Consider the following 45,344-nt stretch of genomic DNA (forward strand, 5'->3'; position numbering starts at 1 on the left):
TTATTCAGCTAAGTTAGGGCTCAACCATTTTTTAGCTTCCTCTAAACTCATGTTTTTTCTATCTGCAAAATCTTTAACTTGATCTTCTGTTATTTTTCCTAAACCGAAATATTTAGCATTTTCATTTCCAAAATAATATCCCGAGACTGATGCCGCTGGCCACATTGCCAAACTATCTGTTAATTCCACTCCAATAGTTTCTTTCACACTTAACAACTCCCAAATTGTCCGTTTTTCTGTATGATCTGGACAAGCAGGATATCCTGGCGCAGGACGAATTCCTTTGTAATCTTCTTTTATTAATTCTTGGTTAGATAAATCTTCAGAAACTGCATATCCCCAATACTCTTTTCTAACTTTTTTATGCAAATATTCTGCAAAAGCTTCCGCTAATCTATCTGCCAATGCTTTAATCATAATTGAATTATAATCATCGTGATCTTTTTCAAATTCAGCTGCTAATTCAGCTGTTCCAAAACCTGTTGACACACAAAATGCTCCAATATAATCTTTAATCCCAGTTTCTTTTGGCGCTATAAAATCAGCCAAAGCAATATTTGGTGTTCCCGCTGTCTTTTTTAACTGCTGGCGCAAAGTTACAAACTTCACATTAACCTCATTTCTTTCTACATCAGCATACACCTCAACATCATCATTTACAGCATTTGCAGCAAAAATTCCAAAAACAGCTTTTGCCGTTAATAAATTTTCATTTAATATTTGAGCCAGTAATAATTTTGCATCATTAAATAAATTAGTTGCTTCTTTTCCAACTACTTTATCATCTAAAATTGCTGGATATTTCCCCGCTAATTCCCAAGTTCTAAAAAATGGTGTCCAATCAATATAATCCACTAATTTGGTTAAATCAAAATCCTCAAAAACCTGAATTCCTTCAAAATTAGGGGTTTTAATTTTTGATTCATTCCAATCAATTTTAAATTTATTTTTTCGAGCATCAGAAAGTGACACATATTCCTTCCTACTTGATCTATTTGCAAAGCCTTCACGAACTTTTACATAGTCGGCTTTAATATCACTTACATATTTTTGATTTTTTCGTTTATTTAATAAATCACCAACCACTGTAACAGCTCTTGAAGCATCATGAACGTGAACTACGGCATTTTTATATTGTGGATCGATCTTCACAGCTGTATGTGCTTTTGATGTTGTAGCACCACCAATTAATAAAGGAACTTCAAATTTTTGACGCTCCATTTCTTTTGCTAAATAGACCATTTCATCTAAACTAGGTGTAATTAATCCACTTAAACCTATAGCATCAACATTTTCATCTTTCGCCGTTTGAATAATTTTTTCAGGAGCTACCATCACTCCTAAATCAATAATCTCATAATTATTACAACCCAAAACTACGCCCACAATATTTTTTCCAATATCGTGTACATCCCCTTTTACTGTTGCTAATAAAATTTTACCATTTGACTGACTTACACCTCCTTTATCTAATTCAATAAATGGCAATAAATAGGCTACAGCACGTTTCATAACACGCGCAGATTTTACTACTTGCGGCAAAAACATTTTTCCTGAACCAAACAAATCACCAACTATATTCATTCCATTCATTAAGTTAATTTCAATAACTTCAATTGGCTTTTCTGCTTTTAATCTTGCTTCTTCTACATCTTCAACAATAAATTCATCCAATCCTTTTACCAAGGCATGTGTAATTCTGTCTTGTAATGGTTTTTCACGCCAAGATAAATCTGTTTTACGTTCTTTTAAAGTACTCACTACACTTTCAGCAAAGTCTAATAATCGCTCAGTAGCATCAGCTCTTCTGTCTAAAATAACATCTTCAACATACGCTAATAAATCTTTCGGAATTTCATCGTAAACTTCTAACATTGATGGATTTACAATTCCAATATTCATTCCTGCTTTTATGGCATGATATAAAAATACAGAATGCATTGCTTCACGAACAGCATCATTTCCTCTAAAAGAAAACGAGACATTACTAACACCTCCACTTACACTTACATTTGGTAAATTTGAACGAACCCAACGAGTAGCTTCAATAAAATCGATGGCATTTCTTTTGTGTTCATCCATTCCCGTTGCTACTGGAAATATATTTAAATCGAAAATGATATCTTCCGAAGGAAAACCAACTTTATTTACTAAAATATCATACGAACGTTTCGAAATTTCAATTCTTCTCTCGTAATTATCTGCTTGCCCAGCTTCATCAAAAGCCATTACAACAACAGCTGCGCCGTACATTTTTATCTTCTTAGCGTGCTCAATAAACTGTGTTTCACCTTCTTTCAAAGAAATAGAATTCACCACACATTTACCCTGTGCCACTTGTAAGCCTGCTTCAATAATTTCCCATTTAGAACTATCAATCATAATTGGAACACGGGCAATATCTGGTTCGGCAGCAATTAAGTTCATAAAACGAACCATCGCTTCTTTTCCATCCAACAAACCATCATCCATATTTATGTCAATAATTTGTGCTCCTCCGTCTACTTGATCTCGAGCTATTGCTAAAGCTTCATCAAACTTTTCATCTTTTATTAAACGTAAAAACTTACGAGAACCTGCCACATTGGTACGTTCACCAACATTAATAAAATTACTTTCTGGTGTAATTATTAATGGTTCTAAACCTGAAAGTTTTAAGTATTTTTTTTCTGTATTCATTTTATTGTAATAAGATTCTAAACACTTCGACAAGCTCAGTGTGACAATTTGAAATTCTTAAAAGTTAAATTCCTTATTCAACTAATCTTGGTTTATATCCTTCAGCAACTTCAGCAATTGCTTTTATATGTGCTGGTGTTGTACCACAGCAACCTCCAATAATATTGATTAAACTTTTATCTAAATATTCTTTAATTTGGTTTGCCATTATTTCTGGGGTTTCATCATATTCTCCAAAAGCATTTGGCAATCCTGCATTTGGATGTGCTGAAATTCTTAAATCCGATTTTTGAGCCAACACTTCTAAATGCGGTGTTAACTGGCTTGCTCCCAAAGCACAGTTAAATCCAACTGTTAATAATGGAATATGTGATACGGAGATTAAAAATGCTTCAGCAGTTTGTCCAGATAAAGTTCTTCCGCTTGCATCGGTTATTGTGCCACTTAACATAATTGGAATATCAATATTTCTTTCTGCTTTTATTTCTTCAATAGCAAATAATGCTGCTTTGGCATTTAAAGTATCAAAAACGGTCTCAACCAATAAAACATCTACTCCACCATCAATCAAAGCTTCAGCTTGTTGCTTGTATGCAACTCTTAAATTATCAAAAGTAACTGCTCTAAATCCTGGATCATTTACATCAGGCGACATGCTTGCTGTTCTATTTGTTGGCCCCATAGAACCTGCAACAAAACGAGGTTTGGCAGGATTTTTAGCTGTAAATTCATTAGCAACTTCTTTCGCAATCTTAGCTGATTCATAATTTAATTCATACACAAAATCTTCCATTTCATAATCAGCCATTGCAACTGTAGTACTTGAAAATGTGTTGGTTTCAATAATATCAGCGCCTGCTTCTAAATATTTTCCGTGAATGGTTTTAATAGCTTCAGGCTGAGTTATAGAAAGCATATCATTATTTCCTTTTACAGAAATATGAAAATCTTTAAATTTTTCACCTCTATAATCTTCTTCAGTAAATTTATACTGTTGAATCATAGTCCCCATAGCGCCATCAAGCACAAGGATTTTATTTTTTAATATGTTACGAATGTCTTCCATTTTTTTATTTTTGTAAAAACTGTTGGAAGTTATTAAGTAGAATTGCTTTAAAAGCAGGCGTTATCTGTCCATTAAATATGGTAGAACGTAGCACCTTCTTTAGCTTTAAAGGGTTGCTAAGGCTTCAACAGGTCTATTCCCTCTGCCTTTCTTAATAACTAATTAACTATGTTTATGAACTTTGTGCAAAGAAACGGCATATTCTTTTGAATTACAAACAACCTTTCATTTTTATAATACGCTAAAGCAGTTTTTCGGTTAATTTATTTAATTGTGTGACTTTATTTGAAAAATCTCCTTTAATTGTTTTTCTGAATTTATTTAAATTTTCTGCCAATTCATCAATGTTATCTGGAATTACATCTTCAAAAAACTGACGTAATCTTTTTGCTAATGTAGGAGATTTACCATTTGTTGAAATCGCAATTTTTACATTTCCTTTGGTTATAATTCCGCCCATATAAAAATCGCAATATGGAGGATTATCAGCTACATTCACCAAAATATGTTGCGCTTTACAATCTTTATAAACTTGAATATTTACATCAATACTATCTGTAGTTGCAATTACCATATGTTTCCCTTTCAGGTAAGAAACCTGATATGAATCTTCTATGATTTTAACAGTGTGTTTTTTAGCCAATTCCATTAGTTCAGGATGAAAATCTTTAGCAACAACTGTTACCTTCGCATTTGGGCTTGACTTTAATAAAAAAGTTAATTTTTCTAGTCCAACATTTCCTCCTCCAACTATTAACACTTCTAACTGCGCTACTTTTAAAAATATTGGATATAATTCATTTTGATTCATAATTAGTGTTTTAATGTCATACCTGAGAAAGCAGATATCTATTCTCAATACTAAGTTTTAGATTCCCGTCTTCACGGGAATGACAGTTTGTTAATTCTAGTTACTCACCAAATTCAAACTCTCATAAAATGAACGCAACTTGGCACTTTTTTTTACTACTTCACCAATAACAATAATAGCTGGTGACGATAATTTTTTTTGAGCAACAACCTCTTCAATAGTACTGATAGTTCCTAAACCTAATTTTTCATTTTTAGTAGTTCCGTTTTGAATGATAGCCGTTGGCACTTCATTTTTATTAAACTCTTTGAAGATTGAAACAATTTCAGAAAGTTTACTCATTCCCATCAAAATAACAACAGTTGCCGTTGATTGCGCCGCCAAATACACATCTGTAGATAGTTTCCTTTCTGAAGTTGTTCCTGTAATTACCCAAAAACTTTCAGAAACTCCTCTTTTTGTTAAAGAAATACCTTGGCTTGCTGGCACTGCCATTGAAGATGATATTCCTGAAATAACTTCGGTTTCAATTCCAAAAGATTCAATATAGTCTATTTCTTCTGAACCTCTTCCAAATATAAATGGATCACCACCTTTTAAGCGAACTGCATTTCTATATTCAAAAGCACTTTTTACAATCAACTGATTAATTTCATCCTGAGAATAGCTATGTAAACCCTTTCTTTTTCCAACAAAAATTAATTTTGCAGTAGGTGCATATGCTAATAATTCTCTATTAATTAAGGCATCATACAAAACCACATCAGCATTTTTAAGTGCTTTTACTCCTTTTACAGTTATCAAATCCGGATCACCAGGACCTGCGCCAATTAGCGTTACTTTTGGTTTTATATTATTTTTCATCACCAATACTATTAGTTCTATAAGTAGCTACTTTTTTATAAAATAGTTGAGCGTCCATCAAATATTTCTGAGCAAATTCAAGAGTAGGTTCATTATTTTTAATTTGATAAACAAATTCAGAAAAAGGAACATCTAATTCAATTTTAGAAGTAAAAACTTCTTCAAACTGAGAGATAATACCCACATGTGTATTCGTCTGTTTTTCTTCTGAAATTAACAATGCTTTAGCAGTATTTACAATACTTGAATAGGCATAATAAACACTATCTGAAAACTGATTTAATTTTAAAGATTCTGAAGCATTCTCCAATTTTTCTTCGCTTTCAAACAACAGTGTTGCAATTAAATCAATAACCACACCCGCACATTCACCAACTCCAACTGCTTTTTCATAAGCTTCATTACTTCCCCAATCAATAAAATCACTTTGCTCTAAATTAGTTGTATTGGATAATGGTTTCAATAAATCATAAAAGTATTTTTCTCCCTTACGATCGTAATAATTAATGAAAGATTCACCTTCATTTACATTAGATTCATAATCATTTAAAATTGTACGCAATGCCTGAGGCCCTCTTTTACTAGGTATTTTCAAGACTTTATCTGCAATTCTTCCTGCACCATTTCCTAAAACACTACCACCTAGCAACACTTGTAATGCTGGTGCAATATAATTTCCTGATTTAATTGACATTCCCTGAAAACCAATATGCGCCATTGTGTGTTGCCCACAAGAATTCATACAACCACTAATTTTTATAGTAATATCTTTATTATTAGCATATTGTGGAAACTCATTTTTCAACACTTTTTCAAGTTCTGCAGAAATCCCTGTACTGCTAGCGATCCCTAAATTACAAGTGTCTGTTCCTGGACAAGAAGTAATATCTATTGTACTTTCATAACCTGCATCATCAAACCCCAACTTTTGTAATTCAACATAGAAAAATGGCAACAATTCATTTTTCACATGACGAATTAATATATTTTGACGTAATGATAAACGAATTTCATTTCCAGCATATTTCTTAACCAGATCAGCTAAAATTCTTGCTTTATCCGTGTAAAAATCTCCCAAATGAACTTTAATGCCAATTGCACTTAAACCTTCTTGTTTTTGTTCAATTACATTGGTAGATTTCCATAAATTATATGCTTTAATATCTTCAATTGTTACTGAAGGAATTTTAACATGAGACAAATCTATATCAGTATCAAAATTTATTGTATCAATTGGAAGTGAAGTCACAGAAAGTGCTTTTTCTTCTTCTTCAACAAGCTTTATAAAAGCATTAAGACCAATATCTTTAATTAAGAATTTTAAACGTGCTTTTGCTCTTTTTGAACGCTCTCCAAATCTATCAAATACACGTAAAACTGCTTCTGTGATTGGAATAATTTTATCAGCAGCAACAAATTCAGATAACACATCTGCTAATCTTGCTTGTGAACCTAAACCTCCACCAATCATTATTTTAAAACCAACTTCTCCATTTTTTATTTTGGCTATAAAACCTAAATCATGCATAAAACTGAGTGCTGTATCTTTATCTGTTCCTGAAAATGAAATTTTGAATTTCCTTCCCAATTCCTGACAAATAGGATTTCTTAAAAAGAATTCAAAAACCGCATGTGCATAAGGCGAAACATCAAAAGGTTCATCTTTATCAATTCCTGCTGTTTCACTTGCTGTTACATTTCTAACTGCGTTTCCACAGGCTTCACGCAACGTAATATCATCTTTTTCTAATTCAGCCCAAAGTTCAGGAGTTCTGTCTAAACTTACATGGTGAATCTGAATATCTTGACGTGTAGTTATATGCAATCTTCCTCTAGAATATTCATCAGAAACATTTGCAATTCTGTGTAATTGTTCGCTAGTTAATTTCCCATAAGGCAATTTAATACGAATCATTTGAACCCCAAATTGACGTTGTCCATAAACTCCACGTGCTAAACGTAAACTTCTGAATCTTGCCTCGTCAATTTTTCCTTCGTAAAATAAACTTATCTTTTTTTCTAGGTCAATAATATCCCTTTCGACGATCGGATTTTCGATCTCGCTTCTAAAGCTTTGCATGTTATTTTATTTTTTAGTTAGTAGTAATAGTATCCCTAGCCCATAAGAAATTATGAGCTTTTATTAATTATATTCTTTAATTTTTAGTATTTTAACTATTCAATAAACCCTGCGCCTGCTGTATTATTAGTTTGCGGATCTATTAAAATAAATGCTCCATTGGTTCTGTGATCTTTAAAAGAATCGAAAAAAATTGGTTTATTTAATTGAAATGAAACTGAAGCTATATCATTCATTCGCAAGCTTGAAACATCTTTTATCACACCTGAAAAATCTGTTTCAATTTTATGATGTATAGTGCTTACTTTTGCTAAAACTTTATGAACACCGTGTTGCAAAACATATTTAGAACCTGTAACTAAATCCTTCGCATCCATCCAAGAAATAGTTGCTGTCAATTGCTTTTGAATTTTTGGCAATTCATCAAATTTAACAATCATATCTCCTCTACTCACATTTACGTTATCTTCTAATGTTAACGTTATAGAAGATCTACGTGCAGCAGTTTCAAACTTTTTATCGTAAAAATAAATTTCCTTTACTTTACTTCTTGTTTCAGAAGGTAACACAACAACTTCATCTCCAACTTTAATTTCACCTCCATAAACTTTTCCTGCATATCCTCTATAATCGTGAAATTCATCTGTTTTCGGACGAATAACATATTGCACTGGAAAACGTACTCTTCCTCTATTATAAACATCTTTAGTGTCTATTTTTTCCAAATGCTCTAACAATGTTTGGCCTTTAAACCAATTCATTGATGTTGATTTTTCAACCACATTATCACCTTTTAAAGCACTTACTGGAATAAATGTAATGCTCTGATCTTCATAATCACTTTTATCAACCAATTTTTGAAAATCAGCTTTAATTTCGTTGTATCTTTCTTCTGAAAAATCAACTAAATCCATTTTATTTACCGCAACAATTACATCTTTAATTCTTAATAAATTATTGATGAAAAAGTGACGAAATGTTTGTTCTATTACCCCATGTCTGGCATCAATTAAAATAATTGCTACTTGAGATGTTGAAGCTCCTGTAACCATATTACGAGTATACTCAACGTGACCTGGAGTATCCGCTATTATATAACTTTTTGTAGCTGTTGAAAAATAAATATGTGCTACATCAATTGTAATTCCTTGTTCACGTTCTGCAACTAAACCATCTGTTGCTAAAGAAAAATCTAAATAATCGTATCCTTTTTGTTTGCTACTGCGTTCAATGGCTTCTAATTTATCACTAGTTAACGATTTTGTATCATACAATAATCGTCCAATTAAAGTACTTTTCCCGTCATCTACACTTCCTGCTGTTGCTATTTTTAAAACTTCCATTTCGGTTGTTTGTTTTTTTATTATTAATTTTATGAAAAACACTTCGACAAGCTCAGTGTGACATTATTAATTGTTAATTTTTAATTATCAATTTCCTAAAAGTACCCTTGTTGTTTACGCTTTTCCATGGCTGCTTCAGATCGTTTGTCGTCAATTCTAGCACCACGTTCTGAAATACTTGAATCTCTAATTTCTGCCACTACTTCACTTATGGTAGCTGCGTAAGAATCTACAGCCGCAGTACAACTCATATCGCCTACGGTTCTAAAACGAACCATTCGTTCTTCAACTACTTCTTCTTCATCTTTATATACATGTTCTGAAGCCGTCCAAATAAGTCCATCACGAACAAAAATATCTCGTTTATGAGCAAAATAAATAGAAGGAATTTCTAAATCTTCATTTTCAATATACGTCCAAACATCTAATTCTGTCCAGTTTGAAATTGGAAAAACACGTACATTTTGACCTAAATCAATATTTCCATTTAGCATATCAAATAGTTCTGGGCGTTGGTTTTTTTCATCCCACTGACCAAAATCATCACGTACTGAAAAGATACGCTCTTTAGCTCTTGCTTTTTCTTCATCTCTACGAGCTCCACCTATACAAGCATCAAATTTAAATTCTTCAATGGCATCTAAAAGTGTAGTTGTTTGCAACATATTTCTACTTGAATATCTTCCAGATTCTTCTTTTACCTTTCCTTGGTCTATGCTATCTTGTACATTTCTAACAATCAATTCAACACCTAATTCTTCAACCAATCGATCACGAAATTCTATTGTTTCAGGAAAATTATGCCCTGTATCAATATGCATTAATGGAAAAGGGATTTTTGCTGGATAAAATGCTTTTTGAGCCAATCTAACCAATGTTATAGAATCCTTTCCTCCAGAAAATAATAGTACTGGTTTTTCAAATTGTGCTGCAACTTCTCTAAAAATATAAATTGCTTCATTCTCCAATGCGTTAATATGTAATTTCTCTGTCATTTTTTATAATTTTAAGAATGCAAACCACATTCTCGGTTTTCCAATACTTTTGTTGGATCAAAATATTTAAATTCGTTTGGCAATTTATTTTCTGCTAAATAAGCATCTAATTGTTCATCTGTCCAGTGATAAAACGGACTTACTTTTAATAATCCATCTTTACTCATAGATACTATATCTATGCTGCTTCTAAAAGCTGTTTGCCCTTTTCTTAAATTTGTAAACCAAACATCAGGCAAGTGTTCTTTCATGGCTCTATTAAAAGGCTCCAATTTTACTTGTTCAGTAAACAATTTGTGCAAAGGATCTTCTATTTGAGGGATTCCAATGGTAGCATCTCTATGAGCTGCAGTTTGTTTAGGCACATATAAATGAACATTTAAACCCAACCTATCAATCAACTCATTTGCATGCTTGTAGGTTTGAGGTGTGTTATAACCAGTATCGCACCAAATAACTTTCAAATCTTTTTTTACTTCTATACAAGCATTTAAAATTGCAACCTCATAAGGTCTGAAATTTGTTGTAATTAAGGGTGATTTTGCAATACTTAAAGCCCAAGCAACAATTTCAACTGGGGATTTATCTTGTAAATCTTTATTAATTTGATCTATATTTAAATTTTTCATCATTTTAAAGTTTAATGTTTTCCCCATTTTATTAAATTCCAAACTCTCTCGTGAAAGAAGTATAACAACATTTTAGTCACAACTTCAATCAAGCCAATTGATAATGCCAAAGCAATTTTACCAGTTACAAGCCAAGATATTAAAATGGTATCTATTGTACCAACCATTCTCCAGCTTATAGCTTTAACTATACTACGTGTTGCTTTTTCTGAATTTTTAACAACTTCAAAACTTTTTTCAGGCTTCTCATTTTTTGAAGTTAATATTTGTTCTAATATCATTTTTATTTATTCTTTTTTCAAGTGTCAAAAATACATGTTTTTTATTACTCTACCAATTTAATAGACTTCTAAAATTAAAGAAAGTAAGCCTTAAAATTTAATTTTTAAAGAAATTTTTGAAATTTATTTAGTTAACGCCTGATTGATGTCCTGAACTATATCTGAAATATGTTCTAAACCAACAGAAACACGAACCAAGCCAGGGGTTATTCCTGCTGCTAATTGCTCATCACTTGATAATTTACTGTGTGTTGTAGAAGCTGGATGTGTTACAATGGTTCTTGTATCTCCTAAATTGGCTGATAATGAACACATTTTAATAGAATTTAAAAACTTTTTTCCTGCTTCTAACCCACCTTTTACTTCTATTGCAATGATATTTCCGCCTAATTTCATTTGCTTTTTGGCAATTTCAAACTGTGGATGCGACTTTAAAAATGGGTATTTCACTTTTGTAACTTCCGAATGATTTTCTAAAAATTCAGCTAACTTTAAAGCATTTTCACAATGTTTTTCAACTCTAACAGTTAAAGTTTCTAAACTTTTTGACAAAACCCAAGCGTTAAAAGGTGATAATGCCGGACCCGTATTTCGAGAAAACAAATAAATTTCACGTACTAAATCAGAATTACCAACTACTACTCCGCCTAAAACACGACCTTGCCCATCCATTAATTTTGTAGCAGAATGTATCACCAAATCTGCACCAAATTTAATGGGTTGCTGAATATAAGGTGTTGCAAAACAATTGTCTATTACGAGTAATAAATTGTGCTTTTTAGCAATCTCTCCTAACAATTCTAAATCAATAATATCAACACCTGGGTTTGTAGGAGATTCAGCATATAAAATTTTAGTTGAAGGTTGAATTAAACTTTCAATTTCTTCAAGCTTGTTAATATCAAAATACGAAGTTTCAATATTCCATTTTGGAAAATATTTAGTAAACAAAGTATGTGTTGAGCCAAAAACGGAGCGAGCCGAAACTATATGATCTCCACTACTTAACAAAGCTGCAAATGTTGAAAAAACTGCAGCCATACCAGTTGCAAAGGCATAACCATCTTCTGCTCCTTCCATTTGCACCACTTTTTCAACAAATTCTGTCGTATTTGGATTGCTAAAACGAGAATAAATATTACGCTGATTTTCTTCCGAAAACGCTGCTCTCATTTCTTCAGCATCTTCAAATACAAAACTTGAAGTAAGGTACAACGGTGTTGAATGTTCTTGAAATTGTGAACGTTCTAACTGTGCTCTAATAGCTTCGGTTTCAAAATGATTTTTGCTCATAATCTTGTTTTTATCTTTATTTTTTATAATGAATCCCTAAATCAATACTTCGACAGGCTCAGTATGACAACTTCAACATAAAGCTCATACTTAATTTTTATCTGCTAACCTTAAAATATCTCCGAAAACTCCACGAGCTGTTACCGCTGCACCGGCACCAGCACCTTGAATTACCAATGGTTTTTCTCCGTAAGATTCTGTGTATATTTCAAATATAGCATCAGCACCTTGTATTTGTCCTAAGGCACTATTTCTTGGAACAGAAACTAAATTCACTTTCAAATTCCCTTTATCTTCTTGTAAATTTCCAGAAAGATCACCAACATACCTCAATACATGATTTTCTTGCTGATTGTCTTTTATATCCTGAAAATAGGCATCCATTGCATCTAATTTATTTAAAAAACCAGTGGCTGAACCTTCTCTTAAATTTTCAGGAATTAAATTTTCAATGTTAAGATCTTCAAATTCATTTTGTAAATCTAATTCACGTGCTAAAATTAATAATTTACGTCCAACATCATTACCACATAAATCTTCACGAGGATCTGGCTCTGTATATCCACACTCTATTGCTTCTTTCAAAATTTCACTAAACGGCCTGTCTTGAATTGAAAAATTATTAAATAGATAACTTAGTGAACCCGAAAAGACACCACGTATTCTTGTTATATTTTCACCAGAATCATGTAATAATTTTATGGTTTCAATCAATGGTAATCCGGCACCAACATTGGTTTCGTATAAATATGATTTATTGTTTTCTTTTATTTTTTCACGTAATTCTCTATAAGCATTGTAACTAACTGTATTTGCAATTTTATTAGATGAAATTAAATCGAAACCATTCTCTACCAACTCAAAATAGTTTTCAATAAATTTACTACTTGCTGTATTATCAATAGCAATTAAATTTTCTAAATGATGTTTTTTAGCAAATTCAACAACATCATTAATAGAATAATTTTTTAATGAATTAGTTTCAAAGTCTTCTTCCCAATTGGTTGCAATTCCATTTTGATTCAGCAATACTTTTGCTGAGTTTGCAACTGCAAAAATATTTAATTTTATGTTTTTACGTTTTAAAATAGTTTCCTGACTTTTAAAAATTTGTTCAATTAAAGTACCTCCAACCAAGCCTTTTCCAAAAATGGCAATGTTAATATTTTTTGAGACTCCAAATATTTCACCATGAATTACATTCGCAGCTTTCCGTAAATCGGATTTTTTAACCACCAAACAAACATTTTCACCAGTTACAGTATTATTAATTAAAATTGGTGTAATCCTATTTTTTATTAACGCGCTATAAGGCTGATTAAATGAATATAAACTTTGACCAATAATGGATATTACCGAAACATCTTCCGTAATAAATATTTGACTTACATCTTTACTTTGAAACTCGTTTTTAAACTCGTTTTCTAACACAATTTTTGCCTTATATCCATTTTTTGCGTCAACAATAAAACCAATACCACGTTCTGATGAACCCTGAGAAATAATACTAACACTAATATCTTCTTTTCCTAAAGCGCTAAAAATTCGTCCATCAACACCTACTTTACCCAATAAACCTCTACCAATAAAATTTACCAAACACACATTTTCTTGAATTGACAAAGATTTAATTCCTCCTCTTTCAGTTTCTGAACCTATTAATGTTCCTGAATTATCAGAGTCAAAAGTGTTTAAAATACGTAATGGAATATTTTTTTCAATGAGTGGAATAATAGTCTTCGCATGTAAAATATCTGTTCCAAAATTTGCCATTTCATTTGCTTCCTGATAAGAAAGCTTTTCTATTTTTTTTGAAGTTGAAACAAAATCAGGGTTTGCAGTGTAAATTCCGTTTAAATGTGTGTAATTCTGAAACTCTTCTGCGTTTAAAAAATTAGCAAATAGGGCCGCAGAATAATTACTCCCATTTCTTCCTAAAGTTGTAGTTTCACCTTGTAAATTAGAACCAATAAAACCTGTTATAATTTGAGTAGTATCCCCATTATTTTTTTTGAAATGTGCTATTACATTATCTTCAGAAATACCTTCAAATGGCTGAGCTGAGCCAAATTGCTCATTTGTTTTTATTAATAAACGTGAATCTACAAAATTAGCTTTAACACCTTGCTTATTCAACAAGTGAGTGATTAATTTAGCCGATAAAATTTCTCCTTGTGAAAGCACCTGATCTTTTACTTTTGTACTATAATCTCCCAATAAATTAACACCCCTAAAAATTTCATCTAACAATTTAAATTCTTCGTTAAAATTAATTGTATTATCAATTTTAGTTTGATAATTTTTAAGGGTTTCAAACTCTTCTGAAAAAGGCAAATTATTCTTTGCTTTCTCTAAAATAGATTCTAAGTGATCTGTCGTTTTTCCTCTGGCAGAAACAACAACAGCTATTTTTTCCCCATTCTTAATTTTGGTTTTAATAATAGCTAAAGCACTCTCTAACCCAATACCATTTGCCAAAGATTTTCCTCCAAACTTTACTACCTTCATGTTGTTATTCTTAAAATTTTTATTAAATATTGGCGCTATTATTTTTTCCAATTGCTCGTATTCTATTAAAAAAGCATCGTGTCCGTGAACAGAATTAATTTCGTTATAAGTAACATTTGGGTTTAATAATGCTAATTGCTTTTGTGTTTCTTTGTTCTCTTCAGCAGAAAAAAACAAATCTGAGTTTACTCCTATAATATGGATATTTGCTTTAATTGCATCTAATATATTTTCAGACCTTCCTTTAGTAACATCAATAGTTTTTAACAATTGATTCATTAATTTATAAGCTGATAATTGAAAACGTTCTTGCAATTTATTTCCATGATGCAACAACCAACTCTCCACATTAAAAATTTCTAAATCTTCATTTTTTGAACGTTGAAAGCGCTCTTTAAACGATTCAGGAGTTCTGTAACATAACATAGCGTGCATACGAGCATCGTGCACAGGATTGCTTGAATTTGATAAAAATTGTTCTTGAATTTGACAGTTCGCAATTAGCCAATCAGTCGATTTCCAATCAGTTGCAACAGCAATTAAATGCTTTGTAATCACTGGATTTAACACAGCCATTTCCCAAGCAATTCCACCTCCCAAAGAACCTCCAACAATTGCAAATAATTCTTTAATATTTAGCTTTTCAAGGCCTACTAAGAATAGTTGAGCTATATCTCTTGCTACAAAATCCTTGTAATTTTCAATCACAAAACCATCATACCCATTTCCAGGAATATTGAAGGCTAAAATTGTATATTTTTCAATATCTATAACTTTATTTTCACCAACCACATCTTTCCACCACCCATTTTCTCCAGCCACATCTGAATTTCCTGTTAACGCATGATTTACTAAAACTATAGGTGCAGTATGTAATTTTTTACCAAATACTTGATATGAAAGTGTGATAGCCTTATTAGCTATTCCTTTTTCAGAAATGAAGTTATTTACCGTTATGTATTGTAATAGATTCATCAATTAATATTTATAAATTATCAATAGCCAAAATTGTTTGGCAGGTTTACTTAAATAAAAATTGTCATGAAAAAATGCAGAAATTACCAAAAGGCAATTACGATTCGTTATCTATCCATACGGGTAGAATTTAGCACCTTCTTTATAAATAAAGGGTTGCTAAGGCTTCACAGGGTCTATTCCCTCTGCCTTTCTTGATAACAATAGTCAATAAGTTTATGAACTAAGCTGCAAATTAACACAATAATTTTTTTCTAAACAATTGTTTTCTATTTAAATAACTTTTTTTTAAATTTTGTTAATTATAGATTCCTACCTTCGCAGGAATGACAAATCTATATTGCCAATTTAGAAATTGCTTTAAAAGCCTCTTGTAAATCGTTTTTCAAATCTTCAATATCTTCAATTCCTACTGACAGTCTAATTAAATCTTGTGTTACTCCAGCTGCGGATTGTTGCTCAACTGTTAATTGTTGATGTGTTGTACTCGCTGGGTGAATAATTAATGATTTTGTATCTCCAATATTAGCCAACAATGAAAATATTTTAGTAGCATCTGTCACTATTTTAGCAGCTTCAAAACCTCCTTTTACACCAAAAGTAACTAGTCCGCTTTGACCCTTTGGTAAATATTTTTTAGCCAAGGTATTGTATTTACTACTTTCTAAACCAGGGTAATTTACCCAAGCAACTTCCTCTCTACTTTCTAACCATTGTGCTAATTCTAAGGCATTTGCACTGTGTTGTTTGATACGAACTGGTAATGTTTCTAACCCTTGGATAATTTGAAATGCGTTAAATGGACTTAAAGCTCCACCAAAATCACGCAATCCTTCTAAAATTAATTTAAAGGTAAAAGCTGCTGCTCCCAGAGCTTCACTGTAAACCAATCCGTGATATCCTGCTGATGGTTCTGTAAATTCAGGGAATTTCCCATTGGTCCAATCAAATGTACCCGCATCAATAATGGCGCCACCTAAAGAATTTCCTTGTCCGCCAATATATTTTGTTAATGAATGAATTACTAAATTTGCTCCGTGTTTTATAGGATTCAATAAAGCCGGACTTGCAACAGTATTGTCAACAATAAAAGGCACTCCAGCTGCTTTAGAATGTTCAGCAATTACTTCTAAATCCAAGACATCTAATTTTGGATTCCCTAAAGATTCAACAAAAAAGGCTCTTGTATTATTTTGAACAGCTTTCTTGAAATTTTCTGGATTTGATGCATCTACAAAAGTAGTTGTAATTCCCAATCTTGGTAATGTAACATTTAACAAGGTAAACGTTCCTCCATACAAACTACTAGAAGCTACAATATGATCACCTGATTTTAACAACGTTAATAATCCTGTAGAAATTGCCGAAGTTCCTGAAGCAAAAACAACAGCTCCAATACCTCCTTCAATAGCAGCTAAGCGTTGTTGTAAAATATCGTTAGTTGGATTGTTTAATCTTGTATAGATAAATCCTAATTCTTTTAATGAAAATAAGTTTGCCGCATGTTCTGTATCATTAAAAACATATGATGATGTTTGATAAATTGGAACTGCTCTTGTTCCTCCTGTTTTAGTAGTATCGTGTCCTGCGTGTAATGCTTGTGTTGAAATTTTTTGAGTACTCATAATTATATTTTTTTATTTTTATTATAGTTTTTGAAATAAAAAAAGTCCCTTTGGTATTTTGATATTACCAAAGGGACTTAAATCTTATCGATTTTATTTTTCCATTTATTTTAGGCAATACCGTTTCATTGTGCTACACATCATTTGCATATACATTATCATTGGGTTACACATACTTTTATGGAAATTTAAATTCATTTTAGTTATTCTTTTAAAATAAAAAACCTCTGATAATTCAGAGGTTTCTATTTGTTATATATTATTAGATTTTAAACAATAGCAGCCTCAGCGTAATTTTTACACATCATACCACACATATTGTTCAATTTAATTGTCATTTTCTATCTTTTTGTTGCTGCAAATGTAATTACATTTTTTAAATATGCAACTAAAAAATTATTTTTTTAATTCAGCAGTACCAAAACTTACTGAAAAATCTACACACCAAATGTTCGCTATTTTAAATTTTTCCAAATCGGTATTCGTTGGAATTTCATAAGTAAAATCACCTGAAACGCCCCTCAAATCTCCAAGATTAATGTATTCACTAGAAATAACATCTGTAGATAAATAAACTAACAACTTTGGTCCATTATCTGTTTTGAAATTTGTAAAAGTTAATATTGTTTTATCAGAATTTACAGCTCTTTTTCCTGAAGTTGGATGCGCTCTGGCAACAAAATCACCACCCATTTGTTCAATTACAATTTGCATATCATCACTTTTAGAACAACTCATAATCAGTACTAAACTAAATGAAAATATTACTATATTCTTCATAATAAAAATGGTTTTTAATTTTCTTCATCGAAATTCTTAACAAAACCTTACAAACATTTTTATGAATTATTTAAGACTAAATTGCTATTTAGGTTTTAAATTTTTATAACTTTGCACTCGAAAATAACTCGAGGAAAAATTTGAACTGATTGCAACCTCATTAAAAAATGCTAAAGCAGTAATTATTTACTTCTTTTAGCGACCAAAGCAATCACCATAATTTTCCTTTAATTTAAATTTATAAATTAAAATTATGTCATATTTATTTACATCAGAATCTGTTTCAGAAGGGCATCCAGATAAAGTTGCTGATCAAATTTCAGATGCTTTAGTTGATAATTTTTTAGCCTTTGATGAAAACTCAAAAGTCGCCTGCGAAACACTAGTAACTACTGGTCAAGTTGTATTAGCTGGGGAAGTGAAATCTAATACTTATTTAGATGTTCAAAAAATAGCGAGAGACGTTATTAATAAAATTGGGTATACCAAAAGTGAATATATGTTTGATGGAAATTCTTGTGGAGTTTTTTCAGCAATTCATGAACAATCACAAGATATTAATCAAGGTGTTGATAGAGATTCAAAAGAACAGCAGGGTGCGGGAGACCAAGGAATGATGTTTGGTTACGCTACTAAAGAAACCGAAAACTATATGCCTTTAGCATTGGATTTAAGTCATAAAATTTTAGTAGAATTAGCTGAATTACGTAGAGAGAATAAAGATATTACTTATTTACGTCCAGATTCAAAAAGTCAGGTTACTATTGAATATACTGATGATAATGTACCTTTTAGAATTAAAGATATTGTAGTTTCTACACAACACGATGATTTTGGTCCAGATGACACTAAAATGCTGGCTAAAATTAAAAGCGATGTAATTACCATTTTAATTCCAAGAGTCATTAAAAAATTACCTGCTTCACTAAAAGCATTATTTAATGATAATATTGTGTATCACGTAAATCCAACTGGTAAATTTGTAATTGGTGGGCCTCACGGTGATACTGGTTTAACAGGAAGAAAAATTATTGTTGATACTTATGGAGGAAAAGGAGCTCACGGTGGTGGTGCTTTTTCAGGAAAAGATCCAAGTAAAGTTGATAGAAGTGCAGCATATGCAACACGTCATATTGCAAAAAATATTGTTGCTGCTGGAGTTGCTGATGAAATTTTAATTCAGGTTTCTTATGCAATCGGTGTTGCTGAGCCTATGGGAATTTATGTAAATACTTACGGCACTTCAAATGTTGAAAAATCGGATGGTGAAATTGCTGAAGTTGTTGAAAAATTATTTGACATGCGTCCTGCATTTATTGAAGAACGCTTAAAGTTAAGACAACCAATGTATTTAGAAACTGCTGCTTACGGGCATATGGGTCGTGAAAATACAACAGTTACTAAAACATTTGAAAATGTTGATGGTACTAAAAAAACAATTGATGTTGAATTGTTTACTTGGGAAAAATTAGATTATGTAGACAACATAAAAAAAGCTTTCGGTCTGTAAAAAATCATTCTGAATACGATAAAAGGTTGCTGATAAATTTTAATTTCTTAGCAGCCTTTTTTATTGTGCACAATTCACGCAAAACAAACTTTCAGGCCTAATTAAAATTCTTCCCAAAGGAATTGGTTGTTTACACTTTAAACAAATTCCAAATTCATCACTTCCCAATTGAGAAAAAACACGTTTTAAGTTTCTTAATTTACTTTCAGCTTGTCTCAAAGATGCTTCCATCACACTTTTATTATTAATAGCATCCATGCGAGAAACTCTCCCAATTGCACAATCTGGCTCAATAGGTTTTGTTAATTCTTTATATTCTTTAATAAGGTCTTCAGTTTTTGAAATTTCATCAAACAGTTTTTGTTTTATTTCATCTGTATTCATCGTTAATTCAAAGAGTTTTTATTTATTTTAGAGGTCTTTTCTTTATCATTCCACCTTTAGCATCTTTTATACTATGCATGACAATAAAAGCTTCTTTGTCTATTTTATCAATTTCAGTGTGAAGTTTGGCTAATTCTAACCTAGTTATAAGTGTATAAAGTATATCTGTTGATTTTAGCAAATCTCCGCGCTTACCAAAACCTCGTTTACCTGAATAAATAGTACAACCTCTTCCCATATTTTCAATAATAGCCAATCTAATATCTTCATTTTTATCAGAAATTATGGTTACACCAACATATTCTTCAATACCTGAAACTATAAAATCTACTGTTTTTGATGCTGCTAAATAAGTTAAAATAGCGTACAAAGCAATTTCTACTGAAAATACATAGGCCGCAACTCCAAAAATAAGAATATTAAATATTAAGATGATGTCACCAATTGTTAATGCTGTTTTTCGACTTATAAAAACGGCTAAAACTTCAGTTCCATCAATAACTGAACCTCCACGAATTGCTAAACCAATTCCCATTCCTAAAAAGAAACCACCAAAAACCGCAATTAACAATTTATCATCAGTAATAATTGGAAATGGCACAAAATGCACAAAAATTGCCAGTAAGAAAATAGCTATAATGCTCCGTAAAGCAAACTGTTTACTTATGGTAGAGTATGCCATAAATATAAATGGTAAGTTTATAACTACTAATAAAACAGACAATGGTAATTTTGTAGATTCTGAAATTATTAGTGAAATACCTGTAACTCCACCATCAATAAAAGAATTTGGCAATAAAAAACCTTTTAAACCAAATGCAGCTGATATAATACCTAATAAAATAAAAAAACTATCCCTAATTAAATGTGTGAATTCAACTTTTGTATTTAAAATTTCCTTCTCAATTTCGTTTAATTCTATTTTATTTTTTTTAAGTTTTCGCTTTGCTAGTTCATTTACAATAAATTGAAAAATTGGCTTCATATATATGTTCGGTTTTTAAACTTCTAAAATTTTTATTTATTGATTTCAGTATATTTTCTAATCAAATTCATTTTTATATTTAAAATGAATTTCAAATTTAACCATTATGAATGAAGAATCCTCCTATAAAATTTCTTTTGGAAGAATTTTACGTGTCCAAGTTTTAACACGTTTTAACTTATTTACTTTTGAATCTGGATTAAAATCTAATGTAGTTTCCCAAGAATTTTCGGGATTAAATTCTATTTCCATCCCTTTTAAAACATCACTTGCTACTTTTTTAGAATGAATAATAGCAATACACTCCGTGTTTAAATTTGCACTCCTAGGATCTAAATTAAAAGTTCCAATAACAGTTATATTTCCATCAACTACCATAGATTTTGCATGCAAACCAAAAATAGGTGCATAATCTAAAGTTACTTGTAAATCCCCAGTCATAATTTTTGTTCTTTCAGCAGCGTCAGGACGGAATTCAAAAATTTGAATACCGGTTTCTAATAATTTTTTACGATCGGTTTGATAACTACTAAATGCTTCCAAATTATCTGTTGAAGCTAAACTATTTGTCAATATTCTAATTTTTACACCACGGTTAACCGCATCCCTGAAAAGATTCTGGCTTAAGTCTGAAGTTATTAAATAGGGCGTTTGAATATCCAATGAAAATTGTGCGTTTTTCACCAATTCAATTAAAGCGTCAGTAGAAAATCCACCGCCTCCTAAACCACTTTCCCCATCATTCTTTCCTGGAGCATCTGAAACAAAAGAAACATTATCAACCCACACTAGTTCTCCTGATTTCTTTATTATTTGAAAAGCTTTTGGCAGATTTTGTATTTGATTTCGTATTTGTGGCCAAAAATTTTCAGGATTGCAAGCATATTGATGTAATTTTTTAAACTTATTTTTATCATCTAAATTTTCAACTTCTTTATTAATTAACTCTTTAGCTGCCACACTTAATGAATTATTCCAAAATTGATTAAATGAAGTATTCACATCTTCTGTTACTTTTCCAAGTAGCAACACATCTCTATCTCTAAAATTATATTCGTGGTCATAATCAAAATATTCATCAGCTACATTTCTACCACCTGTAATCACTACTTTTCCATCTACAATAAACGTTTTATTGTGCATTCGTTGGTTAGCTGATCTGAAATCGGTGGTGAATTTTTTTATCTTACTAAAAATATTCTTACCTAAATTTACACCTGGGTTGTAAATTTTAATAGTGATATTTTCATGTGAATCTAAAATTAAAATATCTTCTATATCTGCATCAACCATAATATCATCTACCAAAATTCTTACTTTAACACCTCTGTCTGCAGCTCTCACCAAATAATCACAAGCAATTAGACCAACATTATCAGTTGAAAAAATAAAATACTGAATATCAATTGATTCCACAGCATTTTCACAAAGCCACGCTCTTGTAACCAATGAACCACCACCATCTTCTAAAACATAAACACCTGTTTTACTTTTCATTAGTTCCGAAATATCTTCAAGTTCATTGGATAGATTTGCAGTTTGGTTTGTATGAATATTCGCACAAAAATCTATATCCTCAGAAGTATTTTTTGTTTTATTTTGAGAACAAGAAATCAACAAAATAAGTGCAATAAAATAGCTGTATTTCATATTTTTAGTAGTTGTTTTGTTAAAAGTTGCGACTAAATATACTGTTTAAGATTGAAATAGATTAAAAAAGTTCAGGTGAACCATCTTATAAATCGATAAAATCCTTACATATTAAAAAAATGTAAGGATTTTATTTTTTGCGTTAGGGATGGAATGGCATGTTTGAGCTCTTTTACAGTTTTTTTTAAAACTGTAAAAAGCGAGTAATGAAAGCCCGACCCGCAGGGTAACGCCCTATAAATTATATTTTACTGAAAATAAATAAATTCGTGGTTGAATAAAATATAACGAGGTTGTGTTACTGTTAGAAATTTCGTTGTAACTGTCCGTATTCATGGAGGTGTTATTCGTTAAATTATTTGCCGAAAGTTTAAATTCCCATTTGCTGTCTTTTTGTTGATAATACAACGCTGAATTTAAAAACGAATAGGTGTTTTTTATGGTATTTTCATCGTTTTTATAGTTGTAGTAACTATAATCTGCTGTTAAAATAAAGTTTTTCAGAAACCCTATTTCCATATTGGCAAAAGGCCTGTCGGTTGTGCTTCCTGTGTTTGAATATTCTGAAAATGATTTTTGATACCCAACTTCAAAATTTGGAGCATTTTTAAATTTACTGGCAACACTGGCTTGGTAATTATGAGCTAAGGATTTTGAATGAATTACCGCATCATTTACAATATTATTAAAGATAGAATTGGTAACGCTTGCTCTAAAATTGGTTTTAAGTTTGCTGTATGTTTTGCCATATCTAAAAGATGCCGACAACGTTTCATCAGCTAAATTTGAGTTTACAGGATACGAAATTCTATCAATTCCCAATAATTCTGTGTTATTTTTTATTCCATCTACTTTTTTTGTGTAACTAACAGATGCATGAACATTGGTAAAAGAAAACATACTAAAACTAAAATAATTTAATGAATACTTGTGATATAAGGCGTTTTCTAATTCACGATTTCCACGTGTTAATGAATTATATTTTGCTAAAATATAGCCTTCTGCAATATTGTTGATATCTGAAAACTGTGTAGAAATTGAATAATTGAAACGTAAACTTTCGGATGATTTTAATTGTAAACTAGCATATAAATCTGGCAATATTATTGTTTTATTTTCTTTTATTTCGGTTCCTAATTGGGTATCTTTTGTTGAATAATAATGTAAGCTTACACCAGGATTCAACGTAAATTTACCAGAAACCATTTTGTAATGAACTCCTAAAAATAAATCTGAAAAATTATAATCGGCATCGTTATTTAAAGTTTCATCATTAAAATTTAAAACACTTTCATTCTCTAAAGTTTGAAAAATATTGGACGCTAAATTTTGCTTGCTTTGTGTGGTTCCCAACGTTAAATTAATGTTGCTTTTTGGTGTTAATAAATAGTAATAATCAAATTTAGCATCAAGTTTATTGGTAGTTGTTTTTTTATTTTGAATAAGATTAAAAATGTAATTTCCATCTGCTGTTCCTTCAGTAGGAATCAACACAAAAGGTTGTGATGTAGCTAATGAATTATATAAAGGTTGATCTTTTTCGAAATTATGTTGCATTTCAGCAGCAAAAATATTTTTTTCATCAATGGTATAATACAAATTAAAATTCTGATTTAAAGAAAATGGTTTTTCTTCTTTATAAGTGTCAGCTGCTCTTATATTTGAAGTTACATCGGTTAACTCTGTTTGTTTAGATAGTTTTCCGAAGATATCATAATCTATATGCACATTGGGATTTGGCTTGTAGGTTGTACTAAATTTCAACATCCCAAGTTGACTTCCTTGTATTGCTGAAGTTTCATTTTCCTCAGTTAAATTAAGGTTATTATAAACTGTATTTGATTTTGTATACATGGTTGTTTCAGAATCGTTTACAATTGCAAAACCATTAAAATCAAGTGTTTTTTTAGGAGTCATACTAAAGTTTAACGCCCCAAATTTTGAAAGGATTTCTTGTGCTTTATTATTTTGAACCGTCATAAACCCTAAACCTCCAGATTCCACATTAAAACTAGTTCCGCTACTGCTCATTCCTCCTCGCAAACCTCCTGTAAACCTAAAATAATCGCGCATTGTAAATGGTGTTTCACCAATATTATTAATATCGGCTAATACATTTACACTCTTTTCAGGACTGTAATAAAATAATTTTGGTTTTACAATATGCTTTTCATTATCGCCAATTCCAGCATTTACCTCTCCAAACCAAAAGCGTTTTTTCCCTTGTTTTAATTTAATATTTATGGCTATATTATCTTCATTATTGGTAACGCCACGCATTCCTGAAACTTCATTATAATTTTTTAGCACTTGAATTTTATCAATTGCAGAAGCTGGGATATTTTGAGTTGCCAGTTTAGAATCCCCATCAAAAAACTCTTTGCCTTCAACCAATACTTTTTGAACTTTTTTTCCTTCAACCTCAACTTCACCATTATCATCAATATCTACACCTGGTAATTTTTTAAGTACATCTTCTAATTTTTTTTCTTTTCCAGAAGTAAATGAATCTGCATTGTAACTAATAGTATCACCATCAATTTTAATGGGCATTTCGTAGGTGATTTCAACCTCATTTAAGGATTCATTTGATTCACTTAAAACAATATCTTGTTCCAAATCTGTTAAAGAATTATCTACAGATACTTCTACATTTTTGGTATCAAACCCCAAATAACTCACTTTTAAAGTATATTCCTGACTGTCTTCCAAACTTAATTTATAATTTCCTTTTGAATCTGTTATTGAATAGGATTGTAAAAATTTTGTTCCTTTTTTAAATGCAATTACATTGGCCATTTCTAAAGGAGTTCCTGCTTCGTCTTTAACAATACCTTCTAATTTAATATTTTGAGAAAAGACCATCAATGGAAATATTGTTACTAAAAGTAAACCTGCTATTTTGTTCATTTAACTATATTTTTTTTGAAGCTATTTTATTGTTTTTTAATAGATATTAAATTGAGTCTGATTAATTACACTTCGACAAACTCAGTGTGACATTTCGGAAACTTGTTTAACAGCCCATAAAGACATTTTAACTAAACTTAAAGTAATATTTTATCCTCCAATTCTAATATGTCTTTCACCTCCACCACTTTTCTCACGTTCATTGCTCATTCTTTCTCTCATTTCTTTAGTTTTTTCTTCAAAAATTTTGTCGTATTCTTTTTGCGTAACTACTTTTCCTTTTGATGGTTCACTTATCTCTGATTTATCTTTTGGGTTCATCACAATTTTTGTGCATAATATTTGAGTATTACCATCACTTATTTCTAAAATTAAACCTGGCAAACCCCAATAATCACTTGGTCCGTGACTTACAGGAATATCAAGCGTGTACCATGCCGTTACAATAATTAATTCCATAACGGTTTCCTTTGGTTCTTCTTCTTTTTCTGAGTTATTATTATTTCCTCTTCCAAATCTAAAACTGGTATTTCTTACAGGTCTTTCAACAACAGTAGTTGCTTTAAAACATAAATTTTCACCTATCATTTTGGTTTCCTGCTCCATTTTCCAATCATAAATCATTAAGCTATCTTTAATTAAGAAATTTTTACCGCTAAACTCATTTTCTTTGGCTGAAGTTTTAGTTTGTGTATTTTTATAATAATTTCCTGAAATTCCACCGCCCATCATCATAAATCGCATTCCTCCATGACCACCAGCAGATTGGTCTAATTTTTCTTCTTCTTTATAAATTGAAGCAATTTTATCAAATGTTAAAGTATAGGTTTTTTCCAATTGATTTTTCATCATTTCTTCAATTCGTTTTACTCTATCTGCTGGTATTCCTGAACCTGCCAAATCCATTTCCATAGTCGATTTTGTTTGGTAAACTGCTTTTCCCTGAAAATCTTGAGCACTTATTTTATTTATGACTAATACTAGTAAAATAGTTATACTTTTTAAAAGAAAATTTTTCATTGTATGGTATTTTAAAATTAATTTCTGAACAAATATATACTCTTATTAAATTTATTACAGTTAATTAGTGTTAACGATTGTTAAGCAATTGTGATAATACAATTTATGTGCTTAACTTTGAAACTATGAATAAGAAAAACTACAAATGGGTTGTTTATTTTATTGGTATTACAGTAATTACAACAATTGCTGTGCAAGTTTATTGGAACTTAAGAGAATACCAAATAAACAAACAAAATTTAATTAGTACCGTACAACTGAGTTTAGATAATTCGGTTGAAGCTTATTTTGTGAATTTAACTAAATCGGGTATTATTACGTACACTTCATTAGATTCCGTTAATTTAAAAGAAAAAACTGACACCATTATTGTGAGCACAAAATCTAGAAGAGATTTTAGAAAAAAAATAGACAGTACTTTGAATAATATGGCTAAACATGATGGAGAAAAACCTATTTTAATTAAATCTCCAAGAAATAATTTCCACCCTTACTTCATTGAAAAAAAGACCCTTCCAAAACATTTTGACAGTTTAATATCTAAAGTTATTATTTCAATTTCAAGAGACACTCTTGATTTAAAAAAATTAGACACTTATTTAATTGATGAATTAAAACGCAATAAAATTGATGTCACTTACGCTTTAAAATACAATTATATACCATTTCACGAAGATGATAGCATTGGGACAAAAACAATAGAATATAATCTTAATAATTTTCCTAAAAAGTATTTAACCACCATTTCAAATTCTAATTTTTTACCACATAGAAGTAAGTTAGAATTGTATTTTACAAATGAAACTACTATTCTATTAAGAAATTCATTTATAAGTATTTTGCTCTCCTTATTGTTATCAATAAGTATTATTGCCAGTTTATTGTATTTGCTAAAAACCATTTACAAACAAAAACAGTTGGCTGAAGTTAAAAACGATTTAATAAACAATATTACACACGAATTTAAAACACCCATTGCAACTATTTCAACAGCTTTAGAAGCTATGAAAAATTTTAATGCGCTAAATGATAAAGTAAAATCTGAAAAATACATTGCAATTGCAAACTCACAAGTTTCTAAATTAAATTTAATGGTAGAGAAAATTTTAGAAACTGCTGCATTAAATCACGAAGAATTAGCCCTCAACAAACAACCTATAAATCTAGTTGAATTGGTTGAAGAAGTGATTGAAAAATATAAAATTATTAATTCTGAAAAAACTTTTAAATTTAGCAGCTCAATTAAAACTACGCTCATAAACTTAGATAAATTTCATTTTGAAAATGCTTTAGGAAATATTATAGATAATGCCATAAAATATGGTGGAGATCAAATTAATATTGAATTAACTTCAATAAAAAATAAAATTGTTATTCTAATTAAAGACAGTGGAAATGGAATTTCTAAAGCCCATAAAGAGAAGGTTTTTGAGCAATTTTATAGAATTCCAATGGGAAATACGCACAATGTAAAAGGTTTTGGCATTGGTTTGTATTATACCAAAAAAATTATTGAAAAACACAATGGAACCGTGACTATTATTTACGACAAAAATAATAGTACCTTATTCAAAATTGAATTACCAAATGAATAGTCCTGTAAAAATATTATTAGCCGAAGACGAACCTTCTTTAGGACAAATTATAAAAGAAAGCTTAGAAACTCGAAATTTTGAAGTATTACTTTGTGCTAATGGTGAAGAAGCTTATAAAGTTTATAAATCTGAAAATCCGCTTTTATTGGTTTTAGATGTAATGATGCCAAAAAAAGATGGCTTTACACTTTCCAAAGAAATTAGGGAAGAAAACCCTGATATTCCAATTATATTTTTAACTGCAAAATCTCAAACTGAAGATGTAGTTGAAGGATTTTCTATTGGTGGTAATGATTATTTAAAGAAACCCTTTAGCATGGAAGAGCTTATTGTTAGAATAAATGCGCTTTTAAAAAGAGGAAAAGGAGACTTAAATGATGGGCCAATAAAAATTGGGAAGTATATTTTTAACTTAAAAAAACAAACACTTCAAACAGCTACTTCTATTGAAAATTTAACGCATCGTGAAGCTCATTTATTATACTATTTAATAAAAAATAAAAACCAAGTTTTGGAACGTTCCTTCATTTTAAAAAAATTATGGGGCGATGATGATTTTTTTAATGCAAGAAGTATGGATGTTTTTATTACAAAACTTCGAAAAAAATTAAAAGAAGATACGGCTATTCAAATTATAAATGTTAGGGGTTACGGGTACAAATTAATTTATTAACAGTTTATATTTGAGTACCAAAAACACGAAAAATTTAGTTACTTTAGCGTTTTAAATTTCACTTAAAGATTAATTATGCACGTAGCTATTGCTGGAAATATTGGAGCCGGAAAAACAACATTAACAAAACTTTTAGCAAAACATTATAAATGGGATCCTCATTTTGAATCTGTAGATGAAAATCCTTATTTAGATGATTTTTATGGTGAAATGGAGCGTTGGTCTTTTAATTTACAGGTGTACTTTTTAAACAGTAGATTTCGTCAAGTATTAGAAATTAGAGAAAGTGGAAGAAGCATTATTCAAGATAGAACTATTTATGAAGATGCTCGGATTTTTGCACCAAACTTACACGCAATGGGTTTAATGACTAATAGAGATTTTAAAAATTATGAATCACTATTTGAACTCATGGAACGCTTGGTTACACCTCCCGATTTATTAATTTATTTAAGAGCTTCAATTCCTACATTAGTTGGTCAAATTCATAAAAGAGGTCGTGATTACGAAAACTCAATAAGCATAGATTATTTAAGTAGATTAAATGAACGCTATGAAGCTTGGATTACAAAATACACCAAAGGAAAATTACTAATAATTGATGTTGATAATTTAAATTTTGTTGATAATCAAGAAGATTTGGGAACTGTTATTAATAAGATAGACTCTCAAATTAACGGGTTATTTTAAGAAACAATTTATTTCAGAAAACGATAAGATTACAATAAAAATTATAAACAAAAAATGGGTTACTTAAATTAAGTAACCCGTTTTTTTATTGGTTCAATGCTATTAACTATTAATACGCATTTTATAGAATGATCTATACACAAAATAAAGTGCTATTGCCAAGAAAACAAAACCAAAATAATGTGCAATATCTCTAAATGAAGGAGAAATAGCAATTTCCATAGCTAATAACCCAAACAATGTTGTGAATTTAATAATTGGATTAAGTGCTACAGAAGAGGTATCTTTAAAAGGATCTCCTACCGTATCTCCAACAACAGAAGCTGCATGTAAATCAGTTCCTTTTTCTTTCATATCTACTTCTATTACTTTTTTCGCATTATCCCAAGATCCACCTGCATTCGCCATAAAAATAGCTTGATACAAACCGAAAAACGCAATAGATATAAGATAGCTTATAAATAATGATACCGGAGCTGCAGCAAGAATTAAATCTGCTTCACTCATGCCTTCAACAATTCCTGTAGGAGCAGAAAAGAAAGCAAATGCCAATGCAAAAGAGAAAACTGCAATAAAAATATTTAACATTCCTTTTTGTGCATATTGTGTGCAAATTTTAACAACTGCTCTAGATTTTTCTACGTCAGCTTTTTTAGGAGCGTCGGGATCTAAATTAATATTGTCTTTAATATAAGCAACCGCTTGACTTGCTCCAGTAGTTACAGCCTGAATACTAGCTCCTGAGAACCAATAAATAACCGCCCCACCCAATAAAAATCCAAAAATCGTATATGGATTCAATAAATTTAAAACTTGCTCAGGCTTAATACCCAACGAATGTTCAATTACCAAAATCAAAGCAAAAATCATGGTAGTTGCACCTACAACAGCTGTACCAATCAATACTGGTTTAGCAGTTGCTTTAAAAGTATTTCCAGCACCATCATTTGCTTCTAAATAATATTTTGATTTTTCAAAATCTGGAGTAAATCCAAAATCTCGTTCAATTTCAGGAGTAATTGCAGCAATATCTTCTTCAATTAAAGATAGTTCATAAATAGATTGCGCATTGTCTGTTACTGGTCCATAACTATCTACAGCAATAGTAACTGGTCCCATACCTAACATACCAAAAGCTACTAAACCAAAAGCGAAAATAGATGGATAAATCATAATATCACCTAAACCGTAAGTTGAAGCATAATAAGCTACAAACATTAAGAAGAAAAATACCATTCCTAACCAAAATGCACTAAAATTACCAGCAACTAGTCCAGAAAGAATATTAAGAGATGCTCCACCTTCTTTAGAGGCTTCAACAACTTCTTTTACGTGTGTGGATTTAGGACTTGTAAATAATTTTGTAAACTCAGGAATAAGCGCTGCGCCAAGTGTACCCGCACTAATTATTACAGACAATGTAATCCATAAACTATTTCCAAGATCTCCAATTAAAAAATAACTTGCAACAAAAGTAACACCCATAGATAAGATAGATGTAATCCAAACTAGTGACGTTAGTGGTTTTTCAAAATCCAATTCATCAACATTGTTATATTTCGCTTTTGTAATGGCTCCATTAATCCAGTAAGAAACAATGGAAGTGATTATCATTAATATACGCATTACAAAAATCCAAACTAATAGTTGAGTTTGTAAAGCAGTATCTGTAATCGCCAATAAAATAAAAGAGATTAAAGCAACTCCGGTAACTCCATAGGTTTCAAAACCATCAGCAGTTGGACCAACAGAATCTCCTGCATTATCTCCAACACAGTCGGCAATAGTACCTGGGTTACGTGGATCATCTTCACCAATTTTAAAGATTACTTTCATTAAATCAGAACCAATATCCGCAATCTTAGTAAAAATACCACCTGCAATACGTAAAGCCGAAGCACCTAAAGATTCACCAATAGCAAATCCAATAAAACTAGCCCCTGCATACTCTCCAGGAACAAACAAAAGAATAACAAGCATTAATAATAATTCCAAAGAAATTAATACTACACCAATACTCATTCCTGCATTTAATGGAATGTTTAATAATTTAATTGGTTTTCTTTCAAGAGAAGCAAAAGCCATACGAGAGTTGGCTAAAGTATTCATTCGTATTCCAAACCAAGCAACGGCGTAGGAACCTAAAATTCCAAGAATCATCCATCCAAGAATCATCAATACACCACCTACTCCGAATAAATGTTCACCTGTTACAGGGTCTTTTGATAAAAATCCGAAATAAAACGCAACTGCTGTACCTATAAATGCAAATAAAATAAAAATAAATTTTCCTTGTTGAATTAAATAGGTTTTTGAAGTTTCAAAGATTACTTGAGCAACATCTAACATAGATTTATGAGCCCTTATTTTTTTTACTTGTACAAATTGGTAAAACCCAAAAAGTAAACCAGCTAACGTAATCAAAAAGCCCCAATATAGAATACTTTGTTCTTTAATTGCATCTGGGATTACGAGATCTGCTTCACTTGCCATACTGCGCATTGGAAACATTAATACAACTAAAATTGCGATAATTTTTTTCATTTGATATATAGATAAAGATTAGTGATTGTTTTTAAAGGCAGGTAGACATTGGAATTAAAAATATTAACATAAGTATTCGTATTTTTTCTAGTTAAAATTAGATTACTAAAATACTCCATTTTAAATAATACCATTTAGTCGTTAATAATGTATAAATATAAAAATTTAATATTAAATGAAGACTATTTTTTAAATAACCGAAAAAATAATTTTAAAATTTTAATGTATTTATATTTCATTCCTATTTATTATAAACAAAAAACTCGCTAATAGCGAGTTTTTTGTTTATGTACTTAAAAGTTAAGATTTTTATTTAATAACCTCTTCAATTATGATTTTTTCTACTTTAACTTTAACACTATCCAATTTTTTACTAGAAAGTTTATCTTCTACTTCTTTTTCTGTTCCTTCAATAATTTTAACATCCGTTAAAACTTTACCATTTTCTGTTGAAGTTGTTGTAACAGTTGCTTTCACAGTTCCATCGTCATTTTTAAACATTTCAACTTTTACTTCTTTAGAAATTTCATTAACAACAACTTCCATAGCCGCTTTTTCTTTTGAATAATCAGCAACTTCAACAATATCTAATGCAATACTTGGTGCAATAACCAATGCAACAACTGACATTAATTTTAATAATATATTTAATGATGGTCCAGAAGTATCTTTAAAAGGATCTCCAACTGTATCACCTACAACAGCAGCTTTGTGAGCTTCTGTTCCTTTTTTACCTTGTTCTTCAATCATTTTTTTTGCATTATCCCACGCACCACCAGCATTAGATTGAAAAATTGCCATTACAACACCTGTTGTGGTAACACCAGCTAATAAGCCTCCTAACATTTCGGCTCCTCCAATAAACCCAACAGCAACTGGAACAACTAAAGCCAATAATCCAGGTAATACCATTTCTCTTATTGAAGCTTCTGTGGAAATTTCAACACATTTTTCATATTCAACATATTCATCAGCTTCATCAAAAATAGCAAGTTCTTCTTCTGAAAAATTAGTTTTATCAGAATCATGTTTACGCATCACTTCTAACGCAGCGTGTAATTGGGGAATATCTCTAAACTGACGACGAACTTCTTCAATCATAGCCATTGCAGCTCTACCTACTGCTTTCATTGATAAGGCAGAAAATACAAATGGTAACATTCCTCCTACTAATAAGCCCGCCATAATTTTTGGTTGAGAAACATCTATAGCCGTTATATTTGCGGTTTTCATAAAAGCTGCAAATAAGGCAAGTGCGGTTAATGCTGCAGATGCAATTGCAAACCCTTTACCAATTGCAGCAGTTGTATTACCAACAGCATCTAATTTATCTGTACGTTCACGAACTTCACTTGGTAAATCAGCCATTTGAGCAATCCCACCGGCATTATCAGATATTGGTCCATACGCATCTACAGCTAATTGAATTCCTGTATTTGCTAACATACCAACAGCGGCAATAGCAATACCATATAAACCTGCAAAGTAATGAGACACTATAATTGCAATAGCAATTAAAAGTACAGGGAACATTGTTGACATCATTCCTACTCCTAAACCAGCAATAATATTGGTAGCTGAGCCTGTTTCAGATTGTTTTACAATTGACAGTACTGGCTTAGTTCCTGTACCAGTATAGTATTCAGTAGCTTTACCTACACCAAAACCAGCTATTAAACCTGTTAATGTTGCATAAAAAACACCCATAGCTCCAAACGGCAAACCTTCTATAGATTCTGGTAACATTTCATTTATTATGAAATATGAAGCTACAATCATTAATGCGCCTGACCCAAATTCTCCTAAATTTAATGCTTTATGAGGTGAACCTCCTTCTTTTACTTTTACAAAAAAAGTACCAATAATTGACATAATAATACCAACAGCTGCAAGAACCAAAGGTAAATAAACGGCTCCTAAACCATTAAAGTTTGGTGTGAATATAAAAGCTCCTAAAACCATAGTACCAATAATTGAACCTACATACGATTCAAATAAATCAGCTCCCATACCAGCTACATCTCCAACATTATCTCCAACATTATCCGCAATTGTTGCAGGATTTAATGGGTGATCTTCGGGAATACCTGCCTCAACTTTACCAACTAAATCTGCTCCAACATCTGCAGCCTTGGTATAAATACCACCACCAACACGCGCAAATAAAGCAATTGAAGAAGCTCCCAATGAAAAACCTGAAAGCACATTTAATACCATTGGAATATTTTCTGCGCCAGGCCACATATATTGGTAAAACATAAATAAGCCGCTTAAACCTAAAACACCTAAACCTACAACACCCATTCCCATAACTGAGCCACCAGCAAAAGCAACTTCTAATGCTTTTTCTAATGATGTTCTTGCCGCTTGTGTTGTTCTTACATTTGCTTTTGTAGCTGCTCTCATTCCAATAAAACCTGCTAATGCAGAGCAAATTGCACCAATTACAAATGATAATGCTACCATACTATGAGAAATATGATTATCTAATTCCCCTCCATATTCGGAATTTCCTTTAAAAAATAATAAGATTGCTACTCCAACTATAAAAATTAAAAGTATTTTGTACTCAGCTTTTAAAAAAGACATTGCTCCATCAGCAATGTGTTTTGCAATTTTTGACATTTTCTCATTTCCCTTGTCTTGTTTTGTAACCCAAGTATTTTTTACATATACAAACAAAAGACCCAATATTCCAAACAAGGGTAAATAATTCACTATTATCTCCATTTTTAATTTTAATTAATTAGTTAGTTTTTTAATGGAGCTAAAAATAGTTATTTCAAACGTTTTCGCAAGATTTTTATCTAAAAAAAACCTTTCAGAAATGAAAGGTTTTTTAAATTGTGATTTTTATATTGTAAACGTTCTTTTTTTCTTGTGATCACTAGTGTCATATCTAGCAACACATTCATGGTAAATTTTAATTGCTTCTTCGGCATTTCCCCAACCACCAACATCAACTTTTTTCTCTTCTAAATCTTTATAAACTTGAAAAAAGTGCTCTATTTCTTTTAATCGATGTGGGTTTAAATCTGAAATATCTAATCTATTATTCCAAATAGGATCTGAAACTGGTACGCAAATAATTTTTTCATCAGGTCCTTTTTCATCTGTCATATGAAAAACACCAATTGGTCTAACCTCCATAACTACCATTGGAAAAGTTGGTTCAGAACCTAATACCAATACATCTAGTGGATCTTTATCTAATGCTAAAGTTTCAGGGATAAATCCATAATCTCCTGGATACATCATAGAAGAAAATAACATTCTGTCAAATCTAATTTTATGTAATGTAAAATCATATTCATACTTATTTCTACTTCCTTTTGGTATTTCAATTAACACATCAAATGTTAACATTTTTTTATTCTTAGCAGTCATTCTTTTTAGTTTTTCTTAAAGCAAAAGTACAAAAATCATTAAGTAAAGTTGATAAATATCATGTTATTTTAAAAATGGAAACCAAAAGCTCCTTTTATAGCAAAATTATTTGCTCCAGGAGTATCTCTATAATTTCCTCTCCAGCTAAAATCTAACCTAAAAACTTTAAATATATTTCCAACACCTACACTATATTCAAAGTATCCTTTTGTGGGCGCCATATAATTAATATTGTTAGTTGCATTTAAAGCTATATTTTTATCGGAAAGTTCACCCCAAACCGCTTTTACACCAACTAATTCACGTAAATTTAATTTTCGTAATAATGGTATTCTTGAAAAAAACCGTCCATTAAAATTATGTTCTAAGTGAAGTGATACATATGTATCAGTTACAAATTCATAATAATCTAATAAAGAATAAGTACCTTCAATTGTAAAATAAGATTGATTTCCAGGAACAACACTTAATAAACCTAATGGAACTTCTCCAAATGTTTTTCCAACTTCAAAAGTAGTAAACATTCGCCCAAAACCACCTATTAATATTGGTTGACGATAATAAAATTGTACTTTTTCATAATCAAAATCACTATTAAAAACTCCTTTTATACCTCTAGAGTAATTTAAAAATAATGTAGAATATGTATCTGTAACTTCATTTCGTTCAACACCATAACCTATGTTTTTTCTGTTGGGAGTATACCTAATTGAAAAATCAAGCTCAGATTGTGCTAATTCTGATTTTTTAATTGTTTGAGCTTCATCAACCCAATAATCTAAATTAAATGTTTCTGGCGATGCAGATTCTAGGGTTCTATATGAAGAACCTAATCTAAACTCTAAATTATTTACAGGCTCCATAGACATATAAACATTTGATAAGTTTATGGAGGTTAGTTTACTATTATCTCCACTAGCAAATAATGAAGATGATGCAAAACTTCGTCCTAAAACATCATTCGTAGTTGTTAAACTTACGCCAATCTGCTCTACATCCCTCCTATTTCCTGCTCCAATTATAAATCTACTTTTTGGGTTTAACATCCATTTTCCGGAAGCTCCATATTTAAATTTATTATCTTTAAAACCATAAGCTGTATACCCTTGAATTCTCCATGGTTCATTCCCTCCTAAAAATGTTCTACCTCCAACACGAATACGCCATCCTTCAACATCATTTTTCCCAAAGGTTGAAAAAATTGGTCCATAATCAAAATTGTTAAATTCTACATAGCCAGAGCCCAAAATAGAAACTAAATTATAAATTTTCTTAAATTTTGGAACTGTTTTTAAGGTATCCAACATCTTATAAATACCTTCTTCGTTTTTATTTAATTCTTCTTGCCTATTGACACTCCAATAATCATCCTTTTTATTGTAAATTTCATCATCATAAACATTTATTTCTTTCGCATAAAATTTAGCTTCTTTCTCTTTATTAAATTGATAGTCTTTGTACATAGTAGTTCTTCTACCGTACATCCCCTTAGCTTTTTCTTTCTTTTTAAAGCTAAAATCTGACAACATATAATCTCGTTTCAGTAAAAATACCGAGTCATTTAAAACATCAAATTCCTGTTCAATATAAATGTCTTTTACCCAGTTTATATTAGCGCTACGATTGGCTTGCATATTAATTTCCTTAACTGCAAACGTGGTATCATTCACCCAAAAATCGCCTTTAAAAGTTAATTCATTTTTTCTTCTAGGGTAGTATAAAATATTATAACACCATTTATTATCTATAAAAGCGCTATCTCTTAAAATATAGTTATAGGTTGAAATTCCTGCAGCTTTTGAAATTGGACTCACAAAACTTTTGTCGAAAATTTTAATATAGCTATCATATACATTATAATCTACGTACAAATCTTTAATAAATGCAATCACATTTTGATTGGATTCAAACCCAGAATTTTTATTAGCAATTAAATCTTCTCGAAAGCTTTTTCCTTCTTTATTTTTACCGTATGATTTATAAACAGATTCATTTATAAAAATTGGTAAAAAAGCTTTTCCTGTAATTCGTGATGTATCAATTGCATCAAAAACAAACTCCATTCCCTTAAAGAGTTTACTTTTTTTCATAGCGCTATCAATATTATTTAAATCAAATTCTAATTTTTCATATTTTTCATATTGATATTGATCGAATAAATAAATACCGTTTTCACGTTTTTTCTCCCAAATCTTTTTTAGAATTGCTATTGCTGGATTTCCTTTTTTCTTTACTTTTCCGCTATAAATAAAAACTTCATCTAATCTGGAAGCTTCTTCCTTTAAGGTAATTATTAAATTAAAATCCCTATTTTTTACAGTAATAATTTTAGTTTCAAAACCTAAAAAAGAAATTTCTACTTGCGAGTACGTTTTATCGGATTCTAAATAAAATTTTCCATTTTCATCTGAAACCGTCCCTGTAGTTGAGCCAACAAAAATAATATTTGCAAAAGGAACTGTTTCGTTTTGTTCATCTATAACAACACCGCTAACTTTTACTTGTGCAAAACCAACAGAAACAACAAACAATAATAAACTAAGTAATTTATTTTTTCTCATAATAATAAAAAAATCCTTTCAAGTTAGATCTCGAAAGGAATTTATAACGCAAATTCTATGCTTTTATTTTTTATATAGTACATCTTTAACGGCTTTCACAACATCGTTAAAGTTTGGTAACCATTCTTCAAGTAGCACTGGAGAGTATGGTGCAGGTGTATCTGCTGTAGTAATTCTTCTAATTGGCGCATCCAAATAATCAAATACATTTTCTTGCACTTGGAATGTAATTTCTGATGAGATACTTGCAAAAGGCCATGATTCCTCTAAAATAACCAATCTATTTGTTTTTCTTACTGAAGTAAAAATAGCTTCAAAATCCATTGGTCTAATGGTACGCATATCTAATATTTCAACCGAAATTCCTTCTTTTTCTAAAATATCAGCAGCTTTGTAAGCTTCTTTAATTATTTTTCCAAATGAAACAATTGTTACATCTGTTCCTTCTCTTTTGATATCTGCAACTCCAATAGGAATTATGTATTCTCCTTCTGGAATTTCCATCTTATCGCCATACATTTGTTCAGACTCCATAAAAATCACAGGATCATTATCTCTAATAGCTGCTTTTAATAAACCTTTTGCGTCATAAGGATTTGAAGGTATAATTACTTTCAATCCAGGTGTATTTGCAAACCAGTTTTCAAAAGCCTGTGAGTGTGTAGCACCTAATTGCCCTGCAGAACCTGTTGGCCCTCTAAAAACAATTGGACAGTTTAATTGTCCACCAGACATTTGTCTGATTTTTGCTGCATTATTTATAATTTGATCAATACCTACTAATGCAAAATTGAAAGTCATAAACTCAACAATTGGTCTATTACCATTCATTGCAGATCCAACAGCAATACCAGTAAAACCAAGCTCAGCAATTGGAGAATCTATCACTCTTTTTGCCCCAAACTCATCTAACATTCCTTTAGAAGCCTTATATGCGCCATTGTACTCAGCAACTTCCTCTCCTATCAAGAAAATTGTTTCATCTCTGCGCATTTCTTCGCTCATCGCTTCACATATAGCTTCCCTAAATTGTATTGTCTTCATCTTGTCTGTTTTTTAAGATTTGCAAAAGTAAGCATTTCTAAAATTAGAATCAAAAAAATAATGTCATATAAAATATTTACTATGCGTGCATAGTATTTTTAAAAAAAAAATAGTACATTCGTTTTTATAAATAAAAATGCTGTTTAATTTTAGACCAAATATTTAAAACACACAATAAAATGAAAATATTAGTTTGTATTAGTCACGTTCCAGACACTACTTCAAAAATCAATTTCACTGAAAATGATACTAAATTTGATAGTAATGGCGTGCAATATGTTATAAACCCATTTGATGAATTTGCTCTTACAAGAGCTATGTGGTTTAAAGAAAAGCAAGGAGCCTCTGTAACTGTAGCAAATGTGGGGACTGTTGCAACTGAACCTACTTTACGTAAGGCATTGGCTATTGGTGCTGATAATGCTATTAGAGTAAATACAGAAGCTATTGATGGTTTTTCAGTTGCTAAAGAATTAGCTGAAGTTGTAAAAAATGGAGGTTATGATTTAGTGCTAGCTGGGAGAGAATCTATAGATTATAATGGTGAAATGGTTCCTGGAATGCTTGCTGCATTGTTAGACTATAATTTTGTAAATGCTTGTATTGGTCTTGAAATTGACGGTGATAAAGCAACTATTTCACGTGAAATTGATGGTGGGAAAGAAGTTCTTACATCTACCTTACCTTTAATTATTGCCGGTCAAAAAGGATTGGTTGAAGAAAAAGATTTACGTATCCCAAATATGAGAGGTATTATGATGGCGCGTCAAAAACCTTTAACTATTGTTGAACCAATAAATAGTAATCCAGCAACTTCAATTACTTCATTTGAAAAACAAGCCGCAAAATCTGCTTGTAAAATAGTTGATAATGTAGATGAACTTATTAGTTTATTGCATAATGAAGCTAAAGTAATATAGTTATTATAAAATTGAATCAACTAAACAAATAAACGATTTAACAAACAAAAATATATGTCAGTATTAGTTTTTGCCGAAACATCGGAAGGAAAATTTAAGAAATCTGCTTTTGAAGTAACATCCTACGGGAAAAAAGTTGCAGAGCAGTTAGGAACAACTATTGTTGTATTGACAATAAATTCAAACAATCCTACATTATTATATACCTATGGTGCAGAGAAAGTTTTAAATGTTTCAAATGACGCATTAAAAACTTTTAATGTTAACATATTTGCTAACATTATTAAGCAAGCTGCTGAAAAAGAAGGCTCCCAAATTGTTATATTAGATTCAACTGCAAATAGTTTATACATGGGTCCAAATGTTGCTGTTAATTTAAATGCTGGTTACGCAACAAATGTTGTAGCATTACCAAGTTCAACTTCACCGTTAACTGTAAAAAGAAAAACCTTTTCAAATAAAGGATTTAATAACACTGTATTTAATACAGATATCAAAGTTATCTCATTAGCAAAGAATTCTTATGGTTTACATGAAAATGTAGTTTCAGGAAGTATTGAAGAATTTTCCCCTTCTATTATTGAAAGTAAACTTAGTTCTTCTGCTATAGAACAAACTTCTGGAAAAGTAACTATTGCTGATGCTGATGTTGTAGTTTCAGGAGGTAGAGGTTTAAAAGGACCTGAAAACTGGGGTATGATAGAAGAATTAGCTGAAGTTTTAGGAGCTGCAACTGCTTGTTCTAAACCTGTTTCAGATTTAGGATGGAGACCTCATAGTGAACACGTTGGACAAACTGGAAAGCCAGTGGCTTCAAATTTATACGTTGCAATTGGAATTTCAGGCGCAATTCAACATTTAGCCGGTGTTAACTCATCAAAAGTAAAAGTTGTAATTAACACCGACCCTGAAGCACCTTTCTTTAAAGCTGCAGATTATGGAATTGTAGGTGATGCTTTTGAAGTGGTTCCAAAATTAATTGAAAAGTTAAAAGAATTTAAAGCAAATAACGCATAATTTTATTAAATTGTGCCTCTTAAATAGACTGTCTAATTATTGTACATTAAAGTCCTTTGATTAGACAGTCTTTTTTGCTAATTTTAACTTATGAGTTTAGTTCGTCTAAATATTAAAGGAATATCTTATAGTCAAACACAAAGTGGCGCATACGCATTGGTGTTAAGTGAAGTAGATGGAAGTAGAACATTACCTATTGTTATAGGAGCTTTTGAAGCGCAATCAATTGCAATTGCTTTAGAAAAGGAAATTAAACCCCCTCGACCTCTTACACATGATTTGTTTAAAACTTTTGCAGATAGATTTCACATTATCATAAAACAAGTCATCATTCACAAATTGGTTGATGGCGTATTTTATTCAAGTTTAATTTGTGAACGAGATAAAATTGAAGAAATTATTGACACTAGAACTTCTGATGCAATTGCATTAGCAACACGCTTTAATGCTCCAATTTTTACCTATGAAAATATATTAGACAAAGCTGGAATCTATTTAAAAATGAAAGATCCATTGACTACTGATGATGATCCTTTAAGTATTGAAAATTTAATAGATGAACCTGTTAAAAATGAAACTTCCTTTTCTGAAGACACACTCAAACAATTAAACGAAAAATTAAATGAAGCTATTCAGCAAGAAAATTATGAATTAGCAGCAACCATTCGTGATGAAATAAATAAACGTACTTCCAAATAACTCACACAATTAAATATTCGAAAAATTATGAATGTAAAAATAAAACTAACTATTATGAGTTTCCTGCAATTTTTTGTTTGGGGAGCTTGGTTAATAACTGTTGGTGTATATTGGTTTCAAAATAAACAATGGTCAGGTTCAGAATTTGGAGCAATTTTCTCAACAATGGGTATTGCCTCTCTATTTATGCCAACATTGACGGGAATTATTGCAGACAGATGGATTAATGCTGAAAAATTATATGCTATTTTACATATTTTGGGCGGATTAACTTTAATTTTTGTTCCATTAATTAACAATCCAAATGATTTCTTTTGGATTATTTTGTTAGCTATGGTGTTTTATATGCCAACTATTGCTTTATCAAATTCTATCTCTTATAATGCATTAAAAAGTAATGGCCTAGATGTTATAAAAAGTTTTCCTCCTATTAGAGTTTGGGGTACTGTTGGTTTTATTGTTGCAATGTGGATCACTAATTTATCTGGTAATAAAGACTCTTCCAATCAATTTTATATAGCAGGAGTAGTTGCTATAGGACTAGGAATTTATTCATTTTTCTTACCTAAATGTCCGCCACAAGGTGCAACTGAAGGTGAAAAATCAATTGTAAAAATATTAGGATTAGATGCTTTTAAACTATTTAAAAATTATAAAATGGCATTATTTTTCTTGTTTAGTATGCTACTTGGTGCATCTTTACAATTAACTAATGCATACGGAGATGTCTTTTTAGATGATTTTAAACATATAGCAGAATTTGCAGACTCTATTGTAGTTAAATATTCTACCCTAATTATGTCTATATCTCAAATATCAGAAACCTTATTTATTTTAGCTATTCCTTTTTTCTTAAAACGTTTTGGTATTAAAAAAGTGATGTTAATGAGTATGTTTGCTTGGGTTTTACGATTTGGGCTTTTTGCATACGGCGATCCAGGATCAGGTGTATGGATGATTATTTTATCTGGTATCGTTTATGGTATGGCATTTGACTTTTTCAACATTTCAGGTTCTCTTTTTGTAGAAACAGAAACAGATGCCTCTACAAGAAATTCAGCTCAAGGTCTTTTTATGATGATGACTAATGGATTTGGTGCAATTATTGGAAGTGTTGCAAGTGGAATTATTATTGATCAATATTTCACATCAGAAACTGGTAAAGATTGGAATGGCATTTGGCTCACTTTTGCTATCTATTCTTTAATAGTTACTGTTTTATTTGCACTGTTTTTTAAGCATAAACACAACCCTGAAAGTATAGGAGAAGTTAACCATTAACTGACAAGAAAGTTTAGCAAAACAATTCAAGTTAAATTCAGTTTTTAAAATTAGAACATTAGTTTCTTTTACTCAAAAGCTAATTTTTTTTATAAAAAAACCCAATAAACTATCTAATAGCTGATTTTATTTGAAAATCAGCTATTACTTAAAAAATTTTAAATGAAACAATATTTAAATTTAATAAAACACGTTCGCGATAACGGAATTGTTAAAGAAGATAGAACTGGAACAGGTACTAAAAGTGTTTTTGGATATCAAATGCGTTTTGATTTAAGTGAGGGATTCCCAATGCTAACTACAAAAAAATTACATTTAAAATCTATTATTTATGAATTATTGTGGTTTTTAAAAGGAGACACAAATATTGAATATTTAAAAAAAAATAATGTAAAAATTTGGGATGCTTGGGCTGATGAGAATGGAAATTTAGGTCCTGTTTATGGACATCAATGGCGAAATTGGAATAGTGAAGGAATTGATCAAATTTCTGAGGTAATAAATACCATAAAAACAAATCCTGACAGTAGAAGAATGTTAATTTCAGCTTGGAACCCAAGTGTTTTACCTGATACATCTTTATCCTTTTCAGAAAACGTAGCGAAAGGAAAAGCAGCTTTACCGCCGTGCCACGCCTTTTTTCAATTCTATGTAACAGAAGGGAAATTATCTTGTCAATTATACCAACGAAGCGCCGATATTTTTTTAGGCGTTCCTTTTAATATTGCATCTTACGCTTTATTTACTATGATGATGGCTCAGGTTTGTGATTTAAAACCAGGTGATTTTATTCACACTTTTGGTGATGCTCATATATACAGTAATCACAGCGAACAAATAGATTTACAATTATCTAGAGAACCAAAAGAGTTACCAAAAATAGAAATAAATCCTTCCATAAAAAATATTTTCGATTTTACTTTTGAAGATTTTACACTAATCAATTATAATCCACATCCACATATTAAAGGTAGTGTTTCGGTTTAATACTTTCTTAAAAGTATATACAGAAAGTTAAAATAGCTCGTTTTACTAAAATATTAATATAGATTTAATACATTAATTGAAAATCATTTAATAATTTTATAGCTATCTAAAAAAAAAATCATGGAAGCAAATTTAAAACTTAAACTAATTCAAAGAATCATTGAAATTGATAACGTAAACTTATTAAAATCAATTGAATTTATTTTCAACACTTCTGATGAAAATATTTTAAAATTTTTGAATTTTTCAAATGAAAATTTACAAAATCAGGAAATGAATGAAACTGAAGATTTTAGTGGTTACATTAAAGAATGGGTTAAAAGTATGTAACAAATAAAGGCTATGAACGAACAACATGAATTATATGAAAATGCACGAAAACGAGTAAAGCAAAAAAAACGTTTGTATATTCATTTTATCATATTTATAGTAGGTTCCATCTATTTAATTTTTCTTAACAAATATTTAAAAATTGATGAGTCTCTTTTTACAAATTGGTTTATTTGGGTCATACTTTTATGGCTGTTTTTTTTAATATTACATGCTATCAACGTTTTTATTACTCACCGTTTTATGAGCAATGATTGGGAACGTAAACAAACAGAAAAATTAGTATTAAAGCAAGAAATTAAAATAGCCAAACTAGAAAAAGAAATAACTAAAGAAGCGAAGCTAAATGCTGAAAGTGAACAATCTGCTTCCGAATTCAAAAAAAAAGAAAACTTCTAAAACAATTCAATAAAAGAATGATAACTATTATAGCTGCGATAGCTGAAAAAAATGCCTTAGGAAAAGACAATCAGTTAATTTGGTATTTACCATCAGATTTAAAACGGTTTAAAAAAGTAACTGCGAATCACCATGTAATTATGGGAAGAAAAACTTTTGAATCCTTAGGAAAACCACTACCAAACAGAACTAATATTATTATTACACGCAATGGTAATTTTAATGCAGAAGGCTGTGTAGTTGTTAACTCTTTGCAACAAGCTATTGAAGCTTCTAAAGAAGATGAAAATCCGTATATTTTAGGTGGTGCTGAAATTTATAAACAAGCTATTGAAATTGCAAATAAATTAGACTTAACATTTGTGCATCATCAATTTGAAGCTGATGCGTTTTTCCCAGAAATAAATACAACTATTTGGAAAGAAACTTCAAGAGAATTTTTTAAATCTGATGAAAAAAATAAATATGATTATAGTTTTGTAACATATATTAGAAAATAAAAAAGGAAGTTTTACAAATAAAACCTCCTTTTAAACCAAACTTAATTATTAACATAGTGTTACTTTTTCTTTTTTACTATTTGTTCAAATACCCTACTTTTACTTATCATCATAAATTTATATTCACCACTTTCAAGTTTTGAGATATTTAATTTTCTATCTAATGAAATAGCCCCTTTTAACTCTTCTTCATACAATAAATGGGAATCATTATCATAAAGCTCAATCTTAAATGGTTCATTGTTAAATGTCACTTTAGAAATATAAATAGAATCACCTTCCATTCTTAAAATTGGTTTATAAAAAATTGATTCTTCTTCTTTTTGAAA

At 30.5% G+C, this 45,344-nt stretch carries 36 protein-coding genes and 2 riboswitches; of the genes, 12 read left to right on the top strand and 24 right to left on the bottom strand.

Annotated elements, in window-relative coordinates; translation table 11 throughout:
• The 13 genes from metH to ABY863_RS03365 form a co-directional block, all read right to left on the bottom strand.
• The gene (gene metH, locus ABY863_RS03305) at positions 1–2,679 is read right to left on the bottom strand and encodes a methionine synthase (protein ID WP_372792839.1); all 2,679 of its coding nucleotides are present in this window, start codon (positions 2,677–2,679) and stop codon (positions 1–3) included.
• A gap of 73 nt (positions 2,680–2,752) precedes the next feature.
• Positions 2,753–3,745 (bottom strand): homocysteine S-methyltransferase family protein, encoded by a 993-nt coding sequence (locus ABY863_RS03310; protein WP_372792840.1) that lies wholly within the window; start codon positions 3,743–3,745, stop codon positions 2,753–2,755.
• Between the two features lie 57 nt (positions 3,746–3,802).
• A riboswitch (SAM riboswitch) is annotated at positions 3,803–3,906 on the bottom strand.
• An 80-nt stretch (positions 3,907–3,986) separates the two neighbouring features.
• Positions 3,987–4,556, bottom strand: coding sequence for a bifunctional precorrin-2 dehydrogenase/sirohydrochlorin ferrochelatase (locus tag ABY863_RS03315; RefSeq protein WP_372792841.1), 570 nt, complete (start codon positions 4,554–4,556; stop codon positions 3,987–3,989).
• Positions 4,557–4,652: 96 nt separating this feature from the next.
• Entirely contained in the window at positions 4,653–5,420 is a 768-nt protein-coding gene (cobA, locus tag ABY863_RS03320) for a uroporphyrinogen-III C-methyltransferase (RefSeq protein ID WP_372792842.1), read from the bottom strand.
• Positions 5,410–7,500: a HEPN domain-containing protein gene (locus ABY863_RS03325; protein ID WP_372792843.1), complete on the bottom strand. Its 2,091-nt coding sequence runs from the start codon at positions 7,498–7,500 to the stop codon at positions 5,410–5,412. The genes cobA and ABY863_RS03325 overlap by 11 nt, the downstream gene beginning before the upstream one ends.
• A gap of 95 nt (positions 7,501–7,595) precedes the next feature.
• The gene (locus tag ABY863_RS03330; RefSeq protein ID WP_372792844.1) at positions 7,596–8,843 is read right to left on the bottom strand and encodes a sulfate adenylyltransferase subunit 1; all 1,248 of its coding nucleotides are present in this window, start codon (positions 8,841–8,843) and stop codon (positions 7,596–7,598) included.
• 95 nt (positions 8,844–8,938) lie between these two features.
• On the bottom strand, positions 8,939–9,838 hold the full coding sequence (gene cysD, locus ABY863_RS03335; RefSeq protein ID WP_372792845.1) for a sulfate adenylyltransferase subunit CysD: 900 nt from the start codon (positions 9,836–9,838) through the stop codon (positions 8,939–8,941).
• An 11-nt stretch (positions 9,839–9,849) separates the two neighbouring features.
• Entirely contained in the window at positions 9,850–10,467 is a 618-nt protein-coding gene (locus ABY863_RS03340; protein ID WP_372792846.1) for a phosphoadenosine phosphosulfate reductase family protein, read from the bottom strand.
• An 11-nt stretch (positions 10,468–10,478) separates the two neighbouring features.
• Positions 10,479–10,748, bottom strand: a complete 270-nt coding sequence (locus tag ABY863_RS03345) for a DUF2061 domain-containing protein (RefSeq protein ID WP_372792847.1) — start codon at positions 10,746–10,748, stop codon at positions 10,479–10,481.
• A gap of 123 nt (positions 10,749–10,871) precedes the next feature.
• Positions 10,872–12,041, bottom strand: coding sequence for an O-succinylhomoserine sulfhydrylase (locus tag ABY863_RS03350; protein ID WP_372792848.1), 1,170 nt, complete (start codon positions 12,039–12,041; stop codon positions 10,872–10,874).
• Positions 12,042–12,131: 90 nt separating this feature from the next.
• Complete coding sequence (thrA, locus tag ABY863_RS03355; RefSeq protein WP_372792849.1) at positions 12,132–15,524, bottom strand: bifunctional aspartate kinase/homoserine dehydrogenase I; 3,393 nt, start codon at positions 15,522–15,524, stop codon at positions 12,132–12,134.
• A 104-nt stretch (positions 15,525–15,628) separates the two neighbouring features.
• Positions 15,629–15,728: riboswitch (SAM riboswitch) on the bottom strand.
• A 131-nt stretch (positions 15,729–15,859) separates the two neighbouring features.
• Complete coding sequence (locus ABY863_RS03360; protein ID WP_372792850.1) at positions 15,860–17,149, bottom strand: O-acetylhomoserine aminocarboxypropyltransferase/cysteine synthase family protein; 1,290 nt, start codon at positions 17,147–17,149, stop codon at positions 15,860–15,862.
• Between the two features lie 396 nt (positions 17,150–17,545).
• A complete protein-coding gene (locus tag ABY863_RS03365) occupies positions 17,546–17,929 on the bottom strand; it encodes a DM13 domain-containing protein (protein WP_372792851.1) in 384 nt (127 codons plus the stop codon).
• 253 nt (positions 17,930–18,182) lie between these two features.
• On the opposite strand from ABY863_RS03365, the gene metK reads away from it, so the two are divergent.
• Positions 18,183–19,439: a methionine adenosyltransferase gene (gene metK, locus ABY863_RS03370; RefSeq protein WP_372792852.1), complete on the top strand. Its 1,257-nt coding sequence runs from the start codon at positions 18,183–18,185 to the stop codon at positions 19,437–19,439.
• A 60-nt stretch (positions 19,440–19,499) separates the two neighbouring features.
• Here metK and ABY863_RS03375 read toward each other — a convergent pair whose 3' ends face one another.
• The 5 genes from ABY863_RS03375 to ABY863_RS03395 form a co-directional block, all read right to left on the bottom strand.
• Positions 19,500–19,823 (bottom strand): TraR/DksA family transcriptional regulator, encoded by a 324-nt coding sequence (locus ABY863_RS03375; protein WP_372792853.1) that lies wholly within the window; start codon positions 19,821–19,823, stop codon positions 19,500–19,502.
• A 22-nt stretch (positions 19,824–19,845) separates the two neighbouring features.
• Positions 19,846–20,808, bottom strand: a complete 963-nt coding sequence (locus ABY863_RS03380) for a YitT family protein (protein ID WP_372792854.1) — start codon at positions 20,806–20,808, stop codon at positions 19,846–19,848.
• A gap of 123 nt (positions 20,809–20,931) precedes the next feature.
• Entirely contained in the window at positions 20,932–22,458 is a 1,527-nt protein-coding gene (locus ABY863_RS03385; RefSeq protein WP_372792855.1) for a phospholipase D family protein, read from the bottom strand.
• Between the two features lie 234 nt (positions 22,459–22,692).
• Positions 22,693–25,368, bottom strand: coding sequence for a carboxypeptidase-like regulatory domain-containing protein (locus ABY863_RS03390; RefSeq protein WP_372792856.1), 2,676 nt, complete (start codon positions 25,366–25,368; stop codon positions 22,693–22,695).
• Between the two features lie 150 nt (positions 25,369–25,518).
• Positions 25,519–26,388, bottom strand: a complete 870-nt coding sequence (locus tag ABY863_RS03395) for a GLPGLI family protein (protein ID WP_372792857.1) — start codon at positions 26,386–26,388, stop codon at positions 25,519–25,521.
• A 125-nt stretch (positions 26,389–26,513) separates the two neighbouring features.
• Between ABY863_RS03395 and ABY863_RS03400 the strand changes: the two genes are divergently transcribed.
• From ABY863_RS03400 to ABY863_RS03410, 3 genes are all read left to right on the top strand, one after another.
• Positions 26,514–27,983, top strand: coding sequence for a sensor histidine kinase (locus ABY863_RS03400; RefSeq protein ID WP_372792858.1), 1,470 nt, complete (start codon positions 26,514–26,516; stop codon positions 27,981–27,983).
• Complete coding sequence (locus tag ABY863_RS03405) at positions 27,976–28,656, top strand: response regulator transcription factor (RefSeq protein WP_372792859.1); 681 nt, start codon at positions 27,976–27,978, stop codon at positions 28,654–28,656. The genes ABY863_RS03400 and ABY863_RS03405 overlap by 8 nt, the downstream gene beginning before the upstream one ends.
• Positions 28,657–28,731: 75 nt before the next feature.
• Positions 28,732–29,346: a deoxynucleoside kinase gene (locus ABY863_RS03410; RefSeq protein WP_372792860.1), complete on the top strand. Its 615-nt coding sequence runs from the start codon at positions 28,732–28,734 to the stop codon at positions 29,344–29,346.
• Between the two features lie 102 nt (positions 29,347–29,448).
• Here ABY863_RS03410 and ABY863_RS03415 read toward each other — a convergent pair whose 3' ends face one another.
• The 5 genes from ABY863_RS03415 to ABY863_RS03435 form a co-directional block, all read right to left on the bottom strand.
• Entirely contained in the window at positions 29,449–31,890 is a 2,442-nt protein-coding gene (locus ABY863_RS03415) for a sodium-translocating pyrophosphatase (protein WP_372792861.1), read from the bottom strand.
• Positions 31,891–32,199: 309 nt separating this feature from the next.
• Complete coding sequence (locus ABY863_RS03420) at positions 32,200–34,620, bottom strand: sodium-translocating pyrophosphatase (protein ID WP_372792862.1); 2,421 nt, start codon at positions 34,618–34,620, stop codon at positions 32,200–32,202.
• Between the two features lie 123 nt (positions 34,621–34,743).
• Entirely contained in the window at positions 34,744–35,277 is a 534-nt protein-coding gene (locus ABY863_RS03425) for an inorganic diphosphatase (RefSeq protein ID WP_372792863.1), read from the bottom strand.
• A 68-nt stretch (positions 35,278–35,345) separates the two neighbouring features.
• Positions 35,346–37,838 carry a DUF5686 family protein gene (locus tag ABY863_RS03430; protein WP_372792864.1) on the bottom strand — a complete coding sequence of 831 codons (2,493 nt, stop codon included), beginning with the start codon at positions 37,836–37,838 and terminating at the stop codon, positions 35,346–35,348.
• Between the two features lie 63 nt (positions 37,839–37,901).
• The gene (locus ABY863_RS03435) at positions 37,902–38,882 is read right to left on the bottom strand and encodes a pyruvate dehydrogenase complex E1 component subunit beta (RefSeq protein ID WP_372792865.1); all 981 of its coding nucleotides are present in this window, start codon (positions 38,880–38,882) and stop codon (positions 37,902–37,904) included.
• Between the two features lie 179 nt (positions 38,883–39,061).
• Here ABY863_RS03435 and ABY863_RS03440 point away from each other — a divergent pair, with 179 nt between their 5' ends.
• The 8 genes from ABY863_RS03440 to ABY863_RS03475 all read left to right on the top strand — a co-directional run bounded on the left by ABY863_RS03440 (position 39,062) and on the right by ABY863_RS03475 (position 45,015).
• Positions 39,062–39,802 carry an electron transfer flavoprotein beta subunit/FixA family protein gene (locus ABY863_RS03440; protein ID WP_372792866.1) on the top strand — a complete coding sequence of 247 codons (741 nt, stop codon included), beginning with the start codon at positions 39,062–39,064 and terminating at the stop codon, positions 39,800–39,802.
• Positions 39,803–39,856: 54 nt separating this feature from the next.
• Complete coding sequence (locus tag ABY863_RS03445) at positions 39,857–40,819, top strand: electron transfer flavoprotein subunit alpha/FixB family protein (RefSeq protein WP_372792867.1); 963 nt, start codon at positions 39,857–39,859, stop codon at positions 40,817–40,819.
• Positions 40,820–40,909: 90 nt separating this feature from the next.
• Positions 40,910–41,518, top strand: a complete 609-nt coding sequence (locus tag ABY863_RS03450) for a bifunctional nuclease domain-containing protein (protein ID WP_372792868.1) — start codon at positions 40,910–40,912, stop codon at positions 41,516–41,518.
• Between the two features lie 27 nt (positions 41,519–41,545).
• Positions 41,546–42,799, top strand: coding sequence for a nucleoside permease (locus ABY863_RS03455; protein WP_372792869.1), 1,254 nt, complete (start codon positions 41,546–41,548; stop codon positions 42,797–42,799).
• A gap of 162 nt (positions 42,800–42,961) precedes the next feature.
• On the top strand, positions 42,962–43,786 hold the full coding sequence (locus tag ABY863_RS03460) for a thymidylate synthase (RefSeq protein ID WP_372792870.1): 825 nt from the start codon (positions 42,962–42,964) through the stop codon (positions 43,784–43,786).
• 120 nt (positions 43,787–43,906) lie between these two features.
• Positions 43,907–44,116, top strand: coding sequence for a hypothetical protein (locus tag ABY863_RS03465; RefSeq protein ID WP_372792871.1), 210 nt, complete (start codon positions 43,907–43,909; stop codon positions 44,114–44,116).
• A gap of 12 nt (positions 44,117–44,128) precedes the next feature.
• Positions 44,129–44,515 carry a 2TM domain-containing protein gene (locus ABY863_RS03470; RefSeq protein ID WP_372792872.1) on the top strand — a complete coding sequence of 129 codons (387 nt, stop codon included), beginning with the start codon at positions 44,129–44,131 and terminating at the stop codon, positions 44,513–44,515.
• A 17-nt stretch (positions 44,516–44,532) separates the two neighbouring features.
• Positions 44,533–45,015, top strand: coding sequence for a dihydrofolate reductase (locus ABY863_RS03475; RefSeq protein WP_372792873.1), 483 nt, complete (start codon positions 44,533–44,535; stop codon positions 45,013–45,015).
• Positions 45,016–45,074: 59 nt separating this feature from the next.
• Here the strand turns inward: ABY863_RS03475 and ABY863_RS03480 are convergent.
• Positions 45,075–45,344 (bottom strand): hypothetical protein (locus ABY863_RS03480; RefSeq protein ID WP_372792874.1); only part of this gene is annotated, 270 nt, incomplete at its 5' end.

Source organism: Lutibacter sp. (assembly GCF_041562875.1).
GTDB lineage: Bacteria > Bacteroidota > Bacteroidia > Flavobacteriales > Flavobacteriaceae > Lutibacter.

Coding starts and splice junctions, on each gene's coding strand:
- metK (WP_372792852.1), top strand. CDS start 18,183: ATGTCATATTTATTTACATCAGAATCTGTTTCAGAAGGGCATCCAGAT.
- cobA (WP_372792842.1), bottom strand. CDS start 5,420: ATGAAAAATAATATAAAACCAAAAGTAACGCTAATTGGCGCAGGTCCT.
- ABY863_RS03465 (WP_372792871.1), top strand. CDS start 43,907: ATGGAAGCAAATTTAAAACTTAAACTAATTCAAAGAATCATTGAAATT.
- ABY863_RS03460 (WP_372792870.1), top strand. CDS start 42,962: ATGAAACAATATTTAAATTTAATAAAACACGTTCGCGATAACGGAATT.
- ABY863_RS03390 (WP_372792856.1), bottom strand. CDS start 25,368: ATGAACAAAATAGCAGGTTTACTTTTAGTAACAATATTTCCATTGATG.
- ABY863_RS03420 (WP_372792862.1), bottom strand. CDS start 34,620: ATGGAGATAATAGTGAATTATTTACCCTTGTTTGGAATATTGGGTCTT.
- ABY863_RS03445 (WP_372792867.1), top strand. CDS start 39,857: ATGTCAGTATTAGTTTTTGCCGAAACATCGGAAGGAAAATTTAAGAAA.
- ABY863_RS03410 (WP_372792860.1), top strand. CDS start 28,732: ATGCACGTAGCTATTGCTGGAAATATTGGAGCCGGAAAAACAACATTA.
- ABY863_RS03450 (WP_372792868.1), top strand. CDS start 40,910: ATGAGTTTAGTTCGTCTAAATATTAAAGGAATATCTTATAGTCAAACA.
- ABY863_RS03435 (WP_372792865.1), bottom strand. CDS start 38,882: ATGAAGACAATACAATTTAGGGAAGCTATATGTGAAGCGATGAGCGAA.
- ABY863_RS03350 (WP_372792848.1), bottom strand. CDS start 12,041: ATGAGCAAAAATCATTTTGAAACCGAAGCTATTAGAGCACAGTTAGAA.
- ABY863_RS03325 (WP_372792843.1), bottom strand. CDS start 7,500: ATGCAAAGCTTTAGAAGCGAGATCGAAAATCCGATCGTCGAAAGGGAT.
- ABY863_RS03405 (WP_372792859.1), top strand. CDS start 27,976: ATGAATAGTCCTGTAAAAATATTATTAGCCGAAGACGAACCTTCTTTA.
- ABY863_RS03470 (WP_372792872.1), top strand. CDS start 44,129: ATGAACGAACAACATGAATTATATGAAAATGCACGAAAACGAGTAAAG.
- ABY863_RS03315 (WP_372792841.1), bottom strand. CDS start 4,556: ATGAATCAAAATGAATTATATCCAATATTTTTAAAAGTAGCGCAGTTA.
- ABY863_RS03330 (WP_372792844.1), bottom strand. CDS start 8,843: ATGGAAGTTTTAAAAATAGCAACAGCAGGAAGTGTAGATGACGGGAAA.
- thrA (WP_372792849.1), bottom strand. CDS start 15,524: ATGAATCTATTACAATACATAACGGTAAATAACTTCATTTCTGAAAAA.
- ABY863_RS03430 (WP_372792864.1), bottom strand. CDS start 37,838: ATGAGAAAAAATAAATTACTTAGTTTATTATTGTTTGTTGTTTCTGTT.
- ABY863_RS03380 (WP_372792854.1), bottom strand. CDS start 20,808: ATGAAGCCAATTTTTCAATTTATTGTAAATGAACTAGCAAAGCGAAAA.
- ABY863_RS03360 (WP_372792850.1), bottom strand. CDS start 17,149: ATGAGTACTCAAAAAATTTCAACACAAGCATTACACGCAGGACACGAT.
- ABY863_RS03440 (WP_372792866.1), top strand. CDS start 39,062: ATGAAAATATTAGTTTGTATTAGTCACGTTCCAGACACTACTTCAAAA.
- ABY863_RS03415 (WP_372792861.1), bottom strand. CDS start 31,890: ATGAAAAAAATTATCGCAATTTTAGTTGTATTAATGTTTCCAATGCGC.
- ABY863_RS03310 (WP_372792840.1), bottom strand. CDS start 3,745: ATGGAAGACATTCGTAACATATTAAAAAATAAAATCCTTGTGCTTGAT.
- ABY863_RS03365 (WP_372792851.1), bottom strand. CDS start 17,929: ATGAAGAATATAGTAATATTTTCATTTAGTTTAGTACTGATTATGAGT.
- ABY863_RS03425 (WP_372792863.1), bottom strand. CDS start 35,277: ATGACTGCTAAGAATAAAAAAATGTTAACATTTGATGTGTTAATTGAA.
- ABY863_RS03375 (WP_372792853.1), bottom strand. CDS start 19,823: ATGAATACAGATGAAATAAAACAAAAACTGTTTGATGAAATTTCAAAA.
- ABY863_RS03455 (WP_372792869.1), top strand. CDS start 41,546: ATGAATGTAAAAATAAAACTAACTATTATGAGTTTCCTGCAATTTTTT.
- ABY863_RS03345 (WP_372792847.1), bottom strand. CDS start 10,748: ATGATATTAGAACAAATATTAACTTCAAAAAATGAGAAGCCTGAAAAA.
- ABY863_RS03395 (WP_372792857.1), bottom strand. CDS start 26,388: ATGAAAAATTTTCTTTTAAAAAGTATAACTATTTTACTAGTATTAGTC.
- metH (WP_372792839.1), bottom strand. CDS start 2,679: ATGAATACAGAAAAAAAATACTTAAAACTTTCAGGTTTAGAACCATTA.
- ABY863_RS03340 (WP_372792846.1), bottom strand. CDS start 10,467: ATGAAAAATTTAAATATAGATCAAATTAATAAAGATTTACAAGATAAA.
- ABY863_RS03385 (WP_372792855.1), bottom strand. CDS start 22,458: ATGAAATACAGCTATTTTATTGCACTTATTTTGTTGATTTCTTGTTCT.
- cysD (WP_372792845.1), bottom strand. CDS start 9,838: ATGACAGAGAAATTACATATTAACGCATTGGAGAATGAAGCAATTTAT.
- ABY863_RS03475 (WP_372792873.1), top strand. CDS start 44,533: ATGATAACTATTATAGCTGCGATAGCTGAAAAAAATGCCTTAGGAAAA.
- ABY863_RS03400 (WP_372792858.1), top strand. CDS start 26,514: ATGAATAAGAAAAACTACAAATGGGTTGTTTATTTTATTGGTATTACA.